The organism is Streptomyces sp. NPDC048504 (genome assembly GCF_043200035.1).
In the GTDB taxonomy this organism is placed as follows: Bacteria; Actinomycetota; Actinomycetes; order Streptomycetales; family Streptomycetaceae; genus Streptomyces.
This window is the reverse complement of the sequence record NZ_JBICXA010000006.1, coordinates 323824-379922: the sequence shown is the minus strand read 5'-3', so window position 1 is coordinate 379922 and position 56099 is coordinate 323824. Positions and strand designations below refer to the sequence as shown.

At 70.0% G+C, this 56099-nt stretch carries 49 protein-coding genes and 2 pseudogenes (2 of these 51 only partly in view); 19 read left to right on the top strand and 32 right to left on the bottom strand.

Going from position 1 to position 56099, the window contains the following annotated elements:
* From ACGFY9_RS17760 to ACGFY9_RS17725, 8 genes and pseudogenes are all read right to left on the bottom strand, one after another.
* On the bottom strand, positions 1–710 hold the 5' portion of the coding sequence (locus tag ACGFY9_RS17760; RefSeq protein WP_393755073.1) for an RICIN domain-containing protein. It extends 655 nt beyond the left edge of the window; the window shows 710 of its 1365 coding nt (coding positions 1–710); the start codon lies at positions 708–710; its stop codon lies beyond the left edge, outside the window.
* A gap of 133 nt (positions 711–843) precedes the next feature.
* Entirely contained in the window at positions 844–1899 is a 1056-nt protein-coding gene (locus tag ACGFY9_RS17755; RefSeq protein ID WP_393755072.1) for an NAD-dependent epimerase/dehydratase family protein, read from the bottom strand.
* 83 nt (positions 1900–1982) lie between these two features.
* Positions 1983–2615 carry an SRPBCC family protein gene (locus ACGFY9_RS17750; RefSeq protein ID WP_393755070.1) on the bottom strand — a complete coding sequence of 211 codons (633 nt, stop codon included), beginning with the start codon at positions 2613–2615 and terminating at the stop codon, positions 1983–1985.
* Positions 2612–2986, bottom strand: coding sequence for an ArsR/SmtB family transcription factor (locus ACGFY9_RS17745; RefSeq protein ID WP_393755069.1), 375 nt, complete (start codon positions 2984–2986; stop codon positions 2612–2614). The genes ACGFY9_RS17750 and ACGFY9_RS17745 overlap by 4 nt, the downstream gene beginning before the upstream one ends.
* 59 nt (positions 2987–3045) lie before the next feature.
* Positions 3046–4377, bottom strand: a pseudogene (locus tag ACGFY9_RS17740) (aldehyde dehydrogenase family protein); the annotation flags it as partial.
* A 103-nt stretch (positions 4378–4480) separates the two neighbouring features.
* The gene (locus tag ACGFY9_RS17735; protein ID WP_393755067.1) at positions 4481–5677 is read right to left on the bottom strand and encodes an RNA polymerase sigma factor; all 1197 of its coding nucleotides are present in this window, start codon (positions 5675–5677) and stop codon (positions 4481–4483) included.
* Positions 5677–6033: a YciI family protein gene (locus ACGFY9_RS17730; protein ID WP_393755065.1), complete on the bottom strand. Its 357-nt coding sequence runs from the start codon at positions 6031–6033 to the stop codon at positions 5677–5679. Before ACGFY9_RS17730 ends, ACGFY9_RS17735 begins: the two co-directional genes overlap by 1 nt.
* Before the next feature lie 134 nt (positions 6034–6167).
* Complete coding sequence (locus ACGFY9_RS17725) at positions 6168–6491, bottom strand: putative quinol monooxygenase (protein WP_393755063.1); 324 nt, start codon at positions 6489–6491, stop codon at positions 6168–6170.
* Between the two features lie 146 nt (positions 6492–6637).
* On the opposite strand from ACGFY9_RS17725, the gene ACGFY9_RS17720 reads away from it, so the two are divergent.
* Together ACGFY9_RS17720 and ACGFY9_RS17715 are read left to right on the top strand one after the other, a co-directional pair.
* On the top strand, positions 6638–7471 hold the full coding sequence (locus tag ACGFY9_RS17720; protein ID WP_393755062.1) for a helix-turn-helix domain-containing protein: 834 nt from the start codon (positions 6638–6640) through the stop codon (positions 7469–7471).
* 152 nt (positions 7472–7623) lie between these two features.
* Positions 7624–8316 (top strand): SDR family NAD(P)-dependent oxidoreductase, encoded by a 693-nt coding sequence (locus tag ACGFY9_RS17715; RefSeq protein WP_393755060.1) that lies wholly within the window; start codon positions 7624–7626, stop codon positions 8314–8316.
* A gap of 25 nt (positions 8317–8341) precedes the next feature.
* Here ACGFY9_RS17715 and ACGFY9_RS17710 read toward each other — a convergent pair whose 3' ends face one another.
* Positions 8342–8818, bottom strand: coding sequence for a MarR family winged helix-turn-helix transcriptional regulator (locus tag ACGFY9_RS17710; RefSeq protein WP_393755058.1), 477 nt, complete (start codon positions 8816–8818; stop codon positions 8342–8344).
* A gap of 111 nt (positions 8819–8929) precedes the next feature.
* Here ACGFY9_RS17710 and ACGFY9_RS17705 point away from each other — a divergent pair, with 111 nt between their 5' ends.
* The 4 genes from ACGFY9_RS17705 (at position 8930) to ACGFY9_RS17690 (ending at position 14361) form a co-directional block, all read left to right on the top strand.
* Entirely contained in the window at positions 8930–10012 is a 1083-nt protein-coding gene (locus ACGFY9_RS17705) for a substrate-binding domain-containing protein (RefSeq protein WP_393755056.1), read from the top strand.
* Between the two features lie 212 nt (positions 10013–10224).
* Positions 10225–11922 (top strand): purine-cytosine permease family protein, encoded by a 1698-nt coding sequence (locus ACGFY9_RS17700; protein WP_393755054.1) that lies wholly within the window; start codon positions 10225–10227, stop codon positions 11920–11922.
* Between the two features lie 90 nt (positions 11923–12012).
* The gene (locus tag ACGFY9_RS17695) at positions 12013–13044 is read left to right on the top strand and encodes an acyl-CoA dehydrogenase family protein (RefSeq protein WP_393755053.1); all 1032 of its coding nucleotides are present in this window, start codon (positions 12013–12015) and stop codon (positions 13042–13044) included.
* 87 nt (positions 13045–13131) lie between these two features.
* The gene (locus ACGFY9_RS17690; RefSeq protein WP_393755051.1) at positions 13132–14361 is read left to right on the top strand and encodes a GNAT family N-acetyltransferase; all 1230 of its coding nucleotides are present in this window, start codon (positions 13132–13134) and stop codon (positions 14359–14361) included.
* Between the two features lie 71 nt (positions 14362–14432).
* On the opposite strand, the gene ACGFY9_RS17685 is transcribed toward ACGFY9_RS17690, so the two are convergent.
* The 6 genes from ACGFY9_RS17685 to ACGFY9_RS17660 all read right to left on the bottom strand — a co-directional run bounded on the left by ACGFY9_RS17685 (position 14433) and on the right by ACGFY9_RS17660 (position 19996).
* The gene (locus tag ACGFY9_RS17685) at positions 14433–15575 is read right to left on the bottom strand and encodes an LLM class flavin-dependent oxidoreductase (RefSeq protein WP_393755049.1); all 1143 of its coding nucleotides are present in this window, start codon (positions 15573–15575) and stop codon (positions 14433–14435) included.
* Positions 15576–15610: 35 nt separating this feature from the next.
* Positions 15611–16807: an SfnB family sulfur acquisition oxidoreductase gene (locus ACGFY9_RS17680; RefSeq protein ID WP_393755048.1), complete on the bottom strand. Its 1197-nt coding sequence runs from the start codon at positions 16805–16807 to the stop codon at positions 15611–15613.
* A gap of 5 nt (positions 16808–16812) precedes the next feature.
* The gene (gene ssuE / locus ACGFY9_RS17675; protein WP_393755047.1) at positions 16813–17367 is read right to left on the bottom strand and encodes an NADPH-dependent FMN reductase; all 555 of its coding nucleotides are present in this window, start codon (positions 17365–17367) and stop codon (positions 16813–16815) included.
* A gap of 61 nt (positions 17368–17428) precedes the next feature.
* Positions 17429–18646 (bottom strand): acyl-CoA dehydrogenase family protein, encoded by a 1218-nt coding sequence (locus ACGFY9_RS17670; RefSeq protein WP_393755046.1) that lies wholly within the window; start codon positions 18644–18646, stop codon positions 17429–17431.
* A gap of 30 nt (positions 18647–18676) precedes the next feature.
* Positions 18677–19798 (bottom strand): dimethylsulfone monooxygenase SfnG, encoded by a 1122-nt coding sequence (sfnG, locus tag ACGFY9_RS17665; protein ID WP_393755045.1) that lies wholly within the window; start codon positions 19796–19798, stop codon positions 18677–18679.
* Between the two features lie 120 nt (positions 19799–19918).
* The gene (locus ACGFY9_RS17660; RefSeq protein WP_350786652.1) at positions 19919–19996 is read right to left on the bottom strand and encodes a putative leader peptide; all 78 of its coding nucleotides are present in this window, start codon (positions 19994–19996) and stop codon (positions 19919–19921) included.
* Between the two features lie 143 nt (positions 19997–20139).
* Between ACGFY9_RS17660 and ACGFY9_RS17655 the strand changes: the two genes are divergently transcribed.
* Positions 20140–21057 carry a LysR family transcriptional regulator gene (locus tag ACGFY9_RS17655; protein ID WP_393755044.1) on the top strand — a complete coding sequence of 306 codons (918 nt, stop codon included), beginning with the start codon at positions 20140–20142 and terminating at the stop codon, positions 21055–21057.
* Between the two features lie 52 nt (positions 21058–21109).
* Here ACGFY9_RS17655 and ACGFY9_RS17650 read toward each other — a convergent pair whose 3' ends face one another.
* Positions 21110–21298, bottom strand: coding sequence for a hypothetical protein (locus ACGFY9_RS17650; protein ID WP_393755043.1), 189 nt, complete (start codon positions 21296–21298; stop codon positions 21110–21112).
* A gap of 623 nt (positions 21299–21921) precedes the next feature.
* Here ACGFY9_RS17650 and ACGFY9_RS17645 point away from each other — a divergent pair.
* A complete protein-coding gene (locus ACGFY9_RS17645) occupies positions 21922–22362 on the top strand; it encodes an SPW repeat protein (protein WP_393755042.1) in 441 nt (146 codons plus the stop codon).
* Positions 22363–22426: 64 nt separating this feature from the next.
* Here ACGFY9_RS17645 and ACGFY9_RS17640 read toward each other — a convergent pair whose 3' ends face one another.
* Together ACGFY9_RS17640 and ACGFY9_RS17635 are read right to left on the bottom strand one after the other, a co-directional pair.
* Positions 22427–23197, bottom strand: coding sequence for an ArsR/SmtB family transcription factor (locus ACGFY9_RS17640; RefSeq protein ID WP_393755041.1), 771 nt, complete (start codon positions 23195–23197; stop codon positions 22427–22429).
* A gap of 99 nt (positions 23198–23296) precedes the next feature.
* Positions 23297–24031 carry a phosphotransferase gene (locus tag ACGFY9_RS17635; RefSeq protein WP_393755039.1) on the bottom strand — a complete coding sequence of 245 codons (735 nt, stop codon included), beginning with the start codon at positions 24029–24031 and terminating at the stop codon, positions 23297–23299.
* A 58-nt stretch (positions 24032–24089) separates the two neighbouring features.
* On the opposite strand from ACGFY9_RS17635, the pseudogene ACGFY9_RS17630 reads away from it, so the two are divergent.
* Positions 24090–24628: pseudogene (locus ACGFY9_RS17630) on the top strand (AAA family ATPase).
* Here ACGFY9_RS17630 and ACGFY9_RS17625 read toward each other — a convergent pair.
* Positions 24625–26094 carry an APC family permease gene (locus ACGFY9_RS17625; protein ID WP_393755038.1) on the bottom strand — a complete coding sequence of 490 codons (1470 nt, stop codon included), beginning with the start codon at positions 26092–26094 and terminating at the stop codon, positions 24625–24627. The pseudogene ACGFY9_RS17630 and the gene ACGFY9_RS17625 sit on opposite strands and share 4 nt — an antisense overlap.
* Positions 26095–26221: 127 nt before the next feature.
* Here ACGFY9_RS17625 and ACGFY9_RS17620 point away from each other — a divergent pair, with 127 nt between their 5' ends.
* Positions 26222–27406: an ROK family protein gene (locus ACGFY9_RS17620; protein WP_393755037.1), complete on the top strand. Its 1185-nt coding sequence runs from the start codon at positions 26222–26224 to the stop codon at positions 27404–27406.
* A gap of 102 nt (positions 27407–27508) precedes the next feature.
* Positions 27509–30232 (top strand): sugar-binding domain-containing protein, encoded by a 2724-nt coding sequence (locus ACGFY9_RS17615; RefSeq protein WP_393755276.1) that lies wholly within the window; start codon positions 27509–27511, stop codon positions 30230–30232.
* Positions 30233–30281: 49 nt separating this feature from the next.
* Here ACGFY9_RS17615 and ACGFY9_RS17610 read toward each other — a convergent pair whose 3' ends face one another.
* Positions 30282–31709 (bottom strand): hydrolase, encoded by a 1428-nt coding sequence (locus ACGFY9_RS17610; RefSeq protein WP_393755035.1) that lies wholly within the window; start codon positions 31707–31709, stop codon positions 30282–30284.
* Positions 31710–31940: 231 nt separating this feature from the next.
* Between ACGFY9_RS17610 and ACGFY9_RS17605 the strand changes: the two genes are divergently transcribed.
* Positions 31941–32204, top strand: coding sequence for a GlsB/YeaQ/YmgE family stress response membrane protein (locus tag ACGFY9_RS17605; RefSeq protein WP_393755034.1), 264 nt, complete (start codon positions 31941–31943; stop codon positions 32202–32204).
* A 211-nt stretch (positions 32205–32415) separates the two neighbouring features.
* Here ACGFY9_RS17605 and ACGFY9_RS17600 read toward each other — a convergent pair whose 3' ends face one another.
* From ACGFY9_RS17600 to ACGFY9_RS17590, 3 genes are read right to left on the bottom strand one after another with little or no spacing between them, the layout of a single operon-like run.
* Positions 32416–33345 carry an NAD-dependent epimerase/dehydratase family protein gene (locus ACGFY9_RS17600; protein ID WP_393755033.1) on the bottom strand — a complete coding sequence of 310 codons (930 nt, stop codon included), beginning with the start codon at positions 33343–33345 and terminating at the stop codon, positions 32416–32418.
* Between the two features lie 57 nt (positions 33346–33402).
* Positions 33403–34179 carry a GNAT family N-acetyltransferase gene (locus ACGFY9_RS17595; RefSeq protein ID WP_393755031.1) on the bottom strand — a complete coding sequence of 259 codons (777 nt, stop codon included), beginning with the start codon at positions 34177–34179 and terminating at the stop codon, positions 33403–33405.
* A 40-nt stretch (positions 34180–34219) separates the two neighbouring features.
* Positions 34220–34603, bottom strand: a complete 384-nt coding sequence (locus ACGFY9_RS17590) for a MerR family transcriptional regulator (protein WP_393755030.1) — start codon at positions 34601–34603, stop codon at positions 34220–34222.
* Between the two features lie 88 nt (positions 34604–34691).
* Here ACGFY9_RS17590 and ACGFY9_RS17585 point away from each other — a divergent pair, with 88 nt between their 5' ends.
* Positions 34692–35906 carry an MFS transporter gene (locus tag ACGFY9_RS17585; protein WP_393755029.1) on the top strand — a complete coding sequence of 405 codons (1215 nt, stop codon included), beginning with the start codon at positions 34692–34694 and terminating at the stop codon, positions 35904–35906.
* Between the two features lie 125 nt (positions 35907–36031).
* On the opposite strand, the gene ACGFY9_RS17580 is transcribed toward ACGFY9_RS17585, so the two are convergent.
* The gene (locus tag ACGFY9_RS17580; protein ID WP_393755027.1) at positions 36032–36931 is read right to left on the bottom strand and encodes an SDR family oxidoreductase; all 900 of its coding nucleotides are present in this window, start codon (positions 36929–36931) and stop codon (positions 36032–36034) included.
* A 197-nt stretch (positions 36932–37128) separates the two neighbouring features.
* Here ACGFY9_RS17580 and ACGFY9_RS17575 point away from each other — a divergent pair, with 197 nt between their 5' ends.
* On the top strand, positions 37129–38040 hold the full coding sequence (locus tag ACGFY9_RS17575) for a LysR family transcriptional regulator (protein ID WP_393755025.1): 912 nt from the start codon (positions 37129–37131) through the stop codon (positions 38038–38040).
* 191 nt (positions 38041–38231) lie between these two features.
* Here ACGFY9_RS17575 and ACGFY9_RS17570 read toward each other — a convergent pair whose 3' ends face one another.
* On the bottom strand, positions 38232–38903 hold the full coding sequence (locus ACGFY9_RS17570) for a chaplin (protein ID WP_393755024.1): 672 nt from the start codon (positions 38901–38903) through the stop codon (positions 38232–38234).
* A 333-nt stretch (positions 38904–39236) separates the two neighbouring features.
* Between ACGFY9_RS17570 and ACGFY9_RS17565 the strand changes: the two genes are divergently transcribed.
* Positions 39237–40823 carry an alpha/beta hydrolase gene (locus tag ACGFY9_RS17565; protein WP_393755022.1) on the top strand — a complete coding sequence of 529 codons (1587 nt, stop codon included), beginning with the start codon at positions 39237–39239 and terminating at the stop codon, positions 40821–40823.
* Positions 40824–40831: 8 nt separating this feature from the next.
* Here ACGFY9_RS17565 and asnB read toward each other — a convergent pair whose 3' ends face one another.
* The 3 genes from asnB to ACGFY9_RS17550 form a co-directional block, all read right to left on the bottom strand.
* Entirely contained in the window at positions 40832–42673 is a 1842-nt protein-coding gene (asnB, locus tag ACGFY9_RS17560) for an asparagine synthase (glutamine-hydrolyzing) (RefSeq protein WP_393755020.1), read from the bottom strand.
* Positions 42674–42962: 289 nt separating this feature from the next.
* A complete protein-coding gene (locus ACGFY9_RS17555; protein ID WP_393755018.1) occupies positions 42963–44225 on the bottom strand; it encodes an arginine deiminase in 1263 nt (420 codons plus the stop codon).
* Positions 44226–44259: 34 nt separating this feature from the next.
* Positions 44260–45687: a basic amino acid/polyamine antiporter gene (locus ACGFY9_RS17550; RefSeq protein WP_393755016.1), complete on the bottom strand. Its 1428-nt coding sequence runs from the start codon at positions 45685–45687 to the stop codon at positions 44260–44262.
* 87 nt (positions 45688–45774) lie between these two features.
* On the opposite strand from ACGFY9_RS17550, the gene ACGFY9_RS17545 reads away from it, so the two are divergent.
* Both ACGFY9_RS17545 and ACGFY9_RS17540 read left to right on the top strand, forming a co-directional pair.
* Positions 45775–46875 carry a chemotaxis protein gene (locus ACGFY9_RS17545; RefSeq protein WP_393755014.1) on the top strand — a complete coding sequence of 367 codons (1101 nt, stop codon included), beginning with the start codon at positions 45775–45777 and terminating at the stop codon, positions 46873–46875.
* Between the two features lie 93 nt (positions 46876–46968).
* Positions 46969–47994 (top strand): Gfo/Idh/MocA family protein, encoded by a 1026-nt coding sequence (locus ACGFY9_RS17540; RefSeq protein ID WP_393755012.1) that lies wholly within the window; start codon positions 46969–46971, stop codon positions 47992–47994.
* Here ACGFY9_RS17540 and ACGFY9_RS17535 read toward each other — a convergent pair.
* Together ACGFY9_RS17535 and ACGFY9_RS17530 are read right to left on the bottom strand one after the other, a co-directional pair.
* On the bottom strand, positions 47984–50011 hold the full coding sequence (locus tag ACGFY9_RS17535; RefSeq protein ID WP_393755010.1) for a phosphocholine-specific phospholipase C: 2028 nt from the start codon (positions 50009–50011) through the stop codon (positions 47984–47986). The two genes, ACGFY9_RS17540 and ACGFY9_RS17535, sit on opposite strands and share 11 nt — an antisense overlap.
* A 139-nt stretch (positions 50012–50150) precedes the next feature.
* Positions 50151–50564: an SsgA family sporulation/cell division regulator gene (locus ACGFY9_RS17530; protein WP_393755008.1), complete on the bottom strand. Its 414-nt coding sequence runs from the start codon at positions 50562–50564 to the stop codon at positions 50151–50153.
* A gap of 237 nt (positions 50565–50801) precedes the next feature.
* Between ACGFY9_RS17530 and ACGFY9_RS17525 the strand changes: the two genes are divergently transcribed.
* Positions 50802–51926: an MFS transporter gene (locus tag ACGFY9_RS17525; RefSeq protein WP_393755006.1), complete on the top strand. Its 1125-nt coding sequence runs from the start codon at positions 50802–50804 to the stop codon at positions 51924–51926.
* A 564-nt stretch (positions 51927–52490) separates the two neighbouring features.
* On the opposite strand, the gene ACGFY9_RS17520 is transcribed toward ACGFY9_RS17525, so the two are convergent.
* Positions 52491–53432: a LysR family transcriptional regulator gene (locus ACGFY9_RS17520; protein ID WP_393755004.1), complete on the bottom strand. Its 942-nt coding sequence runs from the start codon at positions 53430–53432 to the stop codon at positions 52491–52493.
* Positions 53433–53503: 71 nt separating this feature from the next.
* Here ACGFY9_RS17520 and ACGFY9_RS17515 point away from each other — a divergent pair, with 71 nt between their 5' ends.
* On the top strand, positions 53504–54391 hold the full coding sequence (locus ACGFY9_RS17515; RefSeq protein WP_393755003.1) for an SDR family NAD(P)-dependent oxidoreductase: 888 nt from the start codon (positions 53504–53506) through the stop codon (positions 54389–54391).
* Positions 54392–54433: 42 nt separating this feature from the next.
* Here the strand turns inward: ACGFY9_RS17515 and murJ are convergent, their stop codons facing one another.
* On the bottom strand, positions 54434–56099 hold the 3' portion of the coding sequence (gene murJ / locus ACGFY9_RS17510) for a murein biosynthesis integral membrane protein MurJ (RefSeq protein ID WP_393755001.1). It continues 14 nt past the right edge of the window; 1666 of the gene's 1680 nt are visible here — the last part of the coding sequence; its start codon lies off the right edge, out of view — the gene reads right to left on this strand; the stop codon is at positions 54434–54436.

The window sequence follows — 56099 nt, the reverse complement described above, 5'->3', positions numbered from 1 at the left end:
CTGTCGTGGCAGAGGATCGCCCCGTCGGAGGTCTGGTGGATGTCCAGCATGAACCCCCGTACGCCGTCGGAGAGTTGCTGGTTGATGCCGCGTGACTGGTTCGGGAAGAAGTTCACGAAGGGCGGGGCGAAACCGCCGTCGACCCCGTTGGCGTAGGCGTTGTGCGCGGTGAGGAACGTGACCTGGTCCAGGGTGCGCTGGTCCTGGGCGGGCATCGGGTTGGTGGGCGAGGTGATCGGCGTGAGGTACCAGGAGGCGAGGCCACCGGAGGAACCGATGGCCAGCTGGGCCGGGTAGTTGGCGCCGGAGGGCTTGGCGCCGACGGTCAAGTAGCTGTCCGCGCCCGGGACTTTGAGCGTGTACTGGTCGCCGCCGGTCGGGGTGATCTGCCAGGCCGCGTCGGCGCTCGTGCAGGCGACGGTCTTCGCCTGGCTGCCCGAGCGGCCCAGACAGCTGCCGGCCGTGTCGGTGCTCTCCAGGACGTACGAGGATCCGCTCGTCCGGAGGTTCCACTGCTGGTGGTCCTCGTTGCCCTTGGGGTTGTGCTGCTCCACCGCTCCCCCCTTGTCGGCCGCGTTGAGCCCGGTCGTGGCGCTCTGGACGTAGTACGTGCCCGGAGCGGGGACCGCGTCGGCGGCTCCGGCCGGTGGGGCGACGATCGCCGCCGACAGCGCGGCGGTGATGGCGAGCAGGGCGTGGGGGGTTCGCATGGGTGCCCTTCGGTTGAGTATGGTCAGGCTCATGACACCGAAAAGGTGATCGGCCACACCCAAGCGCCTGTGGTCTGAACCAGTCAAGAGGAGTGACCCGTCGGCGGAGTGAACGGCGAAGGACGGGACACGATCACCCCGATTTCCTCAACTCCCGCCAGGCCAGGTGGTGATCGAGGAGAGTCTCCTCCAACGGCCGGTACTCGATGCCCAGTTCCGCCACGCCACGCCGGTTGTCGACCGTGAACCTGATCCCGAGGTGCTTGCGGATGTAGTCCTGGGTGAGCCCGAACGCCGGGCCCAGGACGCGCACCGGCCAGTGCGGGAGGCTGTGCCGGGGCAGCCGGTAGTCGCGTGGGAGGCGTTGCCGCAGGGCGCGTGACATGTCGAGGAAGGACGCCATCCGGGCCGCCGCGACGATGTAACGGCCGTGCGCGTCAGGGTTCTCCGCCGCCGCGATGTGCGCGCCCGCGACGTCCCGCACATCGGCGACGGTGAAGCTGAAATCGGGTGCCCCGTAGAAGAAGTAGCCCTTGAACAGCTCGTCGAGGAGGAACAGACTGCCGGAGTCGGAAGCAGGGGTGAGTGAAGGACCCAGGATCAGGCCGGGGTTGACGGAGACCATGCGCCAACGGCTCTGCGCCTGTTCCGCGTCCCAGGCGGCGCGTTCGGCGACCGTCTTGGCGTAGTGGTAGGGGTTGTTCTCGACCGTGCTGGTGGTGTTGAAGTAGTCCTCGGAGAGGGTCTCGTCCTTCATGTTCAGTACGTCGACATAGTCGCCGAAGATCGCGCCGACCGTCGAGGTGAACACCAACTTCTCGACCGCGGGCGTGCGTTCGATGCCGGCGAGGACGTTCCGGGTGCCGGTGAGCGCGGGCTCGACGACGTCCTTCTGGCCGTCCTTGATCTTCTCCGGCATCAGGAACGGCGAGGCCACGTGGAACACCACCCGGCAGCCGTCCATCGCCGCGTCGAAGGAACCCGCCGCCAGCAGATCGGCCTCGAACAGCCCCAGTGCGCCCGGGAATTGGTCTCCCATGGCCCGCAGCGGCGCGATCTTCGCCTCGTTGCCGAGGGACCGCACGGTGGTGTGCACCCGGTAGCCGCGCTCCAGCAACTGCCGGACCAGATGGCTGCCGACGAATCCGCTGCCGCCGGTCACCAACACCGTCTCGCCGCCGACACTCATCCCTGGCTCCGATCACCGTGGCGTCCAGCGCGCACGCTACAACGGTGATCGGTGTCAGGTCAGCTCTTCGGTCGCTACAGCTCTCAACTCCCGGCCCCTGTATAGGCGGCCGTGGTCCGGTCGGCCGCCCCGCGGGCCACCGACTCGTCCTCGCCGCCCGCCACGTTCGCCGCGAACCACGCCTCGCTGCTCGCCGTGACGAAGCGGCGGCCTTCCTCGGACACCAGCCAGGCCATGGCGTCCTCGGGCTTCACGGAAGCGTTGCCCGACAGGTTGCCGTCGAGCCCCAGAAGGATCGAGTCCCAGCCGACGCCCACCGCGCCGGGTCCGAACTCGGCCCACTTCGTGTCGTCGACATGGGCGATGTGCTCCAACTCGAAGCGCGTTCCGTCGCCCTCGGGCGTCAACTTCAGCTCGATCCAGCTCACTTCGCCGCCGAACTCCCAGGTCGCGAAGAAGCTGTTGGGCGGGTCGCAGCGCTCGACGGTGCCGCCCGCGTTGCCCTGCAGCTGGTACTTCCCGCCCGGCCGCAGTTCACCGGTGACCGGCAGGAACCAGCGCGGGATGCGCTCGGGGTTGGTGCAGGCGTCCCAGACGTCCTCGACCGGTGAGTCGTAGGACTGGCCGACGGTCACCACGCGGGCCTCGCCGGCCTTGAAGACGCGCCGACCGACCTTGCGGCTCACGGAGTTGATCTGATGGGTGACGTCGATCATGGGGTGCTCCTCGACTCGTCGGGGCTGTCGTCGTCGGACTCGCGGAGCCGGCGCTCGCGCTTGCCCCGTGCCAACTCGGTGGCCAGGGCGTCCAGATGAGGGGTCCAGTAGCGGCGGAACCGGTCGAGCCAGGCGTCGATGTCCCGCAGCGGCCCGGAGTCGACCGCGTACAGGCGCCGGGTGCCGTCCGGCCGTACCGTCGCGAAACCGTTCTCCCGCAGCACCTTCAGATGCTGGGAGACCGCGGGCTGCGTTATCCCGAACTCGCGCCGGACGACATCGCTGACCGTGCCGGCGGGCTGCTCGCCCTCGGCGAGCAGCTCCAGGATGCGGCGGCGCACGGGGTCTCCGAGCACATCGAAAGCGTGCATGAGCCCAAAAGTATCACCGGTCGCTTATATAAGCGACCGGTGATAGAGGAGGGTGCCCGTCAGACGAGCGGCTTCTCCAGCAGCGCCTTGCGGTGGCTGAACGTCTCGATGGAGTAGCGGCCGTGGTAGTTGCCCATGCCGCTCTCGCCCACGCCGCCGAAGGGCAGGTCGGAGACGGTGAGGTGGGCGAGCGGGAGGCCGTAGCCGATGGCGCCGGAGGAGGTCTCGGCGGCGATCCGGGCACGGGTGTCGCCTGAGTCCGTGAAGACGTACAGGGCGAGGGGCTTGTCGCGGTCGGTGATGAACGCGATCGCCGCGTCGAGGTCGGGGACGGTGACGATCGGCAGGATCGGGCCGAAGATCTCCTCCGCCATGACGGGCGCCTTCGGGTCCACGTCGGCGAGGACGGTCGGCGCGATGTACTTGTCACCGCGGTCGCTGCGTCCGCCGACGACGACCCGGCCGGAGTCGAGCAGTCCGGCGAGCCGGTCGAAGTGGCGTTCGTTGACGATACGGCCGTACTCGCCGGAGGTCTGCGGGTCGGCGCCGTAGACCTTCTCGACCGCGGTCACCAGCAGAGGTTCCAGCGCGGCGGCGGTCTCCGGGTCGGTCAGGACGTAGTCGGGGGCGACGCAGGTCTGGCCGGCGTTGAGGAACTTGCCGCGCGCCAACCGGTCGGCGACGACAGCGAGATCGGCGTCGCGGTCGACGAACGCCGGTGATTTTCCGCCGAGTTCGAGGGCGACCGGGGTCAAGTGCTCGGCGGCGGCGCGCAGGACGATGCGGCCGACGGCGCCGTTGCCGGTGTAGAAGATGTGGTCGAAGCGCTCGGCGAGCAGGGCCGTGGTCTCGGGGATGCCGCCTTCCACGACGGCGACCGCGTCGGTGTCGAGGTAGGCGGGCAGCAGCCGGGCGATGGCGGCGGAGGTGGCGGGTGCCATCTCGCTGGGCTTGACGACCACCGCGTCACCGGAGGCGAGCGCGCCGACGACCGGGGTCAGCAGCAGCTGGAGCGGATAGTTCCAGGGGGCGATCACGAGGACGACGCCGAGCGGGTCGTACTGCGTCCAGGCGGTGGCGTCCGTGCCGAGGTGGGCCGGTACGGGGGCGGACTCGGGGCGGAGCCATTCCTCAAGGTGGTCGAGGGTGTGGTCGATCTCGCGGATCGTGAAGCCGATCTCGGTGCGCTGGGACTCGGCGGCGCTCTTGCCGAGGTCGGCGTGGAGGGCGGCTGCGAGGTCGTCGCCGTGCTCCGTGAGCAGGTCGCGCAGGCGGCGCAGCTGGGTGGTGCGCCACTCGACGGGCTTGGTGCGGCCTGTACGGAAGGTGGCGCGCAGCCGCGCGACGATGTCGGCGGGCTGCTCGGGGCTGGACTGGTTCACGGTGCCTCGCTGCTGGTGCGTGGGGGTTCTCGACGGTCAGGTGTATATAGCAACCATTCTTGCACCGGGAAAAATTCCGGTGCGGCCATGGTCACCCTCCGCCCCGCGGCTGTCACTTGCGGACGAGTTCCCGGCGTCGGCGTTCCAGATAGCCACGCTCGGCCGCGCTTCCGGTGCGGGCGATGGCCGCCCCGTACGCCTCGACGGCCTCGGTGTCGCGGCCCAGCCGGCGCAGCAGATCGGCGCGGACGGCGTGCAGGACGTGGTACTCGCCGAGGTCCAGCGCGTCCACGAGGTCGAGGGCCCCCCGCGCACCGTCGACCTCGGCGACGGCGACGGCCCGGTTCAGGGCGACGACCGGGCTCGGGGCGACGGCCATCAGCTGGTCGTACAGCTGGAGGATCTGTCCCCAGTCCGTCGCGTCCGCGGTCGGGGCGTCGCTGTGCACGGCGTTGATCGCGGCCTGGATCTGGTACGGCCCCGGGTTGTTCAGCCGCAGGCACCGCCGTACGAGTGACTGGCCGTCGGCGATCAGCTCGCCGTCCCACCGCTCGCGGTCCTGCTCGGGCAGCGGTACCAGCTCACCGTCCGCGCCCTCCCGCGCGGCCCGGCGCGACTCGATGAGCAGCATCAGGGCGAGCAGGCCGGTGACCTCGGGCTCGTCCGGCATGAGTTCGGACAGGAGGCAGCCGAGGCGCAGGGCTTCGGCGCACAGTTCGGGCGAGTCCGTGTAGCCCTCGTTGAAGATCAGGTAGACGACGGCCAGCACGCCTCCCAGCCGGTCGGGGAGGTCGGCGTCGCGGGGCACGCGGTACGGGATCCGCGCGTCGCGGATCTTGGCCTTGGCGCGGACGAGGCGTTGGGCCATCGTCGGTTCGGGCACCAGGAAGGCGCGGGCGATCCGGGCGGTGGTGAGGCCACCGAGCAGGCGCAGGGTGAGCGCGACCTGGGCCTGGGTGGCGAGCGCGGGGTGGCAGCAGGTGAAGATCAGACGGAGCCGGTCGTCGCGCACGGGTCCCTCCTCGGCGGGCGCGTCGGACGCGTACAGCAGGGCGGCCTCGGTGTGACGGACCTCCCGGGACGACTCGCGGCGCAACCGGTCGACCGCGCGGTTGCGGGCGGTCGTGATGATCCACCCGGCGGGGCTCGGCGGCACGCCGGTCTCCGGCCACTTCCGCACGGCCGTGGTGAAGGCGTCCTGGACCGCTTCCTCGGCGAGGTCGATGTCACCGAGGAAGCGGACCAGGACCGAGACCGCCCGCCCGTACTCGGCACGGAAGACGGCCTCGATGTCGGTGTCGAACGGCATCAGTCCTCGGCCGTGTTCATGAAGGGGCGCACCTCGACGGGCAGAGTGGTGGCCCAGGTCGCCCGCTTCCCCCACTCCAGTGCCGCGTCCAGATCGGCCGCCTTGATCAGGCAGAGCCCGCCCAGATACTCCTTGCCCTCGGCGTACGGCCCGTCGGTGATCAGCACGTCGCCGTCCTTGGGACGCAGCACGGTGGCCGTCTCCGGCCCGTGCAGGCCACCGGCGAAGACCCAGGCACCGGCGGCCTCCAGTTCGTCGTGGAAGATCTCCAGCTTGCGGCCGATCTCCGCCATCTCCTCGGGCGAGGGCATCTGTCCGTCGGTCGGGGTGATCACGCTGAGCAGGTAGTGCTGCATGACGTCCTCCAGGGCGTAGGGGGTTCTCTCACCTCCTACACGAACGCCATGGTGCCGGATCGACACCTCGCCTCAGTAGGTGACCTTTTTTCTGGGCCCGGTCCTCAGCCGACCTGTGATCCGGGTGGGTCGGCCTACCGTGCCGGGCGGAACGGCTGCAGGAAGCGGATCCCGTCCTCGATGCCGCCGTCCATCAGTTCCAGCAGTCGGGGCACCATGTCCTGCATACGGGGTGCCCGCAGGTGGCCGTCGAGGGCCTCGCGGCTCTCCCAGCGCTCGAAGATGACGAACGTGCCCGGTTCTCCCTCGACCTGGTGAGCCTCGTAGTCGATGTTGCCCGTGTCGTTGCGTGACGCGGTGACGGCGGCCGTCATGAACGCCTTCATCGCGGCTTCCTTCCCGGATCTGGCCCGGGCTTCCCACAGCACGGTGACGTAGTGGTTCGACGTGGTGGTCATGGTCGCTCCTCCTGGCTCCGAACGGCGTCGTTGTGCGCCGTTCACGACTCGACACTGAGCCCCGGGGAGCGTCGGCGGGAGCTACGGGGCTTCGTGGTACAGCGCGTACCACCCACCAGGGCGGGGTGTGCGGGAGGATGGTGTGCATGGATCAACTCGGTGCCGCGCTGCGGGCGTGGCGGGACCGGCTGGATCCCGCGACGGTGGGCTTCGCACACGGATCGCCGCGTCGGGTCCCCGGTCTGCGGCGCGCGGAGCTGGCGACGCTGGCCGGCATCTCGGTCGAGTACGTGGTCCGGCTGGAGCAGGGGCGGGTGGCGACGCCCTCGGCGCAGGTCTGCTCGGCGCTGGCCCGCGCCCTGCATCTGTCCGACGACGAGCACGCTCACCTTCTGCGCATGGCCGGGCACGCGGCGGATCCGGCCCGGGTTCCGCGCATGATCCCGGGGAGCCTGTACCGGATCGTGGACCAGCTCACCGCAAACCCGTTGGCGATCTACGACGCCACCTGGCAGTTGCTGCACTGGAATCCGCTGTTCGCGGCCACGTTCGGCGATCCCACGGTCCGCGCTGCGGGCGACCGCAACGTCCTGGTCTGGCAGTTCCTGGGTGAGCTGCCCCGGGTCCGGCAGACGGCGGCCGAGCGGGCGGCGTTCGAGGAGTCCCTCGTCGCCGACCTGCGCGCGACGACGAGCCGGTACCCCGACGATCCCGAGCTCGCGGGACTGGTGTCGAGGCTGGAACTCAGCCCACGGTTCCGCGAGTTGTGGAGCCGCCGGGCGGTGGGCGGTCACCAGAGCGCGCACAAACTCGTCCAGCACCCGGATGTCGGAGACATCGTCCTGAACTCCGACATCCTCACCACCCAGGACACGAACCTCCGCCTCGTGGTGTACACGCCGCAGCCGGGCACCGACGCCGACAGCAAACTCGAACTCCTCGCGGCCATCGGGGTCCAGAGGATGTCTCCGCAGAAATGACGGCCCGCGTACCGCCCCGTCCGGTGGGCCAGGCCGCCGGGTGGTACGCGCGGTACCAGGAAGTGCCGTAGCTCCCGCCGCCCCTCCCGGGAACCCAGCATGGAGTGCGTGAACAGCGCACGACCGTGCTGTCCGGAGCAGGAGGAGCCGGCATGACCACCACCTTCATCACCGGGGCCAACAGGTCCCTCGGTCTGGAAACCGCTCGTCGCCTCGTCGAGGCGGGGCACACCGTCCTCGTCGGTGCCCGCGACCGTGAGCGCGGCCGGGCCGCGGCAGAGGCGCTCGGCGCCCGGTTCGTCCAGATCGACGTGACCGACGACGCCTCGGTCCGGGCCGCGGCCGCGAATGTCGCCGCGCACGAGGGAACGATCGACGTCCTGGTCAACAACGCCGGCGTCCTCGGCAGGGTCGGCCCCGTCGAGGAGTACACCGCGGCCGATGTGAGTGCCGTGCTCGACGTGAACGTCGTCGGGATCGTGCGCGTCACGCACGCCTTCCTCCCGCTGCTGCGCGAGTCGCCGAACCCCGTCATCGTCAACGTGTCCAGCGGGATGGGCTCCTTCGGCATGACCCAGGACCCGGCGCGGATCGAGTCGCGGTACGCCCTGCCCCTCTACTGCGCCTCGAAGGCCGCGGTCACGATGCTCACGACGCAGTACGCCAAGGAACTGAAGGACGTGAAGGTCAACGCCGCGGACCCCGGGCAGACCGCGACCGACTTCACCGGCGGCCTCGGACACAGCGTCGCCGACGGCGCGGAGTCCATCGTGACCCTCGCGATGATCGGCCCGGACGGCCCGACGGGCCAGTTCATCGACCGATCCGGAAACCTCCCGTGGTGAACCTGCCCTGGGGCCGTGCATCACCTCAGGACACCGGCAGGGTCTTCTCCGCGGGTTCGTCCGCAGACTCTTCCACGGAGTCCTGGTCGAGGGCCGCCGTAAGCCGAGCCAGCAGACGTACGAGGTCCCCCTGGTCGTCGATGGCGTCGAGGAGCCGGGTCTGATCGGCGAGGAGGCGGCGGGCCGCGCGCTGGTGGAGGGTGCGGCCGCGCGGGGTGAGGTGGAGGAGGACGCGGCGGCGGTCGGCACGGTCGGGGCGGCGGTGGACCAGGTTGTCGGCGACCATCCGGTCGACCAGTTTCGTGAGGCTCGGCGCCGGCATCAGCACCTGGTCGGCGATCTCGGTCATCGGGTGGCCCTTGCCGTCGGCGATGACCGACAGGACGCGCCACTGTTCGACCGAGCAGTTCTCCTCGGCCAGCACGGCGGTCATACGCAGGCCCAGCCGCCGCTCGGCGTGACTCAGCAGGTGGGCGAGGCCCGGCGACGGTACGGACGACATTGCCGCTGTCCTTCCGGTAGGTCTACTGTGCGGTTCAGATTACGAGCCTCTGCGAGGGCGCCGGGGCCGGGACCGGTTTCCGTGCCCTCACGCCCTCACGGAGGTGGCCTGGTGCATCCCCTGCCGCCCGGGCGGATCAGCGGCCCGGTCAAGACCTTGGTCGTGGCACTGGTCGTACCCCTGCAAGGTCCGGCGGGCGTCTTCGGGCCGTCCTGCGAACTGGCCGCGCAGCTCGCCGTGGAGGAACTCAACGCCACCGGCGGGGTGTTGGGCCGCGAGGTCCGGCTGATCGTGGTGGACGGCGGCGTCCCGGCGGAGCAAGTGGCCGCCGAGGTCGAGATGTTGGTGTCGATGCGCGCGGTGGACGCCGTGGTCGGCTGGCACACCTCGGCGGTCCGCAAGGAGCTGGTGCCGCGCATCGCGGGCCGGGTGCCGTACGTCTACACCGCGCAGTACGAGGGCGGCGAGCGCACGCCGGGCGTCTTCCTCACCGGCGAGACCGACGCGGCCCAACTCCTGCCCGCCATGCGGCTGTTGGCGGAGGAGACCGGCGTACGGCGCTGGTGCACGGTGGGCAACGACTATGTGTGGCCGCGGGTGACCGCCCGGGCCGCGCGCCGCTACGCCCGGGACTGCGGCGGCCGGGTGCAGGGCGAGGCGTTCGTGCCGCTGGGGACGTACGAGTTCGGGCCGGTGCTGCGCCGGATCGAGCGGTGCGAGGCGGACGCAGTCCTGATGCTGCTGGTCGGGGACGACGCGGCGCGCTTCAACCGGGCGTTCGCCGGGCGCGGACTGCATCAGCGGTGTCTGCGGCTGAGCACGCACATGGACGAGAACATCCTGCTGTCCACCGGCGCGGAGGCGACCGAGGGACTGTGGGCGGCCGCCGGTTACTTCGAGACCCTGGCGACCGCCGAAAGCCTTGATTTCAGCGGGCGTTACGCGGCCCGCTTCGGCGTGGAGGCGCCCGTCGTGGGCAGCCTCGGCGAGTCGTGTTTCGAAGGCGTACGACTGCTCGCGGCCCTGGCCGAGCGGGCGCGGTCGCTCGATGTGGGCGCCATGTGCGCGGTGGGCGGCACCGTCTCGTACGAGGGCCCGCGAGGCGTACTGCGTCTGCACGGCAATCACCTCCGCCAACGGCTGTACCTGGCGCGGGCGGACGCCTTCGACTTCGACATCGTCGCCCAACTCTGACCTTCCCACCTGCTCCGGCCGAGAGTACCTTCCTCCAGGAATAGTTTCTACAGGAAGCATTGATTAAGTCTACGCGCGTCGCCAAAAGAATTTTGAAAGCCCTTCCATTTAAAGCGGGCGAAACGGTCGGGAAACAATTCGGCGTGACTCTTCCGTCCAACTCCCCCGGGCCGTCCGGGAGATGAACCACACCCGTGGAAGAGGGAAGTGTCGTGACGGAGATCGTCGACAAAGAGGCGCCGGCAACGGCTGCCGGACGGACCTACAACGACTGGGCGAAGAACGACACACTGGAGGACTACTCGCTGCGCTACGCGCCGAAGTCCTTCCGCCGCTGGACGCCCTACGTGGTGGCCACCACCGCCCTGGGCGGCATCGCGTACCTCGCCGACTTCGCCATCGGCGGTTCCATCGCGATCTCGAACGGCTTCTCCAGCGCCATGGTGGCGATCCTGGCGGCAGCGGTGACGATCTTCCTCACCGGCATCCCGATCTCGTACTACTCCGCCAAGTACTCCATCGACATGGACCTGTTGACCCGGGGCGCGGGCTTCGGCTACCTCGGCTCGACCCTCACGTCGGTCATCTACGCCAGCTTCACCTTCATCTTCTTCGCCCTCGAAGGCTCGATCATGGCGCAGGCGCTGGACTTGGGCCTCCACATCCCGCTCGCCGTCGGCTACTTGATCTGCTCGCTGATCATCCTGCCGCTGGTGATCTACGGCATGACCGCGCTGTCCAAGATGCAGGTGTGGACCCAGCCGGTGTGGCTGGTGCTGATGGTCGCGCCGTTCGTGTCCATCGCGATCCAGGAACCCGGCAAGTTCTCGGAGTTCACCCACTTCGCGGGCAACTCCCCCACCGGTTCCAGCATCAGCATGCTCGGTGTCGGCGCGGGTGCCGGTGTGGCACTGTCGTTGATCGCGCAGATCGGTGAGCAGGTCGACTACCTGCGCTTCATGCCCGACAAGACCCCCGAGAACGCCAAGAAGTGGTGGGGCGCGGTGCTCTCCGCGGGTCCGGGCTGGGTCGTTCTCGGTGCGGCGAAGCAGATGGGCGGCGCGTTCCTCGCCTTCTACATCGCCGGCAGCGTGGGCCTGGCCAAGGCCAACGAGCCCATCCAGCAGTACGTGCACGGCTTCAAGACTTTCGCCGCCCCGGTCGCCCTGGGCCTGGCCACGTTCTTCGTGATCCTGTCCCAGGTGAAGATCAACTCGACGAACGCGTACTCCGGTTCGCTGTCCTGGTCGAACTTCTTCTCCCGTCTGACACACCGTCACCCGGGCCGCGTGGTCTACATCTTCCTCAACGTCGGCATCGCGCTGGCCCTGATGGAGGGCGGCGTCTTCGGCTTCCTCAACACCGTGCTCGGCTTCTACTCCAACGTGGCCATCGCCTGGATCGGCGCGGTCGTCGCCGACCTCGTCATCAACAAGCCGCTCAAACTCAGCCCGTCCTACATCGAGTTCAAGCGCGCCCACCTGTACAACTTCAACCCGGTCGGCTTCGGCTCGATGCTCATCGCGTCGGCGGTCTCCATCGCCGCGTACTTCGAGGCGTTCGGCGACTACGGCAAGGCGTACTCCCCCTTCATCGCCCTGTTCCTGGCGATGGTCCTCTCGCCGCTGTTCGCGTACCTCACCAAGGGCAAGTACTACATCGCCCGCCTCGACGACCTGGAGGAGCCGCTGCTCGACGCGGACGGACTCCCCTCGGCCGTCATCCTCAACTGCACCGTCTGCACAACGGACTTCGAGCGTCCCGACGTGGCGAACTGCCCCTTCCACTCCGGGCCGATCTGCTCCCTGTGCTGCAGCCTGGAGAAGGACTGCCACGACTCCTGCAAGAGTGCCCCCGGCGCCACGGGCCCGGTCGACCTGGCGATGCCCGCCGTACGCTCGGCGGACTGACCCCGCGTTCCCACCGCTCCGGCCCGCGTCCTGCGACACGGGCCGGAGCGTCGCGCGTGCCCGACCCGCCCGCTCGGCAGAATCTCCCGCATGACCGACCACTTCCTCGTCACCCGCGCCCGACACCTCGCGGACGACCTCCTCGCCCCGCACGCCGAACAGGTCGACCAGGAGGGCGTCCCGGCAAGCCACATCGAGGCGGTCAAACGCTCCGGCCTGCTGGGCGTCAGCGCGCCCATGGCCTACGGCGGCTCGGCGGCACCGGCCTCGGTGGCCCGGGAGACGGCGGAGATCCTGGCCGGTGCATGCTGCTCGACGTGGTTCGTGCAGACGCAGCACCACACACCGGTACTGACCCTGACGAAGAGCGAACTGCCCGTGCGGGAACGCCTGTTGGGCCCACTCGCGCGAGGCGAGCTGCTGTCCGGGGTGGCGTACGCGCACCTGCGGGCGTACCCCCGGATCCCGGTGCGGGTCACGCGGGAGCGGGGCGGCTGGCGCTTCGACGGGACGGTGCCCTGGTACACGGGCTGGGGCCTGAACGACGTGATGCTGCTCGCGGGGGTGACGGACGCGGACGAGGCGTTGTTCGCGTTCACGGAGGCGCGGCAGCAGGAGGGGTTGCGGCCGTCCGCCCCGATGCGGCTGGCGGCACTCACCGCGTCCCGCACGGTGTCGCTGGAGCTGGACGGCCTGTGGCTGCCCGAGGACGCGGTCGCGCTGCGCGCGCCGTACGCGGACTGGGCGAAGACCGACCGCCCCAAACCGACGAACGCGTCACCGGCGGTCTTCGGCATCACGGAGGCGGCCCTCGCGCTGCTGGACGAGGACACGTCCGGCCCGATCCGCACGCGTCTCGACAACGTACGCAGGCAGGCGTACACCCTGGCCGAACACCCCGTACCGCATGAGCACTTGGAGGAGCGGCTGTCGCTCCGGACGCAGGCGTACGAGGTGCTCATGACGGCGACCACGGCCGCGGTGGTGGCTGGAGGCGGTAGGTCGCTGTCATTGACGGGCAAGGCCCAACGCCTCGCGCGGGAGGCTCTGTTCCTCCTGGTTCAGGGCCAGACGGCAGAGTCGAGACGGGTCCACCTGAAGGCACTGGCCGACGGAGCGTAATTCGCTTGACCTGGTCACGGAGCGGCGCTCAACTGTGGCGGGACACCACGGGTGGTGGTGCCGGTATCCGGGGAGGCAGCGGCACCGATGGAGATCCGTCCCACGACCGACGACGATCATGACGTCTTCGTCGACACGGTCCACGCCGCGTTCGGGCTCTTCCCGGAAACCCCGGTCGACGGTGGCGGGCTGTGGTGGTCGGCACTTGAGATGGACCGCTGCCTGCTCGCCCTGACCGCGGACGGGCGGCCCGTCGGCACCGCGGCCACGTACCCCTTCGAACTCACCCTGCCCGGTGAGACCCTCGTCCCGGCCCCCGGAGTGACCGCCGTCGGCGTCCTGCCCTCGCACCGGCGTCAGGGCGTGCTCAGCGCGATGATGCGGCACCAGCTCACCGAACTGCGGGCCCGCGGAGAGGTCCTCTCCGTGCTGCTGGCCTCCGAGGCCACGATCTACGGCCGGTTCGGCTACGGACCGGCGACCTACACGTCGCGGCTGACGGTGCCGCGGCACAGGGCCGCCCTCGCCGTTCCCCGGGCGCACGCAATGGCCGACGCACCGGCCGTCGTCGCGGACAACGGCGCGGTCGAGGTACTGCGTCGTGCCGAGTGCGGCGAGATCCTGGAAGAGGTCTACGACCGGTACCGCCGCACCCAGCCCGGCGCGCTGTCCCGGCCGCACCGCTGGTGGGCCCTGCGCGCGGGGCAGCCCCCGATCTCGCCGACGCCGCGCTACATCGCCCTCCACCGTGACGCCGACGGCGTGCCGGACGGGTACGCCGGCTACTCGATCGAGTCCGGCACCCTGACCGTCGACGAGACCATCGCCACCGACGACGCCGTCTTCACGGCCCTGTCCGGGTTCGTTCTCGGCCACGACCTCGTCTCCCAGGTCGTGTTCAAGCACGTCCCGCCCCAGCACCCGCTGCGCCGGCAGCTCGCGGACTTCCGCGCCGGCGAGGTGAGTGGCGACATGGACTGGCTCTGGGTACGGCTGCTGGACGTCCCGCGCGCGCTGACCGCGCGCAGCTGGTTCACGGACGGCGAACTCGTCCTCGCCGTCGACGACCCGTTCCTCGACGACCACGGCCGCTACCTGCTGACCGTCCGGGACGGCAAGGCCGACTGCGTGCCGACGGGCCGGGAGCCCGACCTGTCCCTGGACGTGTGCGATCTGGGCTCGGTCTACCTCGGCGGCACCGCCCCGAGCACGCTCGTGCGGGCCGGCCACATCCGGGCCCACCGCCCGGGAGCGGCCGCCCTGGCCGACGCCCTCTTCCGCACCGACCGCTCCCCGCACTGCCTGCACTGGTTCTGACCACGCGCGCCGGCCACCCCCGCAACGACGTTCAAGGGGCGGGGAGTTGTGCCGCAGGCAGCCGGCACCCGTCAACTGGCGAACGGCACCTGTGCCGAAGAAGCCTTCTGCTCACCGACCGGGTGCTGCCACACACCCTCCGCCGCGAGCCTCGGCAGCACGCCCTCCCCGAACCAGTACGCCTCCTCCAGGTGCGGATACCCGGACAGCACGAACTCCTCGATCCCCAGCGCCGCGTACTCCTTGATCCGCTCGGCGACCTCCTCGTGGCTGCCGACCAGCGCCGTCCCCGCCCCACCCCGGACGAGCCCGATGCCGGCCCACAGGTTGGGATGGATCTCCAGCCCGTCCCGGCTCCCGCCGTGCAGCGCGAGCATCCGCTGCTGCCCTTCGGACTCGCTCCGCGCGAGCCCGGCCTGTACGGACTTCACGGTCTCGGAGTCGAACCCTTCGAGCAGCCGGTTCGCCTCGGCCCAGGCCTCCGCGGACGTGTCACGCGTGATCACGTGCAGCCGGATACCGAACCGAAGCGTCCGCCCCTGCTTCGCCGCCAGCCCCCGGATCCAGGCGATCTTCTCGGCGACCTGGGCAGGCGGCTCGCCCCAAGTGAGGTATACGTCCACGTACTTGGCGGCGATCTCCCCCGCGATGGGCGACGATCCCCCGAAGTACACCTCGGGCACCGGGTCGGGCAGCCGCGCCAACTTCGCGTCCTCGACGCGCAGATGCTCACCCGCCAGATCTACGGTCTTGCCGTCCCACAACTGCCGTACGATCTCCAGGAATTCACCGGTACGGCGGTACCGGTCGTCCTTGCCGAGGAAGTCGCCGTAGGCCCGCTGCTCGTGGCTCTCGCCGCCGGTGACGATGTTCAGGAGCAGGCGTCCGCCGGTCTGCCGCTGGAACGTGGACGCCATCTGCGCGGCGAGCGTCGGCGAGACGAAGCCGGGGCGGAAGGCGACCAGGAACTTCAGGCGTTCGGTGTTCTGGCTGACCATCGCGGTGGTGAGCCACGCGTCCTCGCACCAGGCGCCGGTGGGCGTGAGGGCGCCCACGAAGCCGAGGTCCTCCGCCGCGCGGGCGATCTGACTCAGGTAGGCGACCGTCGGCGGCCGGTCCCGGCCGGAGGCGGTGGCGGGGGTGCCGTGACCGCCGCCCACGACATGGCGGCTGTCCCCGTTGGTGGGGAGGAACCAGTGGAAGGTGAGGGACACGTGGGGGCTCCTGTCTGGACTGTCCTGCGGGTGAGTTAGAGGAGGCCGTGGCGGGGCGGCCTGGTGCCGTTGAGCACATAGCGGCCGATGTGCTGGATCTTCCAGCGCGCCGGGTCGTGCAGGGTGTGGGTACGGGCATCACGCCAATGCCGGTGCAGATTGAGCGAGTTGAGGGCCGAGCGGGTTCCCGACACCTCGAAGAGGGCACCCGCCACCTCAACAGCGGTCTGTGCCGCGTGCACCTTGGCCGCCGCGACCGCGATGGACGCCTCCGCCGCCGAGTCGTCGTCGAGGTTGGCGCGCGCCGCGTCCACGGCCTTGGCCGCCTGGATCAGCAGGGCCTCGGACGCCCTTACCTGGATGGCGAGTTCACCGAACCGCTGGATCAGCAGCGGGTCCTCGGCGGCGGTCTCGACCCCGCTCTCGAACCAGGGGCGGCTCTTCGTCCGGACGAACTCGGCGGCCTCTGCCAGCGCTCCCCCGGCGATCCCGGCGTCGATGGCCGCGTGCAGCAACTGGGCCACCGCGCCGTGGAGTTGAGGTCCTTCGAAGGTGAGGTGGTGCGGCAGGACCCGGTCGGCGGGGACGGCGACCGCTTCCAGGCGGACCGTGCCGCTGGCCGTCGTACGCTGGCCCATTCCGTCCCAGTCGTCGACGACCGTGACGCCCTCGGCGTCGCTCGGGACGTACGCGACATGGAGGTTGTCGTCCTCGGTGCGGGCGAGGACGGGGATCCAGTCGGCGAAGAGGGCGCCGGTGGAGTAGTGCTTGACGCCGGTCAGTCGGTACGAGCCGTCGGGCTGGAGTGTCAGGCGGGTGCGGATGTCCTGGACGTGTTTGGTGCCTGCCTCGGACTGGGCGTTGCCGAAGCGGCGACCGGCCAGCAACTCGGCGAAGAAGAACTTCTGCTGGTCCGCGGTGCCCTGACGGCGGATCACATTGACGTAGGCGAAGTGGCTCTGCGGGATCTGGGCGAGGCTGCCGTCGGCGGAGCCGAGCAGGCGGAAGATCTCGGCGAGGGTCTCCGCGCTCACGTCGGCGCCGCCGTGTTCGGCGGGCACGGTGACGGCGAGCAGTCCGGAGTCGGAGAGACGGTCCAACTCGGCGCGCGGGAGCCTTCGTTCGGTGTCGCGCGCGGAGGCGCCGGCCCGGAACTCGTCGGCGAGCGCGGCGGCGAGGGCGAGAGCCTCGGCATCGTCCGCGATCACGTGGGCGGTCGCACGGTGGGTCATGGTGGTCAGCTCGCCGCGGCCAGCAGCGGGGTGCGGCCGAGGGCCGCCGAGAACTGATCCACCACCTGCGTGAGCGCCTCGGTGGTGGCCGGGGCGACAGTGAGCGAGCCGTCCTCGTGAGCGGTGATGTCCTTGTCGAGGGTGAACCAGCCCTGGACTATGTGGGCCGCGCCCATGGAGTTCAGCACCGGGCGGAGCGCGTAGTCGATGGCGAGCACATGTGCGGTGGACCCACCGGTGGCGAGCGGCAGCACGGTCTTCCCGGTGAGGGCGTACTGCGGGAGCAGGTCGAGGAGCGCCTTGAGGACTCCGGAGTAGGAGGCCTTGTAGACGGGGGTGCCCACGACCACTCCGTCGGCGCGGGCGAACAGTTCGGTGGCCTCGACGATGGCCGGGTGGCGGAAGTCCGCGCCGAGCAGGGCCTCGGCGGGGATGGTGCGCACGTCGAGCGGGATCACCTCGTGGCCCTGCGCGATCAGCCACTTGTCGAGGTGCCGTAGCAGGCGGTTGGTGCGGGAGGAGACGGAGGGGCTGCCGGAGACGGACAGGACGGTGGCCATGGGTCCTCTTTCGGGGAGGCGGGGCGCCCGCTCAACTGGCAGGCGCCCCGGGGCAGTTCGGTCAGGAGTACCAGGTGGGTTCGGGCAGTTCGCCCTCAAGGACCCAGCGGCCGACCTCGCGTCGCTTGTAGGCGACCGGGTCGTGCAGGGTATGGGTGCGGACGTTGCGCCAGAACCGGTCCAGGCCCTCGGAGGTAGCGGTGGAGCGGGCGCCGGTGACCTCGAAGATCCGGTTGCCGATCTCCAGGGCTACGTCGGTCGCGCGTGCCTTGACCGCGGCGACCCGTACCTCGAAGTCGCCGCGTGTCTTCTCGGTGACGGCGTCGGGGTCGTCGTGCAGTTGCTGTCCCTCGGCTGCGACGGTGTCGGCGAGGGCCTCGACCGCCCAGAGCTTCGCCGTGAGGTCGCCGTAGGTGTCGATGACGTAGGGCTCGTCGACCGCGCGCTCGTAGCCGCCGTGCAGCCAGGAGCGGGCCTTGGTGCGGGTGTAGGTGGCGGCCGTCTCCAGGGCGCCGGCGGCGATGCCCAAGTAGAAGTTGACGAAGACCAGTTGGATGGTGGGGACGTTGAGCGTGTTGTACGTGCGCGGCCGGAATTCCTTGTCGACGTAGCCGGCCGCCGAGGACCACGGGGTGCGGACACCGTCGAGGATGACGCCGCCGCTCTCGGTGAGCCGCTGGCCGATGTTGTCCCAGTCGCCGAGGAAGGTCAGGCCCTCGCTGTCGGAGGGCACGATCGCGAAGACGTGCTGGTCGGTGCCTTCCAGGACGCCTTCGAGGACGGTGACGTCGGAGACCCTGCTGCCGGTGGAGAAGGACTTGCGGCCGGTGAAGACGAGGCCGTCGCCGTCCTCGGTGACGGTGACGTCCTTGTCGCGCGGGTTGACGGCGCCGCCGAAGAACCAGCGACCTCGGGCGGCTTCGGCCTCGACGTACTCCCACTGTTCGCGGGTGCCGACCAGGCGGGCGGCCCAGTTCCAGAGGTAGTGGTAGCCGAGGAGTTGGCCGATGGAGCCGTCAGCCTTGGCGATCTCGCGGACGACGCGGTAGGCGGTGGGCCAGTCCTGGCCTCCGCCGCCGTGCTCCGTGGGGCCGAGCAGGGTGACGAGGCCGGAGTCCTTGAGAAGTTGGACCTCCGCGTACGGGGTGGCGCCGGCCCGGTCGCGGGCGGCGGCGTCGGTGTCGAGGAGGGCGGCGACCTCGGCGGCGCGGGCGATCCAGTCCTGGGCGCTCTTCGGGGCGGGGCGGATCTGCCAGTCGGTGGGCGTGGCGGTGCTCATGTCGGACGACCTCTTTCGCGGTGGGAGCGCTCAGGCGTGGACAGAGACGAACTCGGGCTCGCCGTCCGGGAGTTGGGATTCCAGTTCACGCACCAGCGGCAGCACCCGCTTGCCGAAGTACTCCACCTCCTCGTGATAGTGCAGGAAGCCGAGCAGGAGAAGGTCGACGCCCAACTTCCGGTAGGCGACGATCCGTTCGGCGATCTGCTCCGGGGTCCCGATGAGTCCCGTGCGGAACCCGTCGTTGTACTGCACGAGGTCCTCGAACGTGGAGTCCTGCCACATGCCCTTGCCGTCGGCCGAGGACTGCCCGGCCTGCTTCACCGCGGCCCCGAAACCCTCGACGGCCTCACGGTCGGCCTTGGCGACGATCTCGCGGAGCGTGTCGCGGGCCTCGGCCTCGGTGTCCCGGGCGATGAGGAAGCCGTTGAGGCCGAACTTCGGTGCGCTGCGGCCGACTTGGGCGGCGGAGTGGCGTACGTCGGCGAGCTGTTCGGTGACGCCGTCGAAGTCCTTGCCGTTGGAGAAGTACCAGTCGGAGACGCGGCCCGCCATCGCGCGAGCGGCGGTGGAGTTGCCGCCCTGGAAGATCTCCGGGTGCGGGCGTTCGGGGGTGTTGAGGGGCTTGGGCTTGAGGGAGAAGTCACGCAACCGGTAGAAGTCTCCGGCGAGTTCGGTGTGGTCCTCGGTCCAGATCTGGCGCAGGGCCTGGATGAACTCCTCGGAACGACGGTAGCGCTCGTCGTGCTCCAGCCAGGGCTCGCCGAGCGCGGTGAACTCGCCCTTGAACCAGCCGGACACGACGTTGACAGCGAAGCGGCCGTTCGACAAGTGGTCGGCGGTGGCGCCGAGTTTGGCGAGGACGCCCGGGTGCCACAGGCCGGGGTGGACGGCGGCGATGACCTTCAGGCGCTGGGTGGCGAGGAGGAGGGCGAGGCTGAAGCTGGTCGACTCGTGCTGGAACTCGGCGCCGTAGCTGGCCATGTAGCGGACCTGGCTGAGCGCGTACTCGAAGCCGTTGTTCTCGGCGAGGACGGCGAGTTCGCGGTTGTACTCGTAGCCCCAGTCGGTGCGCTGCTCGATCTTGCTGGTGACGAGTCCCCCGCTGACGTTGGGGACCCAGTAGGCGAATTTCACGGGCTCTGCGGGCATGCGGAACTCCTGTTGCGGAATGCGTTTTCGGGCGCGCCGAATCCGGCCGGAGCGAATTCCGGCGAATGTCAGGCGGGAGGAAAAGGAAGGCGGCGGATCACAGGACGGAGGTGACGGGGATCAGGCCGCAGCGCAACAGGAGGCGCTGGAGACGCGCGCGAGGTCGACATGGCGTCGCCGCGTGAGGTCCAGTCGCATCATCATGCCGTCGATCGTGGCAGCCGTCGGCGGGGAGCGTCAAGGAAAACCCGACCGGTCTCGTATCGCGGACCATTGAATTTCACGAACGTGTGACAGGAAAACCCTTGAACGGCCCGGGAAATCCGCCGCATTCTGCGGGCATGCGCACCGAACAGCTCGAATACATAGCGGCCGTGACCCGGCTCGGCTCCCTGCGCCGGGCCGCCGAGGAACTGCGCCTGTCGCAGCCCGCGTTGAGCGAGACCGTGCGCAATCTCGAACGCGAGCTCGGCGTCGATCTCCTGGAGCGCAAACGGTCCGGCGCGACGATGAGCGCGGAGGGCCGGGAGCTGCTCCCGAAGATCGTCGACGTGCTGGACGCGGTGGACCGGCTGCGGGCGGCAGCGGGCGAGCAGCACCGGATCAGCCGCATGGTGCGGGTGGGCACGGTCAACGCGGCGACCGTGCCGCTGCTGCTTCCCGTCGTGCGCGAGTTCCGAGCCTCGCATCCGCTCACCCAGGTCGAGGTGGTCGGCACGCAGCAGGCCGACATCCATCGGGCGCTGTCGGAGGGCGGGTTCGATCTCGGTCTGGTCAATCACCTGGACGGCGACGACATGCCGGCCGAGTTCGAGTCCACCGAGCTGCTGTCCGGGCTGCCGGTGGTGTGCGTGCGCCCCGACAGTCCGTTGGCGTCCCGGCCGACCGTCAGTGTGGACGACCTACTCACCGAGCCGCTGATCGGTATGCGTTCCGGCTATGTGATGCACCGCTATGTCCACCGGCTGCTCGACGGTCGGGGCCCGGCCTTCGCGTACTCGACCGACGGCGCCGAGATGGGCAAGCTCATGGTCGCGGAGGGGCTCGGGGCGACGGTCCTGCCCGACTTCAGCGTGGTCGGGGACCCGTTGGAGCGGCTCGGCGCGATCACCTACCGGCCGATCGCCGACGACACGGCCCGCGTCCTGCTGATGCTGCGCCGCCGCCGCGCGGACTCCGTACCGCAGGCGGCCGGGGATCTGCACGAGGCGTTCGTACGGCGAGCACGGGAGCTGACGTACGGCGAGCACGGGAAGTGAGCGGAACGCGCGCCTGAGGCTGCGCTCGTCGCCGGAGGGGCTGGCCGTACGGTCAGTCCTCGTCGCCCATCGGAACCACCACGAGGAACGCGTCGGACTTCAGGTCCATGACGACCCTGGCGGGCTCACACTCGGCGCGGCGCCGGGCCGCGAACTCCTCGGCAGGCCATGATCCGCGCGGAGCCCCCGCCGAAAACCGCTTCAACACCTTCGCGCCCATGTCCGCAGACACCTCCAGCATCGTTCCTCGACTCCCCACGGGGACCGTCGTACCTGTTCACCTGCCCCCGATCGACACCGACATGCCAACCGACTACGGCGGCGGGACGGCGCCGGGCGCGCCGACACATCGCCTCCAGAAGTGCCACGCCCAGTCTGCGGGCCAACGCACCGGTCATCAGGGGCACTTCGACCACTGACGGGTTCACCGCACCCCCAGCGGCGGGCAATTCACTCATCTCGCAACTATATGACGCATAAACGACGCGAGTTGATGGCGGTGATCCCTTGCTCCCACGACGACCGGACAGTCGCCGTCCGACGCGCGAGGAGCCGTAGCCAGGGGGCTGGTGGCGGGTGACGAGGATTGCCTGACCGCCGTTTGTCACCGCTGGTCGCCTCTGGCGCACAGCCCGGCCCGCCCCGAGCGCGGAAAGATCGGCGGCTGGATCGTCGTCCTGCACCAGCTGGCCAGACTGTCCGCACCGCAACAGCGGGTCCTGCCGCTGACGCCGCCGCCTCCGGGGCGACGAACAGGCTGACCACTACACATAAAGGCGAAATAAGAGCACTATGGAGATAAGCGGCTTTTGTCGCATACCGCACCAGTCGCGGTCAGGCCAGCGAAGTCAAAGGAGACGAGTCATGGCCAACGTCTCGCACAGCAGAGGTGACATAGCGAGCCACCCTGATGTCTCCGAAATGCAGGCGCGCTACGCCCGCATGCTCGGCGGACGCGATGTGGCGCTCGTGGACGGACCGGTGTTCCTGCTCGGTCTGTACTGCGCCGTATCCCCGTGGATACTCCACTACACGACGAGCCAGCCCGCGCTCGTGCCGCACAACCTGATCGTCGGCATCGCGATCGGCCTGCTGGCCCTCGGGTTCACCAGGGCACCGGAGCGCATGTACGGCCTCAGCTGGGCGATGAGCGCCCTGGGTGTCTGGATGATCGTCTCGCCGTGGATCGTCGGCACCGACCCCGACAAGGGCGTCATCCTGAACAACGTCATCATCGGCGGACTGGCCGTGCTGATGGGCCTGGTGTGTGCCGGTACGGCGGCGCGGAGCACTCCCAAGCCGTAGAGACCCACCACGGCAGCAAGCCGTAGAAACCCGGAAGGAAGGCACACCCTCTCCTCCGCCCCCTTCAGTGGTCGCCCGGCACCAGCCAGGGCGCCTGCGGAAGGGGGCTGCCGGTTTCGAGGACCGACTTGAGGTTGGACAGCACGGCCGGCCAGCCGCCGGACACATCGGACAGTTCGCCCTGGTCGGCGAGGTCCTCGTGGGTGACGGTGAGGCGCACGATGTCCTCGTGGCGCCGGATGTCGTAGGTGACGCGGGAGTACGTGTCCTCCTGGCCCTCGTTCTCCGGCGCGGCCCAGGTGGTCACGAGCCGGGTCGGGCGCTCGCTCTCCACCACCGTGCCGACGACGTCGGCGATGCCGGAGCCGTCCGTGCGCACGTGTTCCCAGCGGGAGCCCGGCTGCCAGTCGGACACGTTGCTGTGGCCCCAGTAGGCGGCGGTCAGGTCGGCGTCGGTGAGCGCGTCCCAGACCTTCTCGGGGGTGCTCGCGATGTAGGTGACGTAGACGAATGTCGGCTTGTCGGTCATGGCTTCCTCGGCTCGTCGCTTCAGGGCCCCGAGTGCGCGCAGTCGCGGGCGCTCGAACTTGTCGATCCAGCGCTCCTGCATCTCGTGCAGCGGGACCGGATTCAGGTAGTGCAGCTTCTCCCGCCCGCGCCGCACCGTGCTGACCAGGTTGGCGGCCTCCAGGACGGCCAGATGCTGGGTCACCGACTGGCGGGTCATGTCGATGCGCCCGCACAACTCGCCGAGCGTCTGCCCGTTCTCCTCGTGCAGCCGGTCCAGCAGACGTCTGCGGGTCTCGTCGGCCAGGGCCTTGAAGACCGCGTCCATCCCTGAGTCATGTTCGGATCGCACACTCAACGTTATGCAGGCAGTTACCTGCATGTCAAGGCGGGCGGCTTCGTCCGGTTCATTCCGCTCTACGACACCTCAGCGCAGGAAGGTGCCCAGCTCGCGCCGGTGCGCGGCCACCCAGTCGTGCGCGTCCCGGATCTCCTCCACGACCCCGCTCGCCCGCAGCCCGGCCATGCCCCGCTCACCGCGCTCGGCACCGGCCTCGATGCCTCGCCAGCACCGGTCCTGCCACCACAGGACCGTGTCGAGCAGCCGGCCGGTGCCGTCGAGGCCGTACGCCTCGCAGATCAGCGCGATCCGGCGGGCGGTCCGAGGTACGTCGGTGACGCCCGGGCCGAGGTCCAGGTACTGCCAGCAGACGTGGGCGACGTCGTGGACGCGCTCGCCGGGGGCGGCGAGGTCCCAGTCGACGAAGGCCAGCGGGTGCCATGCGCTGTCGTAGACGGTGTTCTTGGGGGCGAGGTCGTTGTGGCAGACGACGTCCTGGTCACCGGCCTGCGGTGTGCCGTGCGTCAGGTCATGGAAGGCGCGGACCAGCTGCGCGACGCGCACCAGGCTGTCGTCGGCGCGGGCGGCGGACCGTTCCTCGGGGCTGACGGCCGCCCGGCCCTCGATGTACCGGAACGTCTCCCGCCCTCGCTCGTCCGTGCCCAGGAAGCGCGGCGCCCCCGCCCACCCCCGCCGCTCGAACAGCGCGAGCAAGCCGGTCACGAAGGCAGACCGTTCCGGCGGGGCCGGAGTGCGTCGTACGGTCTCCCCGACCCGGACGACCTTGTTGATCGCGCCTCCGCCGAGCGCCGATTCCTCCATGTGATCCGCCTCCCCGAAACCGTTCGACCGCACGAGTATGGCTTGGCACGCTGCTCGGATGGATCACGCGGAGCACTGCTCATCGGGGGACGCGCCGGGGTCGGGAAGACGACCGTCGGCTGGGAGGTGTCGGCGCGCCTGCGGGCGGTGGAGGTCGCCGATGCCGTGATCGACGGGGACTTCATGGGGCAGGTGCATCCGGCGCCGGACGGCGATCCGCACCGGGCGGCGATCGCCGAGGACAACTTGACTGCCGTATGGGGGAATTACGCCGCGCTGGGGTACCGGCGGCTCGTGTACACGAACACGGTGAGTGTGCTCGACAGGACGGCCGGACAGTTCCGTCGGGCGATGGGCGCGGACGTGCGGATCGTACGGGTGCTGCTGACCGCCTCCGACGAGACCGCGGCCGCGCGGCTCAACGGGCGCGAGATCGGCAGCGAGTTGGAGCATGAGTTGGCCAACAGTGGCCGTAAGGCAAGGATGTTGGACGAGCGGGCGCCCGTGGACACCGTTCGGGTGGTGACCGACGGGCGCTCCGTCGTCGAGGTCGCGGTGGACGTGCTGGACGCGACCGGCTGGGTCAACTGCCGCTAGGTGCCTGCCGGTTCCGTGTCCGGGGTCGATTCCACGAGGTACTCCTCCGTGATCTCCTTCGGGCCGAACGGCCACACCTTCTCGAAGCGGGCCCAGATGACGAACGCGACGCAGCCCAGGGCCAGCCAGGCCAGGGACCACTCGATGGGGTGGCGGCCCGGGGAGTTCTTGTCCGCGTAGCCGTAGATCACGCACCAGCCGACGAAGGCGACGATGCTCGGCACGGGGTAGAGCCACATGCGGTAGGGGCGGCGCAGGGTCGGCTGGCGTTTGCGCAGGACCGTCAGGGCGATGATCTGGGCCAGCGCCTGGACGATGACCATGACCGTGGTCAGGAGCTGGATCAGGGTCGCCAGATCCGTGTGACGGCCGATGAGGAAGCCGATCGCCGTGATCACGCCCATGGTGGCCAGGCCCAGCATCGGGAAGCGGTGCGTGGGGTGGAGTTTGGCGTAGGGGCGGAAGAAGACGCGTTCGCGGGCCGCGTCGTAGGGGACCCGGGAGCCGCCGAGGAGGCCGGTGAAGACGGAGGCGAAGGCCGTGATGAGGATCAGGACGGTGACCGTGTCGGCGGCGCCCTTGCCCCAGGTCTTCTCCAGGACCGCCGAGGCCACCGAGGTGGAGGCGATGTCGTTGACGTGCGTCATCCGGTGCCAGTCGATGACGCCCAGCGTGCCGATCTGCAGCATCAGGTAGATCGCCATGATGCCGACGATGGAGAAGAGGATGGAGCGCGGGAGGGTGCGGCCCGGGTCCTTGATCTCGGCACCCATGTACGCGGTGGTGTTGTAGCCGAGGTAGTCGTAGATGCCGATGGTGAGGCCGCCGGCGAAGCCGAGCCAGAAGTGGTCGCTGCCCAGGTCGAAGGCGTGCGCCGGGTAGGTGAAGGCGAGGTGCGCGCTGAAGTCGCTGGCGGCGGCCACGATGACCAGGAACACCGCGGCGATCATCACGGTCCACATCACGGCGGTGATGCGCGCGATGTTCTCGATGCCGCGCCACAGCAGGAGGATCACCACGGCGATCACTCCGAGGCCGATGAGGTCACCCGACGTCTTGCCCAAGTCCGGTGCCAGATAGCCGAGATACTGCACGAAGCCGACCACGCCGGTCGACATGATCAGCGGGATGAAGAGCATCGCCGTCCACACGAACAGGAACGGCATCAGTCGGCCCGTACGGTACTGGAAGGCCTGGCGCAGATAGACGTAACTGCCGCCGGAGCCGGGCATCGCGGCGCCCATCTCGGCCCACACGAGCCCGTCGGCCAGCGCGAGGACCGCGCCCGCGACGAAGCCGATCACGGCCTGCGGGCCGCCGAACGCGGCGACCATCAGCGGGATCGTCACGAACGGCCCGATGCCGCACATCTGGCTCATGTTGATGGCGGTGGCCTGGAAGAGGCCGACGCGGCGGACGAACCCGCCGTCGGGGGGTGGGCTACCGGGAGGCGGACTACCGGACATGGGGACTCCTGGGGCTGGTCACGGGGAGAGAGAGACGGGGTGGCCCGGCGCGGGTGACTGGGCGATAAAGTTAAGGAGCCTTACTAGACTCGTCAAGAGGCTGTCCCGGATACCGGAGAATGATGCGATGCCCGCCAGTGACGCCGTGGAGCGACCGGACCAGCCTTGGAGTCGTCAGCGGCTGCGCAGTACGAACGCGCGGCTGCTGCTCGACCGGCTGCGCACCGCCGGTGCCGCCTCGCGCGCCCAACTCGCCCGCGAGACAGGCCTGTCGAAGCCGACCGTCTCCAGCGCGCTCGCCGCGCTGGAGGAGGCGGGACTGGTCCACGAGGTCGGCACACAGGCCCCCGAGCGCGGCCGGACCGCCGTGCTCTACGCCCCCGATCCGTCCGCCGGGTACGCGCTCGGGATCGACGTCGGGCGCAGCTGGCTGCGGGTGGCGGTCGCCAATCTGGACGGTGAGGTGGTGGCCCGGGCGGACGTCCGCAACCGGGCCCGCAGTTCGGGCGCCATGGCCGAGCTGGTGGTCGCCACCGCCCGCCAGGTCGTCGCCAACTCCGAGGTCGAACCGGCCGCGGTCGTCCACGCCGTGGTGGGCACGCCCGGTGTCTACGACGAGCAGCGGCGCCGGGTGCGCTACGCGATGCATCTGCCGGGCTGGGGCCGGGCCGGGCTGTTCGACCGGATGCGGGAGGAGCTGGGCATCCCGCTGGAGGTGCACAACGACGCGAATCTCGCGGCGCTCGGCGAGTACACGTACGGCGTCGGCGCGGGCAGCCGGCTGTTCGCCTACATCCTGATCGGCACCGGTCTCGGCATGGGCGTGGTCAGCGAAGGGCGGCTGTTCACGGGAGCGCACGGCGGGGCCGGGGAGATCGGGTTCCTGCCGTGGCCGGGGCAGCAGAAGCCGGAGACGCTGGAGGACGCGGTGTCCGGGGTGGCCGTCGTGGAGGCGGCCCGCAGGTTCGGGATGAGCGGGCAGCAGCTCACCGCGAAGGCCGTGTTCGACGCGGCCCGGCAGGGAAACGCCGCCGCGATCAAGGCGGTTGAGCTGGAGGGCGAGCGGATCGCGCACACGGTGGCGGCCGCCGCGGCCGTGCTCGATCCGGACCTCGTGGTGCTGGGCGGCGGCGTCGGGCACAGCGTGGATCTGCTGCTGCGTCCGGTGCGGGAGAACCTGCGCGCGCTCACTCCGCTCCGGCCGAAGATCGTGCCCAGCGCGCTGGGCGAGGACGCGGTGCTTCTGGGCGCCGTGGCCACCGCCCTCGGCACCGCGCGGGACCTCGTGTTCGAGCGCCACTCGGCGTCCTGAGCAACTCGCTCACGGGCAACGGTGATTGACAGGCCCCGGCGAGCGCCCTACCTTCTGGTGCGGTTAGTAAAGCTTCCTAACTTGACGAGGCTGGAGACCGCCGTGTTCCACCGCCCCGCCGTTCCCTCACTCCGCAGAAGCCGTCTCGCCACGGCCGCGGTCGCCCTGGGTCTCCTGGGTTCCCTCACCACCAGCGCGTGGGCGGGGACCCGGGAGTCGTCCGCGCCGCAGCGCGTGCAGGCCCCGGTGACCGCCGTACGCTCGACCGCCGGGACCGCCACCCCGCTGTCCGGCTACGCGATCCAGTCGTCCGCCAAGGTCACCGACTCCGCCGCGGCCGTCTCCTCCCCCGGCTATCCGGCGACCGGCTGGTACCCGGCCGGCGCGCGCTCGACCGTGCTCGCGGCCCTGATCGCCGACGGCGTGTACCCGGACCCCTTCTACTCGACCAACCAGCAGAAGATCCCGAAGGCCGACTTCCAGGTGCCGTGGTGGTACCGCAGCGACTTCACGGTCGAGGACACCGCCCAGCGCACCTACCTCGACTTCAGCGGGGTGATCTCGGCGGCCGACGTCTACGTCAACGGCAAGCGGATCGCCAAGGCCGCGGACGTCAACGGCGCTTACACACAGCACGAGTTGGACGTCACCTCGCTGGTGCGCTCCGGCACGAACACGGTCGCCTTCCGCATCCAGCCCAACGACCCGAACAAGAACCTCACCATGGGCTGGATCGACTGGCTCCAGCCGCCGCCCGACGAGAACATGGGCATCGTCCGTGACGTCCTCGTCCGCCGCGGCGGCCCGGTCGCGCTGCGCGACGCACACGTGGTGACCAAGCTGGCCGTGCCCTCGCTCGCCTCCGCGGACCTGACGGTGAAGGCACAGGCCCGCAACGACTCGAACGCGCCCGTCACCACGAAGGTCCGGGGCAGCATCGGCACGACGACCTTCGAGAAGACGGTCTCCCTCGCCGCACATGAGACGAAGACCGTCACCTTCGGCCTCCGCCTGACCTCTCCCAGGGTCTGGTGGCCCGCGGGCATGGGCGGCCAGCCTCTCTACGGCCTCGACCTCTCCGCCTCCGTGAACGGCACCCCCTCCGACACCGCGCACGAGACCTTCGGCATCCGCGACGTGCAGGCCCCGTTGAACTCCGCCGGCGACCGCCAGTACCGGATCAACGGCCGCAAGTTGCTGATCAAGGGCGGCGGTTGGTCACCGGACGAGTTCCTGCGCTGGGACAAGACCTACGTCGAGGACCGCCTGAAGTACGCCCTCGACCTGGGCCTCAACACCATCCGCCTCGAAGGCCACATCGAGCCGGACGAGTTCTTCGACCTCGCCGACCGCTACGGCATCCTGACCCTCCCCGGCTGGGAGTGCTGCGACAAGTGGGAGGGCCAGGTCAACGGGGACGAGACCGGCGACAAGTGGACCGCCGCCGACTACCCGGTGGCCAAGGCGTCGATGACCGCCGAGGCCGCCCGGCTGCGCGACCACCCGAGCGTGATCTCCTTCCTCATCGGCAGCGACTTCGCCCCCGACGCGAGGATCGAGAAGACCTACCTCGACGCGTTGAAGGCCGCCGACTGGAAGACCCCGGTGGTCGCTGCCGCGTCCGACAACTCCTCACCGGTCAGCGGCAGTTCGGGCATGAAGATGACCGGCCCCTACGACTGGATCCCGCCCGCCTACTGGTACGCCAAGCGCGAGGGCGGCGCCACCGGCTTCAACTCCGAGACCAGCGCGGGCCCGGACATCCCCACCCTGGACACCCTGCGCCGCATGATGACCCCGGCCGAACTGGCCACCCTCTGGAAGGACCCGAGCGCCAAGCAGTACCACCGCTCCCCGTCCTCCACCTTCAACACCCTCAAGCTCTACGACAACGCCCTCACCGGCCGCTACGGCCCACCGACGAGCCTCACCGACTACGTCCGCAAGGCACAGCTGGCCCAGTACGAGAACGTGCGGGCCCAGTTCGAGGCGTACGAGCGCAACGCCACCGACACCTCGAAGCCGGCGACCGGGGTCGTCTACTGGATGTTCAACAGTGGATGGACCTCGCTGCACTGGCAGTTGATGGACCGTTACCTCGACCAGGGCGGCGCCTACTTCGGCGCGAAGAAGGCGAACGAACCGCTGCACATCCAGTACTCCTACGACAACCGCTCAGTCGTCGTGGTGAACAACCGGAACGCCTCCGCACGCCAACTCACCGCCCGCGCAACCCTGTTCAACACCGACGGCACGCGGAAGTACGACAAGAAGGTGCCCGGGGTGAAGGTCTCCGGCGGCGGCGCGCACACCACGGCGCTCACCCTGCCCTCGCCCTCGTCGGTGAGCGGGCTGTCGACGACGTACCTGGTACGGCTGACCCTGACCGACGCGTCCGGCAAGGAGGTGAGCCGGAACGTGTACTGGCTCTCCGCCAAGCCCGACACGCTCGACTGGGCGCACACCGACTGGTACTACACGCCGACGACGAGCTACGCCGATCTCAAGGGGCTCAACTCGATGGCGCAGGCGCCGGTTTCGGCGACGGCGTCGACCGAGGCGGGCCCGCACAGCACGACCACGACGGTCACATTGCGCAACTCAGGGAAGGGGAAGACGCCTTCACTCCTCACCGACGTCCATCTCGTGGACTCGGCGGGCAGGCCCGTGCTCCCGGTGCGGTGGTCCGACAACGAAGTCAGCCTGTGGCCCGGGGAGTCGACGACGCTGACGGCGACCTACCGGACGGCGGATCTGCACGGGTCCGCTCCACGGGTGCGGGTCTCCGGCTGGAACACACCGGAGCTGACGGTCCCGGCACGATAAGGCCGTGAACCCGTGGGGCCCGGCCGCCGCCGGGCCCCACCGGTCGTCTTCAGCTGACGTTGAGCGCGGTGTCGTCGATGACGAAAGACGTCTGGAGGGTGGACCCTTCGACCCCGCTGAACTTGATGGTGGCGGTGGTGCCGGCCAGGGAGGAGACGTCGAAGGACTTCAGGACGTATCCGGAGGCCGCATTGAGGTTGGAGTAGGTGGCCAGGGTGGTGGATCCGGCGGTGACCGTCAGCTTGTCGTAGGCGGTACTGGTGGTGGTCTCCGCGGTGTCCACGTGCAGATAGAAGCTGAGGGTGGCGGAGCAGCCGGACGGGAGGGTCACCGACTGGGACAACGTGTCGGTGTGGGCCGATCCATAGCCGTCGAGCCAGGCCTTGTAGGAGCCGGTACGCGCCGCCTCGCTGGAGGAGGTGGTGATGACGCCGCTGCTGGCGGTCCAGGTGGTGCTGCCGGACTCGAAACCAGGGTTGCCGAGCAGTTGGGCGGCGGTGCAGGTGCCGCCGCCTCCCCCGCCGCCCCCGCCGGTGCTGCCGTCGCCGGACAGCCACGCGGTGGCGTTGAGGGCGAGTGCGGCGTTGGTGGCGCCGGTGTCGTTCCAGCCGTCGTAGAGCGTGTTGCCGGACTGGCCGGTGCCGTCGTCGATGGGTGAGCTGTCGCCCCAGAACGCGACGCGGCCGCTGCCGAAGGTGCTGGTCGCGAAGAACGCGCCGGTGTTGCCGGAGTAACCGCTGCGGTACACAAGCCCCTTGACGTTCGCGTTGTCGGCGGGCTTGAGCGTGGCCGTCGTGCCGTCGGCGATCAGGCTCTTGGTGACCGTGCCGAAGGCGCCGTTCAGGACCTCGTTGGTGCTGTCGCTGATCGCGGCGGGGTAGCCGGAGCTGATGTCGAGGGTGTCGATGGAGAAGCCGAACGGGTCGGTCGAGTCGACGCTGTTGTTCGTCATCAGGTCGTTGAGGATCTCGACCGCGTCCTCGCCGTCGCTGTTGCGGTCGGCGCCGGTGTGGTCCGAGATCATGAACAGGCCGCCGCCGTTCTGGACGAACGTCATGATCGCGGTCTTCTCGGCCGTCGTGAACAGCGTGTTGGGCTCGGGCAGGACCAGCGTGTCGAAGTTCGACAGGTCGGTCGTCGACGAACCGCCGTACGTCAGCGCGCTGGTGGCGGTCTTCAGGCTGTAGTCGCCGGTCTTCTGCAGGGCGACACCCCAGGACGAGAGCGCCCCGGTCCAGTCGGTCTCGGAGGACGGGGAGGAGTCCTGGGACAGCGGGTCGGGCTTGCTGGTGGAGATGATCCAGTCCGCGTTGCCCGCCTCCTCGGCGTGCCCGTCGTCGAACAGCACGCGGTGCGTGGTGGCCGCGTGCGCGGGCGTGGCCGTGGTGGTGACCTGCAGCGCCGCCCCCGTGACGAAAAGTCCCAGGCCGGCGAGGGCGGTGGTGAGTCTGCGGCGGGATCTTCTGGATCCAAGCATCCGGCGAACCTCCGTGAGGGGATGGGGAAGGGTGCGGTGCGGGCGCCTGATCTGCGCGCGTAGAACGGTAGTTGGGGAGTTCTACACGCGTTGAACGATTGAAAGGTACATGGCATGAAGGGGTGGTGAACAGAAAGTCCCGGCAATAACAGGCAACAAAACTCCGGCGGACTGCCTTGGCGTCCAGCGGGCACATGGAGAGAGCAGGACTATCGACAAAGAGGGGCGGAGATGGAGATCTCGGGCATCATCAGTGCCATCATCATCGGCATCATCATTGGCGTGCTGGGACGGCTCGTCGTCCCTGGGCGCCAGCACATAGGCGTTCTGCTGACGATCGTCGTCGGCATCGTGGCCGCGCTGATCGGCGCGGCGATCGCATCGGGCCTGGGGGTCGCCGACACGAAGGGCGTCGACTGGATCGAGTGGCTCATCCAGATCGGCCTGGCAGCGGTCGGGATCGCCGCGCTGGACCGGTCGAGGGTGCGCCGCTGAGGGGTGGTCGGGAAGTGCCGCGGGTGAGACCGGGCGGAGGCTCACAGTTGCGGGCCTGTCGCCCGGTCCCTCACGTCCCGCACTCCTGACGGGCAGCCCTTGTCACCAGGCATCATCCCGCTCGTCGATCCGAAGTCCGGCCCGTCGAGCGGCGGGCCGGTTTCCGTGCGCCTGTTCCTCCGTTCGCCAAGGAGGAGCAGGCGCATGGTGCTCAACGGGCGGCGTGCAGTGCCGCCAGGCCCTCGCTGCTCGACAGGTACACCGGCGTCCAGCCCAGTTCCCGTTCGGCCTTCGCGCTGGACACGCGCAGGTTGCCGGTCATCACCGTGTGGGCGTACGCCATCGGCCGAACCGTCCACAGCGGTACGGGCATGGGCTTCGGCAGGCCGAACTCACGTGCCACGCACAAGACATGGGCGCGGAAGCCGAGCGGTGTGCGGTCGGTGATGTTGTACGCCTGCCCGGGGCGCCCGCGTTCGACGGCGGCGGCAACCGCGCGGGCCGCGTCGGTGAGTTCGATCCAGGGCAGGACCCGGACGCGGTCGTCCGGGAGAGGCAGTTGGCGCCTGCGCAGCATGGGGAACAGGGCGTCGGTGCCGCCGGGGCCGTAGAGGAGGCCGAAGCGGAGGGCGATGCCCTCCAAGTCCTGTGCCCCGAAGGTGAGTTGCTCCTTGGTGCGCATGCCCTCGATGTGCTTCTCCAGCTCCGGTGTGCTGCCGTGCGGGCCGAAGGGATCGTCCTCGGTGAGGGGGCGGGGGCCGAAGTCCCCGTAGCCGTAGCCGAAGACCATCGACTCGCTGACGAAACGGCGGGCGCCGGTGGTCTGCGCGGCCTCGACGAGGTGGGCGGTGCCGTGGACGCGCAGGGCGTCGGTGGCGTGCATGTCGCGATGGCGCAGGGGCGGCTTGCGCAGGGCGGTCGCGGCGTGGATCACCGTGTCGAAGTGGTGCCCGTCGACCGCGCGGAGCAGTCCGTCGCGGTCCATGAGGTCCGCGCGGATGCCGTTGCCGGGTCCCCGGCCGAGGCCGGTCACCTTGTGGCCCGCGTCGGTCAGGGCCTTGGTGATGTGGCCGCCGAGGACGCCGGTGGCACCGGCGAGGAGGATGCTCCGGCCGCCCTGGTTGCTCTCGTTCGTCGTCATGACGATGCGACGGATCGGGTCGGCGCGGATGTGACATCAGCCGCTTGAGCTGCGGGTCTACGGCTCGTAGACGTACGGCGTGGTCGTGGTCAGCGGGGAGAAGCCCAGGCGTTCGAGGATGGGGCGGCTCTGGTCGGAGGCGTCGACCTGGAGGTAGCGGTAGCCGCGGTCGGCGGCGATGCGGGCGCGGTGGGCGATCAGGGCGCGGTAGATGCCGCGGCCCCGCCAGGCCTCCACCGTGCCGCCGCCCCACAGGCCGGCGAACCGGGTGCCGGGGACGAGTTCCATGCGGGCCGCGCTCACCGGTTCGTCGCCGGCGAGGGCGACGACGGCGACAACTGTGTCGGGTTCGGCGGCGAGTTGGGCGAGCAGGCGGGCACGCAGCCGGCCGCTGTCCGTGCCGAAGGCCTTCTCGTGGACGTCCGCCACGAGGTCGACGCCGGCCCGGTCGGTGGCGGGCAACAGGCGGATGCCGTCCGGCAGTTGGGCGTCGAGGGTGAGGGCGGCGACCTCGCCGATCAGCAGGGTCTCCTGCGGTTCGGGCGTGAACCCAACCGCCGACAGCCGCTGTCCGAGATCGGTCGGCAGGTCGTGGCCGTAGAGCTTCCACTCGAAGTCGCGGCCGAGCGCGGTGAAGTACGCGATCTGCTCGGCGATCGTCGCGTCGGCGTTCGTCGCGTCGAGGTCCGACCACAGGACGCCGTTCCAGCCGTGCGCGTCGGCGACCTGGCGCACCACTCCCCCGACGCGCTCGACGCGGGACCCGGGGCCGTCGGGTCGGGCGCCTTCGCGCAGGTCGCGGTCGTGGAGGGCGAGTACCGAGGCGTGATCCATACGCTCACTTCAACATCCGCGGGCGCACCCGGCAACGGGATTACGCGCCCCGTGCCGGCACGTCCGCCCGTACCGCCGCCAGATACGCGCTCAGCCGGTCACGGTTGCGGGCCAGGCAGTCGATGCGGGCCTGGATCCGGTCGACGTGGTCGCTGAGCAGGGCGGCCGTCTCCGGGGTCAGGCAGTCGGCGGGGACGTGGATCTCGTCCGGGCCGGAGAGATACGGCAGGATCGCGCGGATCATCTCGGTGGTGAGCCCCGAGTCCAGCAGGCCACGGATCTGCTGGACGTCCCGGACCGCGGGCTCGCCGTAGGAGCGGTAGCCGTTCTCGGTGCGGTCGGGGTGCAGCAGGTCCTGTTCCTCGTAGTAGCGCAGGAGGCGGGTGGGGACGCCGGTGCGGCGGGAGAGCTCGCCGATCTTCATGCCTGCCTCCGGGGTGGGCGTGCTCGCGGGGACTCAGCCGCGAGGTTCGCTTGCCTTCACACTGATGTGAGGGTTCGACCATGGTCCCATGACCACCGCATCCCCGGCCAAGGGCACCGCCCTGCCCTGGTCCGGGCTCCTCGCCCTGTCCACGGCCGCCTTCACCGCCGTGCTGACGGAACTCCTCCCCGCCGGTCTGCTGCCCCGGATGGCACCGGCCCTCGGTGTCTCGGAGGCGCGGGTCGGCTTCCTGGTCACCGGTTACGCGGTCGCCTCCTTCCTGGCCGCGATCCCGGTCACCGCGGCCCTGCGCGGGCTGCCGCGCCGCCCGGTCCTGGTCGGCACGCTGCTGGGCTTCGCCTGCGCCAACGCCGTGGTCGCGCTGTCGTCGTCGTACACCGTCACCTTCGGCGCCCGGCTGCTGGCCGGGGTGATGGGCGGCACGATGTGGGCGATGCTCGCCGGGTACGCGGCCCGGATGGTGCCGGTCGAGCGCCGCGGCCGGGCCATCGCGATCGTGCTGGCCGGAATCACCCTCGCCCTCTCCCTGGGCGTACCCGCCGGCACCGCGCTGGCCGGAGCGGTCGGCTGGCGCACGGCGTTCGGGATGCTGGCCGGACTCTCGGTCCTGGTGGTGGTCTGGATACGGCTGCGGGTGCCGGGCTTCCCCGGTGAACTCCCGGGCGCCCGCGTGCCGTTGAGGGGTGTCGCCGTCCTGCCGGGGATTCCGGCCGTCCTGTCGGTCACGCTGTTCCTGCTGCTGGGGCATCAGGTGATGTACACGTACGTCGCCCCGTTCTCTGCGCACTCCGGCTACGGCCGTACGGACGTCGTCCTGCTCGTGTTCGGGATCGCCACGGTCGTCGGGATCTGGGCCACCGGGGTGCTCGTGGACCGGTGGGCGCGGCCCACGCTGCTGGGCGCGACGGCCCTGTTCGTGGCGGTCATGTGCGTACTCGGCCTGTATGCCGACTCCCCTGCCGTGCTGCTGGGTTCCGTCGCCGTGTGGGGAGTTGCCTTCGGCGGCGCGCCGACCCTGATCCAGACCGCCCTCGTCAACGCCTCCGGTCCCGAACACGCCGATGTGGCAACGTCGTTGCAGACCACGGTGTACAACGCGGGTATCGCCGGAGGCTCGTTCACCGGTGGGCTCGCTCTGTCGGGGTTGGGCGCGGGGGCCTTGCCCTGGACGGCGTTGCCCTTGGTCGCGGGCGCGTTCGCCGTGGTCGTGCTGGGCCACCGGCACGCGTTTCCGGCGACACCGGTGGAGGCCGAGCGAAGCATCAACTCCCCCTGCGCGTAAGGGTGATGCCCCTTGGTCCACCAACCAGCGCCGACACAAGCACCCCCAAGGGGCGCGGGGAACTGCGCGACCAGCCCCCACCGCCCCGCAGACAGACAACAACGGACCGCGCCCGACCTGGCCCCCTACGCCTCCCCGAAGTAGTGCCCGGTCTCAAGATCGCCGATCAACCCGACCTCCACCGGCTCCCACCCCGTCTGCTTCCGCGTCAACGTGCTCGACGCCGGGCAATCCAGCGAAGCGACAAGGCCCAGGAACCCGAAGTGCTCGACCGCCTGCTCGGGCACCACACTTCCGGTCGGAACATCCAGCCGGCGGCCGATGACCGCCGCGATCTCACGCAGCGGCAACGCCTCGTCGCCCACCGCGTGGTACTGCGCACCCGCCGGAGCCGACTCCAGGGCCCACCGGTACAGCCGGGCCGCGTCGAGCCGATGCACGGCGGGCCACCGGGCGGCACCCTCGCCGACGTACGCCGATACGCCCTTCTCCCTTGCTACGGCGATGAGTTGGGGGACGAATCCCTGGTCCCCGGTTCCGTGCACGGACCGGGGCAGCCGGATGACCGACGACCGCACCCCGCGCTCCGCCAGCGCGACCGCCGCGATCTCGGAGGGCTGCCGGATCGCCGCGAACGACCCGGGTTCGACGTGGTCCTCCTCCGTCGCCACCCTCCCGTCGGCGAGCCCGGGTGTGCCCGAGGTGACCACGAACGGCTTGTCCGTGCCCGCGAGTTGCTCACCGATCGCCTCGATGGCACGCAGGTCGGTGGCGCAGTTGGCGGCGAAGTCCGTGAAGTCGTGGATGAACGCCAGATGGCAGACCCCGTCAGCCGCGGCGGCGCCGGCGCGCAGGCTGTCGAGGTCGTCGAGCGAGCCCCGGTGCACGGCGGCGCCCACGGCCGTCAGCGCCTCGGCGGACGCGTCCGAGCGGGCCAGTCCGGTGACCGTGTGCCCGGCGTCGAGCAGTTCACGGACCACGGCGGAGCCGATGAACCCGGTGGCGCCGGTGACGAAAACACGCATGGTGCATTCCTTCGATGAGGTGGGGTGAGCTTGCGCTGAGCTGCGATGTATCGCGCTGTGCTGTGCTTCCATCGTGGGCTGGGCACACGTTCCGGGTCCAAAGCCTGTTTCGCATGTCGCAATACGAATCAGGCATCACACCAGCTCAGATGCCATATGACCGAAGTCCCCCTGGTCTCGCGCCGTACACTTCAGGCATGACGGACCTGCCCCCTGCGCCCGATCTCGAACTGCGTCTCGTGCGGTACTTCATCGCGGTCGCCGAGCAGCGTCACTTCGGCCGTGCCGCCGAGGCGCTGCACATCACCCAGCCGTCGCTGAGCCGTCAAGTCCGGCGGCTGGAGGAGCAGTTGGGGGCCAGGCTGCTGGACCGTATCCCGCAGGGCACCCGGCTCACGGAGGCCGGGGAGGTGTTTCTGCCGCGCGCAAAGGCGCTGTTGCGCTCCACCGCCCAGGCGGCCGCCGAGACCCGCGCCGCCGCCGAGCCCAGCCGCCTCACCGTCGGGTACATGGCGAACCTGTTCGTCACGCCGGCGGTGCGCGAGGTGCGGCGCCGGCATCCGGACGCCGATGTGCACGTCGTACATCTGGCCTACGACGAGACACGCGCCGCCCTGCTCGAACGGCGGGTGGACGCGGTGGTGGCCCGACTGCCGTTCCCCACCGGCCAGTTGGACGTCACGGTCCTCTACGACGAGCCCCGCTTCCTGCTCGTGCCGCTCGACCACCGCCTGGCCGGCAAGGAGTCCGTCACCCTGGACGACATCGCCGACGAGCCCCTTCCCCAGATGCCCGGCGCGGACCCGGCCTGGACCGCCTTCTGGCGCATCGACCCGCGGCCCGACGGCCGACCGGCACCCGGGGGTCCGGTTATCCGGGCCCTGGAGGACAAGTTCGAGTTCGTCGCCGACGGGCAGGCCGTGGCCATCGTGGCCGGCCTCCGCCCCGGCCAGACGATCCGCCCCGACATCACGCCGATCCCCCTCCACGGCGTCGAACCGAGTCACGTCGCCCTCGCGACCCGAGCCGGCGAGCACAACCGTCTGCTGACGGCGTTCCGGAAGGCGGCCCACGCACTCCTGAGGGCTCCGGCGGACCAGTTCGAGTAACTTCCCTGCGGTTGCTGGGAGTTGCCGTACTCCGACCTGCCACTACTGGAACATCGACGTCGGCCCGCCGCCCGAGGCCCGCGGACAGGGCGTCCTCCGCGACGATCTCCGCCGACCATGTCGTGCCGGACGGCGGAGGCCCCACCGGTCGCGTACCCGGTGGGGCCTTCCGTCCTGGCGCGGTGCCGGGGTCAGCGTCCCGCCCTGGGGCGGTGGCGCCGGTACAGGGCGGCGCCGCCCAGGAGGAGGGCCGCGCTCGTGACGGCGGCCGGGACTGTGGTGTCCGCGCCTGTGTGGGCGAGCGACGCCTCGGCCGCGGGTGGGGCAGCGTGACCCTCCACCTCCGTCACCGGCAGTGGCCCGGGGTGCGGCTTCGACGGCGTGGGCGGCGCCGGGGTCGACGGCGCGGGGTGGTCGGGGTGGTCGTCCGAGGTGTTCTCGGAGTGGTTGCCCACGGTCGGGTTGGCGACGCCGACCACGCTCACGGAATTGCCGCTGAGGTTCACGGGGAGGTGGATCGGGAGCTGCACTCCGTTGCCGGAGAGGACACCCGGCGAATCCTTTTCGCCGCCCTGTGCGACGGCTCCGCCGTGCGGCCCGCCGGTGTTCTTCCCGCCGCTCCGCCGGCCACCGCCCGCTTTCGCGCCGCCTTCGTCGGCGCACGTGTTCCCCGCGGCGGGATTGAGGAGCCCCACCACGTTCACGGTGTTCCCGCACACGTTCACCGGCACGTGCACCGGGAGCTGAATGGTGTTGCCGGAGATCACCCCGGGCGAACCGGCCGCGGTGCCGTCCGCACCGGAATCGGCGAACGCCGGCATCGCCGCGGCCAGCGCGCCGGATGCGGCGGCGACGGCGATCACACCGTTTCGGGTAACCCGTTTCATAGGGTCCCTGCCTTCCAGAGATGTAGCGGGCACTCACCCGCACCGGATAAAACGCGGGCGCACCATCCGAGTTATGGCTTATCGGCCTTTCACTCCATCGAGCGTCACGGTTATCGAACTACTCATAACGACTCTTCATCGGTCGGACACCACATCGACCGGAAACCGTTTGTAGGAAAACCGCTTAGGCCTATAGAAGGGGCGCAGAATACGGCATCGATCACCGGTCCGCCCGCCGGGAGGCGGGGCCCGCGAGGCCCGCTTATCGTGATCGCAGGCGCTGGTCACGGCGCGTTCTTGGAGGCATTGATGCTGGCCAAGCTGTCATCGCGGCCCGCGTTCCGGCGGTGCGCGTTCACCGGGGTCCTCACGCTGGCACTGCTCGGCGCGGGGCTGCCCGCACTCGGCGCGGCCGAGGACCGGCCGCAGGCCGACCTGTCCCGCTTCTACCGGCAGAAGGTGAAGTGGGCCGCGTGCAGGACCCCGGACGCGCCCAAGGACCTGCAGTGCGGGAAGGTCACCGTCCCGCTCGACTACGCGAAGCCCGGCGGTGGGACACTCGATCTCGCGTTGGCCCGTTACCGGGCGACCGGGAAGTCGAGGGGGTCGGTCCTGCTGAACTTCGGCGGTCCCGGTGGCGCGGGTGTCAGTGAACTCGCCTCGGACGGCAAGGAGTTCATGGATCTGACGAACGGCTACGACGTCGTCACCTTCGATCCGCGCGGCGTCGGCCAGTCCTCACCGGTGAGTTGTGGCGAGGGCTCCGACCAGGGCTCGGCCGCGATCGACGAGGACACCACCGAGAGCAGTGATCCGGAGGTCGTCCTCAAGCAGTTGCGGAAGGCGGCCGCCACCTGCGCCAAGTACTCCGGCCCGGTGCTGCCCCACATCGGCACGGTCAACGCCTCCAGGGACCTGGACGTGATGCGCCAGGCCCTCGGCGACAAGAAGCTCAACTACCTCGGTTTCTCCTACGGAACGCGGCTCGGCGCGGTGTACGCGGCCCAATTCCCCAAGAAGGTCGGCCGGTTGGTGCTCGACGGCGTCGACACCCTCACCGAACCACTCTCCGAACAGGGCATCGCGGGCGCCGAGGGACAGCAGACGGCGCTGGAGGACTTCCTCAACTGGTGTGTCCAGGACATCGCCTGCCCCTTCGGGACGGACGCACGCGAGGCGCCGGACCGGGCCGTACACCTCGTCCGCTCGCTCGACCAGGACCCGGTGCAGACGGACTTCGGCGACCAGTTCTCCGGTCAGGACCTGGTCGGCGCCATCAGCCAGGCGCTGTACACCAAGCAGATGTGGCCGACGCTGGAGCGGGCCATCGCCTCATTGGTGGAGGACGGCGACACGCGCGCCATCATGGCGTTCTCGTCGGGCGGCACCGGCCTGCCCCACCTCGGCGGGGGCGGCGGGATCGTCGACGCCCAGGACGTCCCGCTCGACAACCTCCCGGCCGCGCTGATGGCCATCAACTGCGCCGACGACCCCGACCGCCCCACCGCCGAGCAGATCACCAGGAACCTGGACGGCCTGCGCGCCCGGTACGAGCAGGCGTCGCCGGTCTTCGGCCGCTACCGGCTCACCGAGGTGCTGATGTGCTACGGCCGCCCCAAGGGCACCGACTACATCCGCGACGACGTCAAGAACGTGCACGCGGCGAAGATGCTGCTCGTCGGCACCCGGGGCGACCCGGCGACGCCGTACCGCTGGACCGTGGAGACGGCCCAGCGGCTCGGTTCCTCGGCTGTGGTGCTCGACAACAAGGGTGAGGGCCACACCGGTTACGCGTCGTCCAAGTGCGTCCACACCAAGGTCAACGACTTCCTCCTCTACGGTTCGCTGCCGGCCAGCGGGAGTTCGTGCCAGCCGGACAGCACGGTGGTCCCCTGAGGGACGGTTCAGCCGAGGGCGATCTCGGGCTTGTAGAGGTCCGTCCAGAGCGCCAGGTCGAGGGCGCGTTCCAGGCCGCGGCGGCCCGCCTGGGTGCTGATGGGGGCGTCCCGGTGGGCGGCCTGCCGGAGCCTCTCGCGGTCGACGAGGTCGAAGACCGGGTGGGAGGGCCGGGCGAGGAGGTCCTTGGCGTGGTCCTGGAGGGCGACCGCGTACTTGGGGTCCTGCGTGGACGGATAGGGGCTCTTGACGCGGTCGTAGACGGACTTCGGTAGGACGTCCGCGGTGGCCTCCCTGAGCAGGGTCTTCTCGCGGCCGTCGTAGGACTTGAGGGACCAGGGTGTGTTGAAGACGTACTCGACGAGCCGGTGGTCGCAGAACGGGACGCGGACCTCCAGGCCGACGGCCATGCTCGCGCGGTCCTTGCGGTCGAGCAGGATGCGGACGAAGCGGGAGAGGTGGAGATGGCAGATACGCCGCATGCGGTACTCGAAGTCGCTTTCCCCGTCGAGGCGTTGGATGCCGGCAATGGCGGTGCGGTAGCCGTCCGCGATGTACGACTCGGTGTCCAGGGCCTTGGTCAGGTCGGGGCGCAGTACGTCGGCGTCGTCCCCGAAGTGCCGGCCGAACCGCACCAGCCAGGGGAAGGTGTCGGCGCGCCTCGCCTCCTCGTCGAAGAACTGCAGGTATCCGCCGAAGACCTCGTCGGCGGACTCGCCGGACAGGGCGACGGTGGACTGGTCGCGGACGGCGCGGAACAGCAGGTAGAGCGAGGAGTCCATGTCGCCGAAGCCGAGCGGGAGATCGCGGGCCCGGAGCATCTTCGCGCGGACGTCGAGGTCGGCGAGGGCGTGTGCGTCGAGCACGATGTCCTGGTGGTCGGTGCCCGAGGCGCGGGCCACGTCGTGGACGTACGGCGTGTCGGGGGTGCCGCGCAGTTCGTCGGCGACGAAGTTCTCGTTCTGGCCGGCGAAGTCGACGGCGAAACTGCGCACCTTCTCGCCGTGCTCGGCGAGTTGGCGGGCGGCGATCGCGGTCATCGCGGAGGAGTCGAGGCCGCCGGAGAGCAGGGTGCAGCGGGGTACGTCGGCGACGAGTTGGCGGCGCACGATGTCGTCGAGGAGAGTGCGGACGTGGGCGACGGTGGTGTCGCGGTCGTCGGTGTGCGGGCGGGTCTCCAACTGCCAGTAGACGCGCCGCCGTAGACCCGCGCGGTCGACAGTGACGACGGTGCCGGGCTCGACCTCGTGCATGCCGTCCCAGATGGCGTGTCCGGGTGTCTTGATCATGGTGAAGAGTTCGCGCAGGCCGTCCAGGGTGACCCGCGCCCGGGCCAGCGGGTTGGCGAGGATCGCCTTCGGTTCGGAGCCGAACAGGACGCCGTCGGAGGTCGGGTGGTAGTAGAAGGGCTTGATGCCCATGCGGTCGCGGATCATGACGAGTCGGTCGCGGCGGCCGTCCCAGATCGCGAAGGCGTACATGCCGTTGAGGCGTTCGGCGACCGCGTCGCCCCATTCGAGAAAGCCGCGCAGCACGACCTCGGTGTCGGAGTCGGTGGTGAACCGGTGTCCCCGGTCGGCGAGTTGGCGGCGGAGTTCGGTGAAGTTGTAGGTCTCCCCCGAGTAGACGAGCGCGACCGTGCCGTCCGCCGTGTCGACGGTCATCGGCTGTCGGCCGCCGGGCAGGTCGATGATCGCGAGCCGGCGGTGTCCGAGGGCCGCGGGACCCTGGACCCAGGTGCCGCGGTCGTCCGGGCCGCGGCAGGCCATCGTCGCCGTCATTGCATCCAATGTCGCGGCCTCGGTGCGCAGTTCACGGTCGAAGGAGACCCAGCCGGTGATGCCGCACATGCGTTACCTCCTGCGTTCGGTCCGCCGGAAAGAGGTCGCCCACCTGCGCTTTCCCGCATGCCCGACCCGAGCCCGCCGAACCAGATGTATTCAGCACCTATATGACGAGCGTGTGTCACACCCGCCGGGCCGGTCAACACGTCCGTAACCTGAACGGCCTTGCCGACCCCGGGTTTTCGGCCGCGTTTTGCGCTCCCGAGATCCGCGGATCGGGTCTCCACCGGGTGGTTCTCGTCAGGAATCGGCCACGGGCAAAGAGTTGCTCAACAACCGTGCAGCGCGCGGATGTTCAGAAGTCCACCGGGTCCCGCACGATCGGGCAGGTCATGCAGTGCCCGCCACCCCGGCCGCGCCCGAGTTCGGCGCCGACGATCGTGATGACCTCGACGCCGGCCTTGCGCAGCAGGGTGTTGGTCTGGGTGTTGCGGTCGTAGGTGAAGACCACGCCAGGTTCCAGCGCGACCGCGTTGTTGCCGCTGTCCCACTGCTGGCGTTCGGAGGCGTAGACGTCGCCGCCCGTCTCCACGACGCGCAGTTCGGGCAGGGCGAGTGCCTTGGCGACGACGTCGGTGAACGGGGTCGGGCCCTCGTCGACGATGTCGATTCCGGGTGCCTTGTCGCCGGGACGCAGGGAGAAGGTGTGGACGGCGTCCATGATGGCCGGGTACAGGGTCACCAGGTCGCGGTCGGCGAAGGTGAAGACGGTGTCGAGGTGCATCGCGGAGCGCAGCTTCGGCATACCGGCGACGACGACGTGCTCGGCGGCGCCCAGGTCGAAGAGGGCTTTGGCGACTTGGGTGATGGCCTGGCGCGAGGTGCGCTCGCTCATGCCCATGAGGACCACGCCGTTGCCGACGGGCATGATGTCGCCGCCTTCGAACGTGGCCTGCCCCCAGTCGAGTTCGGGGTCGCCCCACCAGATGACGGAGCCCGCGAAGTCCGGGTGGAAGGTGTAGATCGCCTTCATCAGGAGGGTCTCGTCGTGCCGGGCGGGCCAGTACAGCGGGTTGAGGGTGAGGCCGCCGTAGAGCCAGCAGGTCGTGTCACGGGTGTAGAGGGTGTTGGGCAGGGGCGGCATCAGGTATTCGCGGACGCCGGTCGACTCGCGGACGAGGGCCGTGTAGGGGGTGCGGTAGTCGTCCGGGAGGTCGGTGGTGGCCAGGCCGCCGATCAAGTACTTGGCCAGTTCGGCCGGTTCGAGGGATTCCAGGTAGGCGCGGGTCGCGTCGATGAGTCCGAGGCCGACCTCGTTCGCGACGATCTTCCGGTCCAGGAGCCAGTCCTTGGCTGCGGGGATCGTCATGGTCTGGGCGAGCAGTTCGTGCAACTCGACCACGTCGACGCCGCGTTCGCGGAGTTTGTTGACGAAGTCGGCGTGGTCGCGCTGGGCGTTCTCGACCCACATCACGTCGTCGAAGAGCAGGTCGTCGGAGTTGGTCGGGGTGAGCCTGCGGTGGGCCAGGCCCGGCGCGCAGACCAGCACTTTGCGCAGTCTGCCGACCTCGGAGTGGACGCCGTACTCATGCCGGTCCACGGTGTCTTGACTGGTCACGGTGCACGCACCTTTCCGGAGGTCGGAGGCGAGGTCAGAGGCTGATCCAGCCCAGCGCCAGGGCGATGATCCCAACGACGGCACCCGCGACCGAGACGGCGAGGATCACCAGTTCCCGGGCCGAGAAGGGCGAACGTCCCTGTTCCCTGCGGGCCTTGACGAACAGGAACGTGGCGGGCGCGTAGATGATGAGCGAGACGAGGAGGTACTTGAGGCCGGCCGCGTAGATGAGGAACGCGGTGTAGACCGTGGCGAGCACGGCGACCGCCAACTCGCCGCGCCCTGCGCGTGTGTGCTTGAGCGCGATCCGTACGGCGAAGCCCGCCGCGAGCAGGAACGGGATCAGGGTCAGCGAACTGGTCAGGTCCAGCGCGAAGTTGAAGGCATCGTCGGAGAAGTAGGTGACGACCAGCACGAGTTGACTGAGCAGGGTGGTCATCACCAGCGCGGGCACGGGCACGTCGGCCGCCGTGGACTTCTTCAGGAAGCGCGGCATGTCGTCGTCCTTGGCGGCGACGAACAGCACTTCGGCGGCCATCAGCGTCCAGGCGAGATAGGCGCCCAGCACGGAGACGATCAGCCCGACGCTGACGAAGACCTTCCCCCAGGTGCCCACCGCGTGTTCCAGCACGCCCGCCATGGAGGGCTGCCGCAGTTCGGCGATCTCGCCCATCGGCATCAGGCCGTACGACACGATCGTCACGGACGCGAAGACGGCGAAGACACTGAGGAAGCCGAGGACGGTCGCGCGTCCGACGTCCTCGCGGCGCTTCGCGTGCCGGGAGTAGACGCTGGCGCCCTCGACGCCCAGGAACACGAAGACGGTGGCCAGCATGGTGCCCTTGACCTGCTGGAACAAGGAGCCCGCGTAGTCAGCGCCGCCGAAGTTGTCCGCGAAGACATGGGGTTTGAGGTAGAAGAGCGCCAGGATGACGAAGACGAGGATCGGCACGACCTTGGCGACCGTGACGATCCGGTTGATGGCCGCCGCCTCCTTCACCCCGCGGCTGATCAACAGGAAGAAGAGCCACAGCCCGGCCGAGGACAGGACCACCGCGAGGACGGTGTCGCCTTCACCGAGCGAGGGCGCGATCGTGCCGATCGTCGACATGATCAGCACCCAGTAGGTCACGTTGCCGACGCAGGCGCTGGCCCAGTAGCCGAACGCGGAGAAGAAGCCGAGGTACTCGCCGAACCCGGCCTTGGCGTAGGCGTAGACACCGGCGTCGAGGTCGGGCCTGCGGACGGCGAGGGTCTGGAAGACGAAGGCTAGCATCAGCATGCCCGTGCCGGCGACGGCCCAGGCGATCAGGGCGCCGGCCACGCCCGTCTCCTGCGCGAACCTGCGTGGGAGCGAGAACACCCCGGCCCCGACCATGGAGCCGACGACCATGGTGGTCAGCGTCGGCAGGGTCAGCTTGGCGGTGGAGGTACCGGTGTCGGTGGTGGCGGCTTGCGTCACCCGAGGGACGTTAGCAACGAATTGTCCTGTTTGCCTGGCGGGCTTCCCCCATATGCCCCGTCCGCGGATCGGCCCTATCGTGCTGTTATGGAGCACGCACTGAGTCCCGCCACTCTCACCGAACTGCGGCGCCCGCGCCCCTACCCCGCGGTCTCCGTGCTCACCCCGACACATCGTCGCGAGCCGGACAACGCCCAGGACCCGGTCCGGCTGCGCAATGTGCTGGCCGAGGCCAAGAAGCAGCTGGAGGCCGATCCCGCGGTTCCCCGGGAGCGGCGCATCGACGTGTCCCGGCAGCTCGACCAGGCCCTGGCCGAGGTCGATCTGGCGCACGCCGAGGACGGTCTGGTGATCTTCGCCGCGCCGGGCGAGCACCAGGTGTGGTCCCTAGCCAGGTCCGTGCCGGAACGTGTGGTGCTCTCCGACACGTTCCTCACCCGGAATCTCGTCTCCGCGCAGGCCTCCGAGCGCCCGTTCTGGGTGCTGTCGCTCGCCGCGGACCGGGTCACGTTGTGGAACGGCGGTGTCGACCGGGTCACCGAGACCCGCACCGGCGGCTTTCCGCTGACCCGCGACCATCGGGACAACTTCGACGCCGAGCGGCAGGAGCGGATCGGGGACATTCCGAGCACCTTCCGGGACGAGGACACCCGCCACTTCCTGCGCGAGGCGGACACCGCGATGTGCCGGATCCTGCGCGAGCACCGGCGCCCGCTCTACGTCACCGGCGAGCAGGCGGCCCTGTCCGCCTTCGACGAGGTCGGCAACGCGACCAAGGACGCGGTGCACATCGCGCACGGCGGCCTCGCGCACGGCACGCCCGACGCCGTGTGGCAGGCCGTCCGGCCGCTGGTCGACGCGGAGGCCCGCAAGAACACCGTCACCGTGACCCGTGAGCTCGAATCCGCGCGTGGGCGCAAGGAGTTCGCGGCCGGCGTGGACGAGGTCTGGCAGAACGCCCGCGAGGGCCGGGTCCGGCTGCTGGCCGTCGAGGAGAACTACCGCGTCACGGTCCGCGACGACCACGGCGACCATCTGATCCCGGCCGACGGCAGCGATCTCGACGCCCGCGAGGACATCGTGGACGAGATCGTCGAACAGTGCCTGGAGACGGGCGCCGACGTCCGCTTCGTCCCCGACGGCACCCTGAACGACGCGGACGGCATCGCGGGCGTGCTGCGGTACTGAGCCCCCTCGCTGCCGCGTCCCGCGCATTCCGGAGGCCCCCTCCCCCTACGGCGTACGCTACGGCGTGATCGTCGACGGAGAGGGAGTGCACACGTGGGTGACCTGCTGGGTGTGGCCGTGCTGGGTGCGGGACACATGGGAGCCGACCACATACGACGCCTCGACCAGGTGGTGAGCGGCGCCAGGATCGCCGCTGTGGCCGACCCCGACACGGATCGCGCCAAGGAGGCGGTGGCCGGGCTGGACGCGGTCGCGGTGCACGAGGACGCCGTGGCCGCGCTGGACGTCCCCGGGGTCGAGGCGGTCCTCATCGCCTCGCCGGGTCCCGCGCACGAGGAGGCGCTGCTCGCGGCCTTCGCGCGTGGACTTCCGGTGCTGTGCGAGAAGCCCATGGTGCCCGACTCCACCGGAGCGCTCCGGGTGGTGGAGGCGGAGGCACGGCTCGGGCGACGGCTCGCGCAGATCGGGTTCATGCGGCGCTACGACGCGGAGTACCAGGGCCTCAAGTCCCTGCTGGACAGCGGGCAGTTGGGGCGCCCGCTGATGCTTCACTGCGTCCACCGCAATGTGTCGTCGCCGCCGTACTTCACCTCGGCGATGCTCATCGACAGCTCCGTCTCGCACGAGATCGACGCGGCCCGCTGGCTGCTCGGCCAGGAACTCACCGCGGTGACCGTACTCAGCCCGCGCTCGTCGGCGAACGCCCCGGAGGGTCTGCTCGACCCGCAGCTCGTGCTCTTCGAGACCGACGGGGGCGCCCTGGTGGACGTCGAGGTCTTCGTCAACTGCGGCTTCGGCTACCAGGTGCGCTGCGAGGCCGTGTGCGAGGCGGGCAGCGCCCGGATCGGCGAGGACCACTCGATGGTCGTCACCACGCGGGGCAGCGCCCATGAGGACGTGCCGCTGGACTATCTCGTCCGGTTCGCGGATGCCTACGACCGCGAGGTGCAGTCCTGGGTCGACGCCACCCGGCGGGGTCTGGTCACCGGCCCGAGCGTCTGGGACGGCTACGCGTCCTCCGTGGTCGCCGAGGCCGGGGTCCGGGCGCTGGACAGCGGCGGCCGGGTGGCCGTGGAACTCGCCCCGCGCCCGGAGCTGTACACCGACCTCAGCCGCTGACGCTCGCCGTGCCCGACTCCAGGTGCCCGGTGAACCGGCGCGACCAGGTCGCGTCGGAGTCGACGGTCACCGTGAAGTCGTACCAACCGCCCTGGTACGCCACGGCGTTGAAGAAGTCCTCCGTCGACGCGCCCGCGGCCACCGTGTAGGTCCACGGCCCGTCGCCGCGGTAGTGGTTCGATGTGATGGTGAACTTCACCGACGCGGCTGATGAGTTGACCATCTTGAAGTAGATGGCGAGCTTGCCGGTGCCCGACTCGACGGCGTAACGGGTGCTGACCTCAACGGACTTGCCAGCCTTCGTCGCGTCGCCCTGGAAGCGGCGCAGGAAGCGGTTGGGGCCGACCATGGTGATGTCGTACTTGCCGCTGCCGTAGCCCGTCCCGATGTTGAAGTAGTCGGAGGCGGTGCCGCCCGGGTCGACGGTGTACTGCCAGGGCGTGGTGTCGCGGTAGGCGTTGGGGTGGATGGAGAGGTGGGCGGCGCTCTTGGCGGCGCCGCCCTGGTTGGACATCGCGAACCAGGCGAGGATCTTGCCGCTCGACCCGAACTCCAGGTGATCCAGGTACCCGTTGGGCTGGTACGGCAGGGCGCGGGCGGGCCGGGTGCCGGGCTCCTGCGCGGGCAGGGCGTTGTTCGTCGGCACCGGGTTGGGCAGCGGGCCGCAGGTGGAGATGCCGATGACGCTGGTCGCAGGAAGCGAGACGGAGCCGTAGACCGGGTTGGCGAAGTCGAAGACGCCGGTCAGGTCGCCGCTGACCCTGCGGCGCCAAGTGCTGATGTTGGGGCAGGCGGCGGGCTTGCCCAGAGTCGACGTCCAGGTCTCCAGGAAGCGTAGGACCGAGGTGTGCTCGAAGACTTCGGAGGAGACCCAACCGCCGCGCGTCCAGGGCGAGATGACGATCATCGGAACGCGGAAGCCGAAGCCGTAGGGCACGCCGCCCAGGAACTCGCCGTCGGTGCCGGCGGGCGGGGCGGGCGGAGGGACGTGGTCGAAGTAGCCGTCGTTCTCGTCGTAGTTGAGGAACAGGACGGTCGAGTCGAAGACGTCCGGGTCGGCGGCGAGGGCCTGGTAGACGAGGCTGACGAAGTGGGCGCCGTCGCCGGGCGGGGCGTAGGGGTGCTCGGAGAAGGCCTGGTTGGGGACGACCCAGGAGACCTGCGGGAGGGTGCCCGCGAGGACGTCGGCCTTGATGGCGGCGGCGATGTCGTCGGGGGTCGAGCCGGTGGCGGCCGGGACGGAGGACATGCCGCGGTCGTAAAGGGGGCTGCCCGCCTTGGAGTTGGTGAAGTTCTTGAAGTAGGCGCAGGCGTTGTCGCCGTAGTTGTCGGCCGCGTTCTGGTAGACCTTCCAGGTCACTCCGGCGTTCTGCAGGGACTCGGCGTAGGTCTGCCAGGTGAGGCCGGACTCGTCGCCGCCGTCGTAGCTGGAGGAGTCGACCTTGCCGCTCCACAGATAGGTGCGGTTGGGGCCGGTCGCGCTGAGCGTGGAGCAGAAATAGGCGTCGCAGATGGTGTAGTTGTCTGCGAGCGCGTAGTGGAACGGGATGTCCGAGCGGTCCAGATAACCCAGCGAGCGGACATTTCCCACGCCCGAGACCCAGTTGTCGAGGCGGCCCTTGTCCCACGCGGAGTGCTGCGATGACCAGGAGTGCGGCAGGTCGCCGTTGCACTGGGCGAGGGTCTCACCGTCCTGGCCGCCCGCGGCCGGGGTGGCGCTCAGCTTCCACGGATACTGACGGCCGCCGCCGTTGGGCTGGCTGAAGACCGGGTAGCCGCCGCTCAGCGTGATGCCGCTGCGGTCGTCGAAGCCGCGGACGCCCTTGAGGCGCCCGAAGTAGTGGTCGAAGCTGCGGTTCTCCTGCATGAGGATCACCACGTGTTGCACGTCCGAGATCGTGCCGGTCGCCGCCGCCCGCTGCGCCGCGACCGCCGGCCGCGCGCCGGTGCCCGTCGCCAAGCCCGCCGCCACGGTGGCACCGAGCCCCACGAAGCCTCTTCGGCTGATCGGTGTCATTCGCCCCACCCTCGTCACAGGCGTGCCCGAGCGGCACACCGCGCGCAAGGGTGCACGGGGTGATCGGCAAGGTCCATCCCTGCGCGGTGAGATGGAGGTGAACAAAAGTCAAAGTCGTCTTCGGGGCGCCGAGTTGCCGTCACACGCTCCCGAACAGGGCGCTCAGCCCCCGGTCGACGACCGCGTCCATGTCCTCCTGTCCGGTGGCCACCACGTCGTAGGTCCGCAGCAGGAAGCGGCGCAGCTCCGGGGTGTGGAAGTGGAGCAGGGCGAGTCCGAACGGCGAGTGGAACTCCAGCACCGTACGGGCCCGGCCGCACGGCCACAGGTGCACGTCACCGCCGCCGGCCGGCCTGCGCAGCCCCTCCTCCAGCAGCGACCGGGCGAAGGTCCAGGTGACGCCGTCGTCGTCGAGGGAGACCTCGGGCGGGAAGTCGAGGTGCACGGCCAGCGGGTCCGAGGCGAGGTAGCGGAGCGTGGCGGACACGGGGATCTCCGTGTCCTCCGCCGTGATCAGCCGGGCTCGGGTGGGCTGTTCGAGGGTGATGTCCATGGTCGGTCTCCACTGCGGGTGTGAGGTCGGCCGGATTGCCGTGTGCCTGTACGACCTCGCAGGTGCCCATTGCATTACGCGGAAGCCCGAACGAGTTGATGTGACCTGCGTCACTCAGTCGTCGATGCGTGGGGCTGCCGGTGAATTCGTTTGCGGTGGGACGGGTGGGTCCGGTGTGGTGAGCCCGTTGACGGGGCAGCTGAGCAGGCGGGACGGACACGGTGGCAGGGGTCGGCGGTGCTCGCGGCCCCGATGCTGGCCGCCTTCACCTTCAACACCACGGAGAACGTGCTCGGCCTCCTGGAACTCATCGCCGACAGCCTGCGGGGCTCCGTGCCGGCGGTCGGACTGCTGGTCACCGGTTACGGCGTGACCGTGGCCGTCGCGTCCGTCCCACTCGCCCACGTCATGCGGGGTGTGGCCCGGCGCCATGTGCTCACGGCACTCCTGGCCGCGCTGGTCGTGTCCAGTGTGATGGCGGCCCTGGCCACGTCGTACTGGCTGCTCCTCGCGGCCCGGCTGCTCCTCGCGGCCCGGCTGCTGACCGCGGCCCGGCTGCTGACCGCGGCCCGGCTGCTGACCGCGCTGGCCCAGGCACTGCTCTGGGGCGTGATGGGACCGGTCGCGGTGGGCCTGTTCGCACCGGGGGCCCGGTGGCGGGTGGTCGGGGCGCTGTCCGTCGCCGGTTCGCCGGCCCTCGTGCTCGGCGTACCCGCCGGCACCTGGCTGGGCCGCCACGAGGGCCGGCCCCTACCGATCGCCGTGCCGGCGGCCCTGGGTCTCGTGTCCCCGGTGACGATCGCCGCCCTGCTGCCGATCCCACGTCCGGACGAGGAGCGGGCGGCCTACGGCACGCGTCCCGACGCCCGTAGGTTCGCCACGGTACTGGCGGCGGGGACTCTGTCCGCCACGGGGGTGTGCTCGGGATTCACATACATCGTCACGTTCCTCGGCGACGTGCCCGGCTTCTCCCCGGGCGCGGTCGGCGTCCTGCTGGTGGTGTTCGGCGTCGCGTGCCTGGCCGGGGTGACCGTCACCGGGGCGGTCCTCGACCGCTTCCCGCAGGCGGCGCTGAGCACCGCCGTCACCACACAGGCGGTGGGCATGCTCGGCCTCTACGCACTCGGCACCCGTCCGGTGGCGGCCGTGGTCTTCCTGACCCTGATGGGCGGTGCGCTCGGAGCGGTGTTCATGACCGCCCAGAACGCGATGCTGCACTGCGCACCGGGACGTACGGACCTCGCTCTCGCGGCCGACTCCGGTTCCTACAACGCGGGTATCGCGGCCGGCGCGGCGCTCGGGGGGGCTTGTGCTGCGTCTTGCGGATGTACGGGGGGCGTTCCTCGCCGGGGGGGGTGCTGACTGTGGGGGCCTGCGCGGTGTTGGTGGGGACGTGGGTGCTGGGGTGCGGTGGGGGGCGTGCCGGTGCCGGTCAGCGCGCGGGGGTTGCGTCGCGGGCCAACGTCCGCCAGGCAGCGCCTTGTTGGGGAGGCGGGCCGGGCCGACAGTCGGCCAACTCCCCCTCGCGTGAACGCCGTAGCCACAACGAGGACCTGCCCGGGGTGTCGCCATCGAGGACGACTGGACGGAGGAGCAACGCGCGGGAACCTCTCTCGCCAGCGGGATACTCTCCACCCCGCCCTGCGCGGTGCTGCTCGGCGAGCGGGTGTCGCGCTGGAGAACCGAACTCCGTTGGGCAAGGCCGAGTTGGGAGGCCGCTCGGGACTAGTGACCAACTTCCGACGCCGTAGCCACGTCGATGGGGAACGAGTGGCCAACTGCCTCCCGTGCGGACACCGCACCCCCGGCGACAGACCGCCGACTGGCAGGACCTGCCGGCACCCCTCGGCGCACGGTGGCGCATCGTGGAGCAACGACCGTCCAGTGTCGCCGAGTTGGGGATCCCGGGCAGGCCGACCGAACAGCTCACTCCTGTGCTGGTGCCGTGCTCGGGGTATACGCATCGAGCGCGGCCAGGCGGAGCGCGGCCCCCACTCGGGTGACCGCCTCGGTGGGCGTCCGGGGAAGCCGGGCGAGCAGCAGGCGGCGTTGTTCCTGGGGGCCGCCGCGTACCGGCAGGACGCGTACGCCCGGCGGCACGGCGGGGGCGAGGGAGCCTGTCACCGTGGTCAGACCGAGGCCCGCCGCGACGAGTTGGAGCTTGGCCAGCCAGTCGCGGGCGGTGTGGACGATCTCGGGGCGCTCGTCCAGCCCCGGCCATACGCCCATGAGGCGGTCCTCGCCGGAGGAGGGACTCGCGATCCAGCGCTGGCCGCGCAGGTCGGCCACGTCGACGTAGTCGCCGCGGGCCAGTGGATGCGTGGCGGGCACCGCGAGGTACAGCGGGCGCTCGGTGAGCGTGCGCAGCACCAGCGGCGGCGATTCGGTGTCCGGCGGGCGGAACGGCGGCGCCGACGCCAGCAGGGCCAGGTCAAGGCTGCCGGCGCGCAGGGCGCGTACGAGGGCCGGGGTGCCGCCCTCCCGGCTGACGACGTGCAGGTCCGGGTCGGTGCGGCGCAGGGCGGCCAGGGCGCGTGGCAGCAGGACCGCTCCCGCGCTGGGGAACCAGCCCAGGCGGACGGTCGCGGCCTCCGTCGGCAGACCGGACAGTTCGCGCGCGGTCGCGCCGATCTCGTCGAGTACGACTGTCGCCCGGCGCATGACGATCCGGCCGGCCGGGGTCAGCCGTACGCCGTCGCGGCGCCGTTCGAGCAGTTCAGCGCCCGCGGCCCGTTCGATCGCGGCGATCTGGCGGGACACCGCGGACTGGGTGTAGCCCAGTGACGCGGCGGCCGCGGTGAAGGTTCCCTGCTCGGCGACCGCGCGGAAGACGCGCAGCGCGGTGAGTGACACATCCGTGAAGTCCATGACGATCACGCATGCTAGCGGTGCGTAACTTTCGTTGGACGCACACCCGGCGGGTTCCTACCGTGGCAGTCATGAACGTTTCGCGCATCGCCCTCGTCACGGGCGCCAACCAAGGACTCGGCCGCGCCCTCGTCGAGGGTCTGGCCGCCCGCCTGGGCTCCGACGACCTGGTCCTGCTCACCGGACGCGACGAGCGGCGCGTCACCGACGCGGCCCACGAGGTCGCGAACCTGCCCGGCACCCGCAGCCGGGTCGAGGGCCGGGTCCTGGACGTCACCGACACCGACGCCATCACCCACCTGGCCGACGATCTCCGGCAGCGCCACGGCGGGGTCGACATCGTGATCTCGAACGCCGTGGCCCGGGTGCTGCCCGGGGAGTCGCAGGCGGCGCGCGCCGACGAGTTCATCGACGTGTCCAACACCGCCACCCACGCGATGCTGCGGTCCTTCGGCCCCGTGCTGCGCCCGGGCGGCCGGTTCCTCGTCGTGGCCAGCAGCCTCGGCACCCTCGGACACCTCGACCCAGCGCTGCACGACCTGTTCGACGGCGCGAGCCTGGACCAGGTCGAGTACGCCGTCGAGTCCTGGCGCAGCGCCGTCCACAACCGGACCACGGCCGAGGCGGGCTGGCCGCTCTGGCTGAACGTGCCCTCGAAGGTGGCCCAGGTCGCCGCTGTCCGCGCGGTCGCCGCCGAACGCCGCGAACACGACCTCGCGACAGACACGTTGATCGCCTCCGTATGCCCGGGCATGGTCGACACGGACACCTCCCGCCCCTGGTTCAGCGACTTCAGCCAGGCCCAGTCGCCGGCCGAGGCAGCGGCCGCCGTACTCGACCTCGTCCTCACCGAGCACGTCGACCCCACCCACTACGGCGAGTTGGTCCGCTTCGGCAAGGCCCTGGACTGGTACGGGGGTACACCGCCGGTGGAACAGGACCGGCTGATCACTCCGTGACGGCATCGGTATCCGTGTACAGGTGACGCCGGCGCTCGCCCCTCATCCCAGCCCGGGCAGGCTCCGCACCTCCCCGATCCTCAAGAACCGTGCCAGGAGCAGGAACAGCAGGGCCATCGCGGTGCCACCCGCGGCCAGCGAGATCGCGGGCGCCCAGGAGTCCGAGGACAGGGCTTGATCGCAGACGCGCGCGAGGAGCCACCCGGCGCCGCCGGCAGCGACGGCGGCCATGGTCAGTTTCGCGTAGGTGCGACAGATCCGGCGTCCGTCGAGCAGTCCTTCCGTACGTTGCCGGAGGCGCAGCGCGGTCACCAGCAGACCGATCGCGTACGACAGCGCATAGGCACCGGCCATCCCCGTGACCGCCCAACTCGCGGGCAACAGGAGGTGGCAGGCCGTGGCGAGGCCGATGTTGATGCCGCCGATCCACACCGCCAGCCGGAACGGCGTACGGGTGTCCTCGAAGGCGTAGAAGCCGCGGAGCAGGAGGTACTGCGCGGAGAACGGGATCAGTCCCAGGCCGAAGGCTTGCAGCATGTGGCCCAGCGGCGCGGTGGCCGAGGCGTCGGCGGAGCCGTGGGCGAACAGGAGTTGAGCCGTCTGCGGACCGAAGGCGAGGAAGAAGAAGGCCGCCGGGACGATGACGACACCACTGACCCGCAGCGCGCGGGACAGGTCGGCCCGCAGGTCGTCGACGCGGTGTTCGGCCACGGCCCGGCTCATGCGCGGGAGCAGGGCCGTGACGAGTGAGACGGTGACGATCGACTGGGGCAGCATCCAGATCTGCTGGGCGTAGCTGTAGGCGGTGTACCCGACACCGTCGCGGGGACGGGCGGCGTCCGCGTCGGAGGCCAGCCGGGTCACCACCGTGCTCGCCGCGAGGTTGGCCAGCACGAACAGCAGGGTCCAGCGTGCGGCGTTGACGCTCTTGCGCAGCCCGGTGCCGCGCCAGTCGAAACGCGGACGGAACCGGAACCCGGCCGCGAGGGCGTAAGGGACCAGCGCGAGTGCCTGGACTGCCAGCGCGATCGTGGTCCCGATCCCGAGCAGCCGGACCTGGGCGCCGGTGATGTCCGCAACCTGTTCCGGCGCGGTCATCAGGCCGAGGTAGAGGCCGAACATGGTGATCAGGACGAGGTTGTTGAGCACCGGGGTCCACATCATCGCGCCGAACCGGCTCCGGGCGTTGAGGACTTGGCCGAAGATGCTGAAGACGCCGTAGAAGAGGATCTGCGGCAGCAGGAAGCGGGCGAACACCACGGTCAGTCGGAAGGCGTCGTGTGTGGCGGGTGTGTCGTGCTGATAGACGCCGATGATCTCGGGGGCGGCCCACGTGGCCAGTGCGGTCCCGATGCCGAGGACGCACAACACCAGGGTGACCAGCCGCTGTTCGAAGGCGGCCCCGCCGTCGGCGTCCTCGGCCCGGGCGCGGACCAGTTGGGGGACCAGGACGGAGTTCAGCGCGCCGCCGATCAGCAGGAAGTACAGACTTGTCGGCACGGTGTTGGCCTGGTTGTACGTGGTGGCCAGCAGTCCGGTGCCGAGTGCGGCGCCCTGTAGCACCATCCGTATCAGTCCGGTGGCGCGCGAGACTATCGTGCCCGCCGCCATCAGCGCGGTCGAACGCAGCAGCCCACCACCGCCTTTGGGCTTCTTCTGCGCTGCGTGCCTCCGTCGTGTCCCTAAGCGATCCGGCCGCTCGGGTGAA

Bases quoted from the DNA above. Each gene is read 5' to 3' on its own strand.
- ACGFY9_RS17625 (WP_393755038.1), bottom strand. From the start codon at position 26,094: ATGTCCGGTAGTCCGCCTCCCGGTAGCCCACCCCCCGACGGCGGGTTC.
- ACGFY9_RS17710 (WP_393755058.1), bottom strand. From the start codon at position 8,818: ATGTCGTCCGTACCGTCGCCGGGCCTCGCCCACCTGCTGAGTCACGCC.
- ACGFY9_RS17695 (WP_393755053.1), top strand. From the start codon at position 12,013: ATGACCGACCACTTCCTCGTCACCCGCGCCCGACACCTCGCGGACGAC.
- ACGFY9_RS17585 (WP_393755029.1), top strand. From the start codon at position 34,692: ATGACCACCGCATCCCCGGCCAAGGGCACCGCCCTGCCCTGGTCCGGG.
- ACGFY9_RS17755 (WP_393755072.1), bottom strand. From the start codon at position 1,899: ATGAGTGTCGGCGGCGAGACGGTGTTGGTGACCGGCGGCAGCGGATTC.
- ACGFY9_RS17520 (WP_393755004.1), bottom strand. From the start codon at position 53,432: ATGGACTTCACGGATGTGTCACTCACCGCGCTGCGCGTCTTCCGCGCG.
- ACGFY9_RS17640 (WP_393755041.1), bottom strand. From the start codon at position 23,197: ATGGACGCGGTCTTCAAGGCCCTGGCCGACGAGACCCGCAGACGTCTG.
- ACGFY9_RS17635 (WP_393755039.1), bottom strand. From the start codon at position 24,031: ATGGAGGAATCGGCGCTCGGCGGAGGCGCGATCAACAAGGTCGTCCGG.
- ACGFY9_RS17545 (WP_393755014.1), top strand. From the start codon at position 45,775: ATGGAGCACGCACTGAGTCCCGCCACTCTCACCGAACTGCGGCGCCCG.
- ACGFY9_RS17730 (WP_393755065.1), bottom strand. From the start codon at position 6,033: ATGCAGCACTACCTGCTCAGCGTGATCACCCCGACCGACGGACAGATG.
- asnB (WP_393755020.1), bottom strand. From the start codon at position 42,673: ATGTGCGGCATCACCGGCTGGGTCTCCTTCGACCGTGAACTGCGCACC.
- ACGFY9_RS17650 (WP_393755043.1), bottom strand. From the start codon at position 21,298: ATGCTGGAGGTGTCTGCGGACATGGGCGCGAAGGTGTTGAAGCGGTTT.
- ACGFY9_RS17595 (WP_393755031.1), bottom strand. From the start codon at position 34,179: ATGGATCACGCCTCGGTACTCGCCCTCCACGACCGCGACCTGCGCGAA.
- ACGFY9_RS17605 (WP_393755034.1), top strand. From the start codon at position 31,941: ATGGAGATCTCGGGCATCATCAGTGCCATCATCATCGGCATCATCATT.
- sfnG (WP_393755045.1), bottom strand. From the start codon at position 19,798: ATGCCCGCAGAGCCCGTGAAATTCGCCTACTGGGTCCCCAACGTCAGC.
- ACGFY9_RS17750 (WP_393755070.1), bottom strand. From the start codon at position 2,615: ATGATCGACGTCACCCATCAGATCAACTCCGTGAGCCGCAAGGTCGGT.
- ACGFY9_RS17565 (WP_393755022.1), top strand. From the start codon at position 39,237: ATGCTGGCCAAGCTGTCATCGCGGCCCGCGTTCCGGCGGTGCGCGTTC.
- ACGFY9_RS17670 (WP_393755046.1), bottom strand. From the start codon at position 18,646: ATGAGCACCGCCACGCCCACCGACTGGCAGATCCGCCCCGCCCCGAAG.
- ACGFY9_RS17600 (WP_393755033.1), bottom strand. From the start codon at position 33,345: ATGACGACGAACGAGAGCAACCAGGGCGGCCGGAGCATCCTCCTCGCC.
- ssuE (WP_393755047.1), bottom strand. From the start codon at position 17,367: ATGGCCACCGTCCTGTCCGTCTCCGGCAGCCCCTCCGTCTCCTCCCGC.
- ACGFY9_RS17715 (WP_393755060.1), top strand. From the start codon at position 7,624: ATGACCACCACCTTCATCACCGGGGCCAACAGGTCCCTCGGTCTGGAA.
- ACGFY9_RS17725 (WP_393755063.1), bottom strand. From the start codon at position 6,491: ATGACCACCACGTCGAACCACTACGTCACCGTGCTGTGGGAAGCCCGG.
- ACGFY9_RS17610 (WP_393755035.1), bottom strand. From the start codon at position 31,709: ATGCTTGGATCCAGAAGATCCCGCCGCAGACTCACCACCGCCCTCGCC.
- ACGFY9_RS17735 (WP_393755067.1), bottom strand. From the start codon at position 5,677: ATGCCGTTCGACACCGACATCGAGGCCGTCTTCCGTGCCGAGTACGGG.
- ACGFY9_RS17660 (WP_350786652.1), bottom strand. From the start codon at position 19,996: ATGCGACTGGACCTCACGCGGCGACGCCATGTCGACCTCGCGCGCGTC.
- ACGFY9_RS17645 (WP_393755042.1), top strand. From the start codon at position 21,922: ATGGCCAACGTCTCGCACAGCAGAGGTGACATAGCGAGCCACCCTGAT.
- ACGFY9_RS17515 (WP_393755003.1), top strand. From the start codon at position 53,504: ATGAACGTTTCGCGCATCGCCCTCGTCACGGGCGCCAACCAAGGACTC.
- ACGFY9_RS17535 (WP_393755010.1), bottom strand. From the start codon at position 50,011: ATGACACCGATCAGCCGAAGAGGCTTCGTGGGGCTCGGTGCCACCGTG.
- ACGFY9_RS17680 (WP_393755048.1), bottom strand. From the start codon at position 16,807: ATGACCCACCGTGCGACCGCCCACGTGATCGCGGACGATGCCGAGGCT.
- ACGFY9_RS17745 (WP_393755069.1), bottom strand. From the start codon at position 2,986: ATGCACGCTTTCGATGTGCTCGGAGACCCCGTGCGCCGCCGCATCCTG.
- ACGFY9_RS17530 (WP_393755008.1), bottom strand. From the start codon at position 50,564: ATGGACATCACCCTCGAACAGCCCACCCGAGCCCGGCTGATCACGGCG.
- ACGFY9_RS17590 (WP_393755030.1), bottom strand. From the start codon at position 34,603: ATGAAGATCGGCGAGCTCTCCCGCCGCACCGGCGTCCCCACCCGCCTC.
- ACGFY9_RS17720 (WP_393755062.1), top strand. From the start codon at position 6,638: ATGGATCAACTCGGTGCCGCGCTGCGGGCGTGGCGGGACCGGCTGGAT.
- ACGFY9_RS17620 (WP_393755037.1), top strand. From the start codon at position 26,222: ATGCCCGCCAGTGACGCCGTGGAGCGACCGGACCAGCCTTGGAGTCGT.
- ACGFY9_RS17655 (WP_393755044.1), top strand. From the start codon at position 20,140: ATGCGCACCGAACAGCTCGAATACATAGCGGCCGTGACCCGGCTCGGC.
- ACGFY9_RS17690 (WP_393755051.1), top strand. From the start codon at position 13,132: ATGGAGATCCGTCCCACGACCGACGACGATCATGACGTCTTCGTCGAC.
- ACGFY9_RS17580 (WP_393755027.1), bottom strand. From the start codon at position 36,931: ATGCGTGTTTTCGTCACCGGCGCCACCGGGTTCATCGGCTCCGCCGTG.
- ACGFY9_RS17575 (WP_393755025.1), top strand. From the start codon at position 37,129: ATGACGGACCTGCCCCCTGCGCCCGATCTCGAACTGCGTCTCGTGCGG.